Genomic DNA, 57,671 nt, shown 5'->3' on the forward strand with positions numbered 1-57,671 from the left:
TTTAATCCATCAGCCACGAGCGTAATAAGCGGAGCAGGCACATTGAGTGGCACTGGCACGGTGAATGTAACGCGAACAGCAGCCACACCGAGTTTGGCTGGTCAGTACACGATAACGAATAAGACATTAGGAAGCCTTACGGTGAACTATAATGGAGCCGGAGCTCAGACAGTAAGTGCCGCTGACTATGGCACACTGGTAATCAGTACGAATGGAACAAGAACGGTAACCTTTGTAAATGGAGGAACGGTACGGGTATCGAATGTATTTACGCCCACAGCTACCACCACTACTTATGTCGTAACGGGAAATACATTTGAATATAATGGAAATGGTGACCAAACTATTACTGCATTTACCTACAATGTTTTAGTGATTAGCAATACAGGTGATAAAACAGTTTTACCTGGATCAATAGTTAACTGTTTTAATATTGTTATGAATGATAATGCCATTCTTGAACTTCCAGACACATCGGTGTTTAATGTCACTGAGTGAATTCTAACTTAAATCTAATGCCAATTTAATGTGATGTTATTGGTTATCGGAAGAGGTGGTGTAACTTTATAAAAGAAATTTCCCATCAGTAGGAATTATAATTCCGGCAAGTATTGCAGATGCGCTCAAGTAATTTTAATAGCAGCATTACCAATATCCTTACACATTTATTAATTGGTGCGTTTAAGTTGGCTAGAGAAATCTAAAATGCCATAGCCCCATAGTTTTCAATAACCGGATGACATTCGTTTTACTGTATGAAAAAAAAGTTCATAACAGATTTGGAGTATAACTATAAAACCAGACTACTTAACAATAAGGCCAGGCGTTTCTGGATATTCATGCTTTTAGTGTGCATTATCAGTAAAGAAATGATGGCTGCTACCATTACATCGAATAATGTAGCGGGCGACTGGAACAACCCTGCAACTTGGATTGGCGGAAATATTCCTGGAAGTGGTGATGATGTAATATTAAATGCAAATGCCCGTATTACCGTAACTGCAGATGCTTCATGTGCTAGTCTTACCTGGACAGGTGCAATTGGTGCAACAAGAAGACTTACTATTGATCCGGGAGTTACTTTAACCATAACAGGAAATATAGAATTAGGGGCACCTGATGCTAATAACAGAAACAGAATGGTTATCGTAGAAGGAACGCTCTTTTGTAACGACTTTATTATGTCAACCACAAATGGTAATGGGCACGACATTATTTTGGATATAGCAACTGGTGGAATTGCAAACATACAGGGTAACCTGATTATGCCAGGTAATTTTGCCAGAAATCACATTGATTTAAGTAGCGGGGCCATACTGAATATTGGAGGTAATGTAGGTTCAGATGCAAGTGCTACAACCGGCGGCGGAGGTTTTACCGCACCACCTTCAGATGCTGTTATTAATTTTAATGGTTCAGCAGATCAGTTTTTTTTTCCTGGTAATAATATAACCTATGGCATCCTTAAATCCAATAATACTTCAGGAGTTTACCTGAAAAGAAATACAACTGTTCTAACACTTACTATCGGCGACGAAACAGCAAACAGTGTTTTTTGTGACGATGGATTCAATCTTGTGTCAACAGGTACACTCAATTTATTAAATGGCAGTACTTTCAGACTTGGCCGTGCGGGAGATAATTCAACTTTTCCTGCATTCAGTACGTTCAATATTGAGGAAGGAACATTGATGCATTATGTTTGTGAAACAGTCAATCAAACTGTTTCCACAGATCCAACGTATGCTAATTTAAGGTTAAGTGGAGGAGGCTCTAAAAATATTTTAGGAGGCACATTAACGGTAAGAAATAAGTTAACTATTGATGCAGGCGTTACTTTTAACGGTAATGCGAATGATCCATTGATAATACTAAAAGGCGATTTTGAGAATAACGGTACATTCACTTCCGGCACTAGTATGTGCAGTTTTGAAGGCGATGCAGACCAACTAATTACCGGAACAAGTTCGCCGCTATTTAACGGTGGACTTACAATTGCAAATGCAGGTGTGCCTGGAAACAATACCGTAACACTGGAGACAAATATTACCGTCAATAATGTATTAACAATATCAGATGGTGTATTCGACCTGGATATTTATACTGCCGACAGAACATCATCCGGAGGAACATTGGAAATTAACAATGGTAGCACGCTGATAATAGGTGGCGCAAATACGCTGCCCGCGAATTATACTACCCACATAATCGGTATTACAAGCACAGTTGAATACCGTGGAAACAATTCAGTCGTAGCGGCTTTAAATAGTAGCCAGTCTTATGGAAATTTGGTAATCAGTGGAACAGGCGTTAACACAACAAATGATTTTTCCGTTTCCGGTGAAATGCTGGTTAATGGATCATTTACAGCAACTTCCGGACTGATTACCATGAACAACTCTGCATCTGCTATCAGTAATAATGGTGATTTATCATTCAATAATTTATTAATCGCGGCAACTCCTTTAAGTCAATCGCAGTACAATACCAGCTTTGAAGTAAATGGTTCATTTGAAGTTGCATCAGCAGTAAGTTTTGCCCCAAATGGTGGAACTGTTACCATGACAGGTTCTTCCGGACAAATTACCAACTCGGGTGGTAGTATAACTTTTGATGGATTGAATATCACCGGTACCATCGGCACTTCTGGTAATATGAATATTGGTAGCACAATGGTAGTTGCTGGCAGTTTTAACCCGGATGCAACAACAGTAATCGGGGGAGGTGGAACCATCAGTGGCTCTGGTACAATTTATGTAACGCGGATAACTGATGTTGCAGGATTTTCAGGGCAATACACCCTCAATAATAATTTATTGCAGCTAACAACTATTTATGACGGAGCCGGTGACCAAATGGTAACCGGAGAAAATTATGGCACATTGGTTATAGCTGATAATGGAACACGTACGGTTACGCTGATTGCCAATGAAACGATTGGAGTGGCAAATACTTTTACGCCGGATAATGTTAACACAACTTATGTGGTTGCGAATAATACATTTAACTATAACGGAGATATCGCGCAAACAATTACCGGGTTTACTTATAATACCCTCCTCGTTAGTGGAAATGGCGACAAAACAATACCCACGGGTGTGGTTGTAAATTGCTCCGGCCTTGATATACAAACAGATATTCAGTTAAATATCGAAGGAACAGCCGAATTGAATTTCCTGTAACGAATGGGTGCAGGTCATGTTAATACATGTTAATATTTTTAGCAGGGGCTATTCCGTGACCTGCTTTTATTTATATCTTTATGGAAGTATGCAAAAAAAAATAACAACATCCCTTATTTGTATGTTGATTTTAGCAAATGCTATTGCTCAGAAGGCTCCGGCACAAAAAAAGCCAGCCAATACCACTGCAGCAGTTCAGCTTAATAATATGGCAGACACGCTTCAGTATGCAATAGGGTCTTTTCTGGCTCAGTGGGTCAACAATCAGGGTTTTCTTATTAATAATCCAACACTTTTCATCAAAGGGATGGATGATATTTTTCGAAATAACCCACGATTAATTCCTGACTCAATAATAAGTCCCTTAATTACAGCCTATCAGCAGGTTACACAAAAAGATCGTGCGTATAAGCTGGAACAGCAGTTGTTTACCAATATCAAGCAACGCCCCGGACTGGGCATATTTCCCAATGGGGTTCACTATTTTATTTTAAAAACAGGTCAGGGGGCAAGGCCAACTGCCGGGGATTCAGTGGTGATAAATTTGAAAGGCGCATTGGCAGACGGAACTATTTTTGAAGACACGTACAATAATAAGATACCACAATCTATACTTCTGTCAGACCTGATTCCCGGTTTATCAGATGCTATTCAGCAAATGTCTGTAGGTTCAAAATGGCAATTGTATATTCCATCCGTACTTGCACATGGTGAAAAGGGGGTGCCCGGTAGTAATGGTGTTTATCTAATACCACCAGGCAGTGCACTTACTTATGAAGTGGAACTGTTGGAAATACGTCCTGTAAAGAAATAAGCAAATTTTAAGCTATATTCCAGTAATATCTACTAAATTCTTTATATTTTCGAACTAAACTATACAAAATGAAAAAAGCAGGATTGATTCTTTTATTAGGTGCATTTGTTGCAGGTTCCGCAACTGCTCAGAATAAAACCGCAGCACAAATTGCCAAAGAAAAAGCTACTGAAGATTCATTGCAATATGCACTTGGTGTTTATATGATCAAATCACTTGAGAAGAAAGGAGTGATTTTCAAAGGTGCCATGTTTCAGAAAGCAATAGATGATGTGCTGACTAAAAAGAAGTTGATGATCAGTGAAGCTAAGTCAGAAAGCATGGTAAATATACTTGATGCCGATGTAGCGGGAGTGAAAGGTAAAATGATGGAACAGGCACTTTTTACTGAGTTAGCTAAAAGAAATGATGTAATTACGATGCCAAGTGGCGTTCGTTATGCAGTAATTGCCAGAGGTACCGGCGCCATTCCTGAACCTGAAGATTCTGTAGTGGTTAACGTTAGAGGAACTACTCCAGATGGAACCGTTTTTATTAATTCACAAGAGAAACAAGAGTCATTCTTATTACCCGTTAGCTGGTTTGTACTTGGCCTGCAAGATGCAGTATTAAGAATGAAAGAAGGGTCTAGCTGGCGAGTATTTATCCCTGCAAAACTTGGTTTTGGGGAGAAAGGTAATGGTACGTCAGTTCCGCCAAACACTCCATTAGTATATGATATCGCTTTGGTATCTGTACGCCCGGCCAAAAAATAGTTCATAAACGTTTTATTATCAGCTTTTTGTGAATATTATAATTCGATACTCATAATAGGTTGATTTGCAAACAATTAAAAAGCCCTGGAATTCACGCCAGGGCTTTTTTTTCGGGGATAATTAAATCTGTCCAAGCTATTCAGTGAATTGGTATTATGATTACCTTTGCCGCCTTGAAAATGGGAGCCTGTGTTCCCGTTAAAAAAATATTTAAACAAGCACTTTTATGGCTGACTTGAAATTTCAACGCAACTTCGGTATTGCCGCACACATTGATGCCGGTAAAACCACCACTACTGAGCGTATCCTGCGCTATACAGGTATGATTCACAAAATAGGTGAGGTACATGATGGTGCCGCTACCACAGACTGGATGGAACAGGAGAAAGAAAGAGGTATCACTATTACTTCAGCTGCTGTTAGCTGTCAGTGGAACTTCCCTACCGTAAAAGGTAAGGCTGATGCGAATACCAAAAGCTACTATTTTAATATCATTGATACTCCGGGTCACGTAGACTTTACCGTAGAGGTAGAACGTTCTATGCGTGTACTGGATGGTCTTATCGCCCTTTTCTCTGCAGTAGATGGCGTTGAGCCTCAGTCTGAAACCGTATGGCGTCAGGCAAACCGTTACAAGGTACCACGTATCGGTTTCGTAAATAAAATGGACCGTTCAGGTGCAGATTTCCTGAATGTGGTAAACCAGGTAAAAGAAATGTTGGGTGCAAAAGCTGTTCCCCTGCAATTACCTATTGGTGCGGAAGATAATTTCAAAGGTGTGGTGGATCTGATCAAAATGAAAGGAATCATCTGGCACATGGAAACAGAAGGTATGACTTTCGATGAGATTGAAGTACCGGCTGATATGAAAGAAGATGTAGAATTCTGGAGACAAAACCTGATTGAAGCGGTTGCTGAATACGATGATACGCTGATGGAGAAATTCTTTGATGATCCTAACAGCATTTCTGAAGATGAAGTACACGAAGCTATCCGTAAGGCTTGTATCGACCTGAGCATCGTTCCAATGATGTGCGGTTCTTCATTCAAGAACAAAGGTGTACAAACTGCGCTTGATGCGGTATGTCGTTACCTGCCTTCACCAGTAGATATTGAAGATACTGTAGGTACTGATCCTGATACAGGTGAAACACTTACCCGTAAGCCTAGTGCAAAAGAACCATTCGCAGCATTGGCTTTCAAAATCATGACTGATCCTTTCGTGGGTCGTCTGGCTTTCTTCCGTTGTTATAGCGGTCATCTGGATGCCGGATCTTATGTATTAAACGTAAGAAGCGGTAAAAAAGAGCGTATCAGCCGTATCATGAAAATGTTTGCCAACAAGCAAAATCCGATCGACTTTATCGAAGCTGGTGATATTGCTGCGGCAGTAGGCTTCAAAGAAATTAAAACCGGAGATACACTTTGTGATGAAAATCATCCTATTACCCTGGAGAACATGTTCATTCCTGAGCCTGTAATCGCAATCGCTGTTGAGCCCAAAACACAGGCCGACGTTGATAAAATGGGTATGGCTATCGCTAAACTGGTTGAAGAAGATCCAACCCTGCGCGTAAATACTGATGAAGATACTGGTCAAACCATCCTGCGTGGTATGGGTGAATTACACCTTGAGATCATCGTAGATCGTATGCGTCGTGAGTTTAAAGTAGAAGTAAACCAGGGTGCACCTCAGGTTGCTTATAAAGAATCATTCGGAACTACTATCGAACACCGTGAAGTGTTGAAAAAACAGTCTGGTGGTCGTGGTAAATTCGCCGATATTCAATTCTCAATCGGCCCTGCTGATGAAGAATGGCTGAAAGAAAACGAAGGCAAGCATTTCCAGTTTGTGAACGATATCTTCGGTGGATCCATCCCTAAAGAATTCATTCCTGCAATTCAGAAAGGTTTTGAAACTGCCATGACTACAGGTGTGTTGGCAGGATATCCTGTAAACAACATGAAAGTGCGTGTATTCGATGGTAGCTACCATGATGTGGATTCTGATTCTATGTCGTTCGAACTTTGTGCTAAATCTGGTTTCCGTGAAGCTGGTCGTAAAGCAAAACCAACCTTGCTTGAGCCAATCATGAAAGTAGAAGTACTTACTCCAGATCAGTACATGGGTGATGTAACAGGTGACCTTAACCGTCGTCGTGGTATGCTGGAAGGTATGGACAGCCGCGCTAACCTTCAGGTTATCAAGGCAAAAGTTCCTTTGAGCGAAATGTTTGGTTATGTAACCCAACTCCGTTCATTGTCATCCGGACGTGCAACTTCAACCATGGAATTCTCTCATTATTCCCCTGCACCAAACAATATCGCAGAAGAAGTAATGGCGAAGAACAAAGGAAAAGTGAAGATCGAGGAATAAGCCTCGTTGAACATAATAAAAAGCCCCGGCAAATTTTTGTCGGGGCTTTTTTTGTGAATGGTGAATTGTCAATATTGAGTAGTCAGTAGTCTGTAGGTCAATTCTATACTTGCTATTCACCATTCACTATTCACCATTCACATCTCACGTCTATTTGCAAAACTGCGCAAGTATATCGGCCGCTCCGGGATATTTTTTTGCTACCGCTATTTGCATAGCACTGCATCCATTTGCTTTATCGCCGGAATTAATCAGACTGGCGCCTTTAAAAAATTCTGATTTGCCATCTGTGGTTACTTTCATGGCAATTACTTTGTCGAAATAGTAAATTGCTTTTTTATATTCTTTCAGGTTATAATAACAGATGCCGGCATTTTCAAACATGCTATAGCTGAATGGACTAATCGTAAGAGCAGCTACAAATTTTTTGGCAGCATTGGCATAATCACCTTTGCCAAATGCGGCCACCGCTTCATTATATACGGCCGTTGCCCGGTTAATGTCTTCCTGCGAAGATGCACCGGCTACCCTTGCATTCATATTATTCTGAATTTCCTCTCTTCGTTTAACCAGTAACTGGTAATCTGCACTCGGTTGTGTATTAGGAGCTGGCTTGAAATAGTTTAGGGCGCTATCGGCCATTTTTAATAATTCCGGACTGCCTTTTTGTTGAGCGTTCAACATACCAAGTAAATACAATTGCCAGGGGAAAATTTCATTTCTATAATGGGTATAGGTTCTGAAAGCTTTACCAATTGCGGCGGTATCTCTTCTCTTTGCTTCAACTGCTATTAATGTCTGGTAATAGGTATTGGCTCGGGGGCGGTTATAATAAGCCGTTTCTGCGTAATACTTGGCACTGTCGAGTTTATCGGTCAGAAAGAAAACATTTGCCATCAAAAAATGGCTGTAATAAACATAGGGATTATAAGGCATGGCCTTGCGGAGAAGTCGAAGGGCTTCATCGTACTGTTTATTTTCCGAATAATATCTGCCAATTATAGCTTCAATTGGTTGTGAGGAAGAGGTAAGGTTTGGTATAGGGGGGAAAATTTTTGTCACTTCGGAAAGTGGTAGGGTCATTGGCTCATTCTTTAAATCGGGAACCACTTTCATCTGCGCTTTTAAAGAAACATAGGTTAAATAATTAATATAAATGGCAGGCAATAAAATCAAAATTGTTATGAGCCCATACAACGGGTGTAATAAATTGTTTGTTTGTTGCTTTTCCACAAGACTGGCATCTTCTTTCGTCATGAGGTATGCACCTAAATTGAAGGAGCAAACAACTGCAAAAAAAACCTGCATAACAGCTCTTTCAATAGGGAAATTGAAGAATGCGTCAATAGCATAGGAGAGCAAAGCAAAAAAGGAGAATAATGAAATGAATTTTAATTCGTCAGAAGCTTTCGAGCGCCAGGTTTTAAGTGTGCAAACAAATAAACAAACATAGAGAGAAAGGTATAAAAGTCCGCCTAAAAGCCCCAATTCAGCTGCGTGTTCAAGAAAATCATTGTGCGCATGTGCAGGCACATTGAGGTCGTTTATATATTCCTTTTCATATGGAATGGAGGCGAGTTTCCAGTTACCATAACCTGCTCCCATTAAGGGATTTTTGGATATATAATCCAGAGCATGCGCCCATAGTTTAAAACGATAATTCGATGCATCTGTAGTTAAGGCAATAGAACTAAGGTTACTTACAACATTACCATACCTGCCTGCATTATTTTCCTGAATAGTTGTTGCCTGGGTATAGGCAATTTGTGCAATGAAATATGCAGCAATAATGGGAATTATCAGGTAGGCTATTCTGTACAACAACTTTTCTGTTTGCTTATTTTTCAGATATTGAATAATGATGAATATAATAAAGCAGATTGAAATCAAAATCAGGCTAACATAAGAAGCACGTGCACTGGCCATAAAAAGTGTGGCGATACCCAATGTTAAAGCAATAACGTGAAATATTCTTTCAATTAGTTTGGCATTGTAAATGGCGTATAAGACAAATGGTATTTTGATGGCTAGGCTTGCTGCAAAAATGTTTTTATTACCTGTTTGGCCGTTTAGATTAAGAATTAAGGATGAAAGATCTGTATTAATCAGGCCGTTAAAAAATTTGACAAAATATTGCGCAGATTCTATGAAAATCACCACCGAAAGTAGCTGTGCAGTGAATTTGAATAATTCTTTTTTGCCGTAAAAGAGCACAGAAAGGTTAAAAAACGCAATAATTGTAATTACAAGACGTACATAGCAAACCCAAGCTTCCACTTGGTTGATCGCAAAAAAGATAGAGATTCCTGCAAGGATAAAAAGTGCGAGATATAATTTTGTGAATAATACTTTGATGATTAATTGAATAGTATCCTTGTAAAGATATTTTCGGGCCAGGATATACCCGGTAACAATTAAGTCTAGTATGGATAGGTAGAACCATTGGGGTCCCATAACATCGATGGCATTCATATTTGGGATAAAATGCACCAACATATAAAGAAAGAGAACCAAAGAGGGTATCCAAGGGAACTTAGTATTATTTTTCAGATATGTATTAACCGATTTATCAGTAGCTTGTTGCTCCTGTTTAGGGTAAGCTGTTTTTTTTCGGGCCATAGTTGCTGTTAAATGCCGTGAAATTAATGAATTTAGGAAACTGAGATGGGGTGAATTGTGAATGGTGAATTGTGAATGGTGAATGGTGAGTGGTCAGTAAAACTACCCCTATTCACTACTGGCTACTCACTACTCACTATTTTCACAGTTCGCTTGCAAGGATTTGCCTATTTTCGGTGAATTAAATGAAAAAAGGGGCTTTTTTCTTAAAATTATTTCCAAAATTCTTGACCATTCCAATATAGACCCCTACCTTTGCAACCCCAATACGAAAATTGGGTTTCGACTATGTCTCAACGAATCAGAATCAAATTACAATCTTACGATCATAATCTGGTAGACAAATCTGCTGAGAAAATCGTAAAAACTGTACGCAGTACAGGTGCCGTAGTAACTGGTCCAATTCCCTTGCCTACACACAAGAGAATTTTCACTGTTCTGCGTTCACCACACGTAAATAAGAAGAGCCGTGAGCAGTTTCAACTGGCTACTCATAAGCGTTTATTGGATATCTATACTTCTTCTTCAAGAACGGTAGATGCGCTGAGTAAGTTAGACCTGCCTTCAGGTGTTGAGGTTGAGATTAAAGCCTGATAAAATAGGCTGCAAGTTTCAAGCTACAGGCTACAAGCAGGGTTTGAAACACTAGTACTTACAAATGAATTAATCATCTGCCAACTCTCCGCCTCAGGTGGAGAAGAAAGCAGCTCTGAATAAATAAACGGTCAAAGAAAGCAGATTCTGCCTCAAATCAGACATCCGCCATCCGCGATCATACATATAAACAGGCCCTTCGAGGTTTGTTTACTTCCGGTACTTCCAACGACCACCGAAGCTTTAGCGAAGGTGGTTAGCTACAAGGCAACCCTCCTTCGCTAAAGCTACGGCGGGTAAAGGGAAAAGGTCGGCAGCAAACAAGGATTGAATCCCGCTTCATCGGTGGGATGTCCTCTTTAACCTTGCGGGGCATAAACCGCAAAACGATGAAAGGTATTATTGGTAAAAAAATCGGGATGACCAGCATCTTCTCGGCAGATGGTAAGCAAACAGCTTGTACCATCATTGAGGCTGGTCCATGTACCGTAACTCAGGTGAAAACCCAGGATACTGACGGTTACACCGCACTTCAATTGGCATTTGGCGACAAAAAAGAAAAGCACTCCACTAAAGCCGAGCTTAATCACTACGCAAAAGCTCAAACTGCCGCCAAAAAATTCGTTAAAGAATTCCGTAATTATTCCATAGAAAAAGCATTGGGAGAAACTGTTACTGTAGACATTTTCGCTGAAGGCGAGAGCGTTGAAGTAGTTGGTACTACCAAGGGTAAGGGTTTCCAGGGTGTTGTAAAGCGCCATGGCTTCTCTGGTGTGGGTGAACAGTCTCACGGTCAACACGATCGTCAGCGTGCACCTGGTTCTATTGGTGGTTCTTCATACCCTTCACGTGTATTTAAAGGTATGAGAATGGCCGGCCGTATGGGTGGCGACAGGGTTAAAATGAAAGGTCTGAAAGTAGTGAAGATCTTCCCTGAAAAGAATTATATCCTGATCAGCGGATCTGTTCCTGGTCATAACGGTTCTATCGTTTTAATCCAGAAGTAATCACAACTTAATTGAATTGACCATGCAAGTAGATGTATTAAATATAAAAGGACAGAAAACCGGCAGAACGGTAGAATTACCTGCTGAGGTTTTCGGTATCGAGCCAAATGATCATGTGATCTATCTGGCTGTAAAACAGTACCTGGCTGCAGGCCGTCAAGGTACGCACAAAGTTAAAACCCGTGCCGAAGTGCAAGGTGCCAGCCGTAAGCTGCATAAGCAAAAAGGTACTGGTGGCTCACGTAAAGGTAATATCCGTAACCCTTTATATAAGGGTGGTGGTACCATCTTTGGACCAAAACCACACGCTTATGATTTCAAATTGAATCGTAAGGTGAAGGATCTGGCGAAGATTTCTGCACTGAGCTATAAAGCTAAAGAAAGTGCCATTGTAGTTGTTGAAGATATTCAGATGGATGCACCTAAAACCAAGCAATTGGTTGAAGTGATGAAGAGCCTGAATATTGCAGACAAGAAAACACTGGTAGTATTACCTGAGTACAATGATAACCTGTACCTGAGCACTCGTAACGTGCCAAATGTTGCCAGCACTTTATTGGCCGACATCAACACTTATGAAATCATGAATGCAGATGTACTGGTAATTACAGAAAATACCGCCAAAATCTTCGCAGAAGAAGAGGCAGTAGCTTAACCAATTAGAAACGTTTCAACCGAAATACAATGAAACTGAGTGAAGTATTAGTAAAGCCTATTTTAACTGAAAAAGCAAATGCCCAGCAAGAAAAGCTGAGAAGATATGCTTTTAAAGTAAACCGTAAGGCAAACAAACTCGAGATCAAAAAAGCAGTAGAAGAATTTTATGGTGTTAGTGTGATTGATGTGAATACTGCAGTTGCTCCAGGTAAAAACAAAACCCGCTACACAAAAGCTGGTTTTATTCAAGGTGCGAAACCGGCTTATAAAAAAGCTTTCGTAACTGTAGCCGAAGGAGAAGCAATTGATCTGTACGCAAACATTTAATTTATAGTACGCGGAGCTGAGAATTCCGCAATTAAACAAATAGAAAATGGCACTTAAGAAGTACAAACCGATGACAGCCGGCACACGCTGGAGAATCGGAAACGCTTATGCTGAGATCACCACCAACAAGCCTGAAAAGAGCTTATTGGAGCCTCAGAAAAAGACTGCTGGACGTAACTTCCAGGGTCGCCGCGCAATGCGTTATATGGGCGGTGGTAGCAAACAACACTACCGTATCATTGATTTCAAAAGAAACAAAAGAGATATTGCTGCTACAGTAGTATCAATCGAATACGATCCAAACCGTACTGCGTTTATTGCATTGTTGCAATATACAGATGGCGAGAAAAGATACATTATTGCACCACAAGGTTTACAGGTAGGTGCAACAGTTATCGCTGGTGATGAAGTAGCTCCTGAAATTGGAAATGCACTCACCATGAAAAACATGCCACTTGGTACCATGATTCATAATATTGAATTACAGCCTGGTCAGGGTGGTAAAATGGTTAGAAGTGCCGGTGCATCTGCACAACTTGCGAACAAAGAAGAGAAATATGCAGTATTAAAAATGCCTTCTGGCGAACTGCGTAAAGTATTGATCAATTGTTATGCAACAGTTGGTGTGGTATCAAACAGCGACCATAACCTGGAAACTGCAGGTAAAGCTGGTAAGAACCGTTGGAAAGGTATCCGCCCTCGCGTTCGTGGTGTAGCCATGAACCCGGTAGATCACCCGATGGGTGGTGGTGAAGGTAAAGCTTCAGGTGGTCACCCACGTAGCAGAACTGGTAAGTATGCAAAAGGTGAAAAAACCCGTACCAAAGGAAAATCAAGTGATAAACTGATTATCCAGAGAAGAGACGGAAAAAAATTAGCAAAATAATTTGAAAGTGTGGCAATTTGAAAATTTGAAAATGAAAACCTCAAATTCTCAAAGTGTCAAAACAAACACTCTCAATTTTCAAATTTTCAAATTTTCAAATTAACTCATTACTATGGGTCGTTCGATTAAAAAAGGTCCTTATGTAGATGCCAACCTAGAAGGTAAAGTAGTGGCAATGAACGATGGTAAATCAAAGAAAGGTGTTATTAAAACCTGGAGCCGTCGCAGCACTATTACCCCTGATTTTGTTGGTCACACATTTGCGGTACACAATGGTAACAAGTTTATCCCTGTTTATGTAACCGAGTTCATGGTTGGACATAAATTAGGTGAATTTGCTCCTACACGTAACTTCAGAGGACACGCAGGAACTAAAAAGTAATCATTAGGTTGTAGTCCATGGTCCATAGTCCATAGTTAATGGTTAAGGAACAGATTACACCAGAAACAAATAAAGAAATGGAAGCAGTAGCTAAACTGAACAATTATCCTACAGGGCCGCGCAAAATGCGTTTGCTGGCTGATGTGATCCGTGGAATGGAAGTAGAGAAGGCGTTGGCTATTCTCGAGCACCACCCACAGCACAATGCTGTGCCCCTGGCAAAACTGCTGAAGAGTGCTATCAGCAACTGGGAGCAGAAAAACAATGGCGCCAGTGCCGCAGACAGCAGCCTGGTGGTAAAAACTGTATTTGTTGACGGAGGTCGTGTACTTAAGCGTATGCGTCCAGCACCCCAGGGCCGTGGCTACCGGGTTCGCAAACGCAGTAACCATGTAACATTAATCGTAGATTCTAAAAACTAATTGTAAAACCACTATATGGGTCAGAAAGCAAATCCAATTGGTAACAGGTTAGGTATCATCCGCGGATGGGAAAGTAACTGGTATGGTAGTAAGAAAGACTATGCTACTAAGTTAATTGAGGATCATAAAATCCGTACTTACCTGAACGCCCGTATCAACAAGGGCGGTATTGCCAAAATTGTAATAGAGCGTACCCTGGGTAAGCTGATCGTTACTATTCACACGTCTAAACCAGGTATCATTATCGGTAAAGGCGGTGGGGAAGTAGACCGTATCAAAGAAGAGTTGAAGAAATTAACCGGTAAAGATGACGTGCAGATCAATATCCTTGAGATCCGTCGTCCGGAACTGGATGCAAATATCGTTGGTGATACCATCGCTCGTCAGATCGAAAACCGTATCAACTTCAAACGTGCAACTAAAATGGCGATTGCTTCTACCCTGAGAATGGGCGCAGAAGGTATCAAAATTAAGTTGAGTGGTCGTTTGGGTGGCGCTGAGATCGCTCGTAGCGAAGAATTTAAACAAGGTCGTGTGCCTTTGCATACATTCCGTATGGATATCGACTACGCTAACGTATACGCTCAAACTGTATATGGTAAAATCGGTATCAAAGTATGGATCTGTAAAGGTGAAGTTCTGGGTAAACGCGAACTCAACCCTAATTTCGTTGGCGGTAAAAATGATATGAGCGAGAGAAGAGGTGGTGAAGAAAGAAGCGGTGGCGGACGCGGAGACAGAAGAGATGATCGTGGTGGTCGCGGCGGTGATAGAAGAGATAACCGTGGAGGCGGAAGAGACAGACGTTAATTTGAAAATGGGGCAATTTGAAAATTTGAAAATGAAAACAGATTCAAATGATCAGAAAGCCCAGTAAAATTCCAATCATTTTCAAATTCTCAAATTTTCAAATTTTCAAATTGTAATAAATGTTACAGCCTAAAAGAAGTAAACACAGGAAACAACAGAAGGGCCGCATTCGTGAAGTGGCTAAGCGTGGTACTTCCATTTCATTTGGTTCATTCGCTCTTAAAGCGCTGGAGCCAATTTGGTTAACAAACCGCCAGATCGAATCTGCCCGTCAGGCTATGACGCGTGCTATGAAACGTGAAGGAAATGTTTGGATCCGTGTATTTCCTGATAAGATCATTACCCGTAAGCCTCTTGAGGTAAGGATGGGTAAAGGTAAAGGTAACCCTGAATTCTGGGCTGCAGTGGTTGAACCAGGACGTATCATTTTTGAATGCGATGGTGTATCACAGCAAGTTGCTCAGGAAGCCATGGAACTGGCTGCTCAGAAGCTACCGATCAAAACCAAATTCATTGTAAGAAGAGACTTGCAAGCATAATTTGAAAATGAGGCAATTTGATCTGCCTAAGGCAGATGAAAATGTTTTCAGATTGCTAAACCCGGAAAGCGATTTCCCAATTTTCAAATTTTCAAATTTTCAAATTGAAGATAATGGCAAATAAAAAAGTTGAATTCAATAAAGATCTGAAAGACATGAATGTTGCAGATCTTAAAGCGAGAATCCAGGAAGATCAGCTCCGTCTGAAAAAATTGGAATTCGCACATGCAATTTCACCCTTGGAGAATCCAATGAATATTCGTGGACTTCGCAGAGATATTGCACGTCTGAAAACAGAACTGAAGAAAAAAGAATTAGGCATATAATACAGCTACGAGCTGCGAGCCAGGAGCTGCGAGCTTGTACTAAACCAAAATGCTCGAATCAGCCTTAGGCTGATCAGACCTCATAGCTAAAAAAACATAACAATGGCTGAAGTAAGAAATTTACGTAAAACAAGGATCGGGGTAGTTACCAGCGATAAAATGGATAAAACCATTACTGTTGCGGTTGAAAGAAAAGTAAAACACCCTATCTACGGAAAGTTCGTAAAGAAAACCACTAAGTTCCATGCGCACGATGAGAAAAGCGAATGCGGAATTGGCGACGTAGTGAAAATTATGGAAACTCGTCCCCTGAGTAAAACAAAGCGTTGGAGACTGGTTGAAATAGTTGAGAAAGCAAAATAATCTTCCGCCTCAGGCGGATTCAAGCTGCAAGCTGCAAGAATTTGAGCTGTAGCCTCTGACAAATTGATAAAAAGTTCGGCCGAGGAAAACGAAGCCGGAAGCTAAAAAGCTAAAACAATGATTCAGCAAGAAAGTAGATTGAATGTAGCTGATAACAGTGGTGCCAAAGAAGTACTTTGTATCAAGGTACTTGGTAACAGCGGACAAGACTATGCTAAGATCGGAGATAAGATCGTAGTTACTGTTAAAGACGCTATCCCTGCCGGCGGTATCAAAAAAGGTACTGTATCAAAAGCGGTAATCGTTCGTACCAAAAATAAACTGCGTCGTAAGGATGGTTCTTATATCCGTTTTGATGATAACGCAGTAGTGTTATTGAACAACTCAGACGAGCCACGTGGTACACGTATTTTCGGGCCAGTAGCGAGAGAATTGCGTGATAAAGGATACATGAAAATTATTTCATTGGCTCCTGAGGTTCTTTAAGAAAATAAGCCATTAGCTATTAGCCATCAGCTATTAGCGATCGACATAATAAATCATGGTTGGCATTTGCCAGCCCCTAAAAGCTAAAAGCTCAAAAAATGAGTACAAGATTCAAACCCAAATTCAACATCAAAAAAGGTGATACCGTAGTGGTAATTGCCGGTGATGACAAGGACTTGAAAAAGCCTCGTAAGGTGTTGGAAGTAATTGTGGATAAAGGACGTGTTGTAGTAGAAGGCGTAAATATCGTAACAAAACATACCAAGCCTTCGGCACAAAATACCAAGGGTGGTATCGTGAAAGTTGAAGCTCCTATCAATATCAGCAATGTTATGTTATGGGATGCTAAAGCTAGCGCAGCTACCAAAGCTAAGCGTACACGCGTAGAAGGAAAATTAGTTCGTATATCTAAAAAATCAGGGGAGGTAATCAAGTAATGAGTACTACAAAATACACTCCGAGATTAGCAGATAAGTACAGCAAAGAAGTTGTACCTGCTTTAATGAAAAAGTTTGCTTACAAAACTGTAATGCAGGCACCTAAACTGGAAAAAATCTGTATCAACCGTGGCGTTAATGGTGCGGTAACAGATAAAAAACTGGTTGATATCGCTGTAGATGAACTGAACATGATCACTGGTCAGAAAGCAGTTCCTACGATGTCTAAGAAAGATATCTCAAACTTCAAATTGCGTAAAGGCATGCCAATAGGCGCACGTGTTACGCTGAGAGGAGAGAAGATGTATGAATTTCTTGACCGTTTGGTATCTGTGGCATTACCACGTGTACGTGACTTCAAAGGTATCAGCGATAAGGCATTTGATGGTCGTGGTAACTACACTTTAGGTGTTACTGAACAAATCATTTTCCCTGAAATCGATATCGATAAAGTAAATAAAATTACTGGTATGGATATCACTTTTGTAACCACAGCCCAAACTAACGAAGAAGCTTATGAGTTACTGAAAGAACTGGGAATGCCTTTCAAAGGAGCTAAAAAAGACAATAACTAAAAAGTAACTGGTAGCAGCCGGTTTGTAATAAGCAAATCCGGAACCTACTCAAATCTAAACATAAAAAAATGGCAAAAGAATCAGTTAAAGCCAGACAAAGAAAGCGCGAGGCATTAGTTGCCCAGTATGCTGAAAAACGTGCAGCCTTAAAAGCAGCAGGCGATTACGCAGCATTGGACAAACTACCTAAAAATGCGTCACCTGTTCGTTTAAAGAACCGTTGTCAGCTTACAGGACGTCCGAAAGGTTATATGAGATACTTCGGTCTCTCAAGGGTAATCTTCCGTGATATGGCACTGAATGGTAAAATTCCAGGTGTTAAAAAAGCAAGCTGGTAAACACTTTTTCCCGGTTTGAAATCGGGGAGATGAACAAAACAATTTGAACACGAATTAATTCTAATAAAAATGGTAACTGATCCAATAGCAGACTTCTTAACCAGAATCCGTAATGCACAGATGGCTGGTCACAGACTGGTAGAAATTCCTGCTTCTAATCTGAAAAAACGTATGACAGAGATCCTGTATGAACAGGGTTATATCCTGAAATACAAATTTGAAGATGATAACAAGCAAGGTCTTATCAAGATCGCGCTTAAATACGATCCTTCTACTAAACAACCTGCAATCCGCTCACTCGAAAGAGTAAGCCGTCCAGGTCTGCGCCAGTACGCTAAACCCGCTGAAATCAAAAGAGTAATCAACGGTCTGGGTGTTGCTATCTTAAGTACATCTAAAGGTGTATTAACCGATAAACAAGCAAAAGCGCAAAATGTAGGTGGTGAAGTACTTTGCTACATCTCTTAATTGAAATTGTCCTGTCTGACAATTAAGCTTTTAGTCGGAGCTGAACACGGTCAGGATTTTAGTTGAACAATAAAAATGAAACGACTATGTCACGTATTGGAAAAAAACCTGTTACAATTCCTGCTGGTGTTACCATCACCGTTAGTAAGGAGAACGAGGTTACTGTAAAAGGACCTAAAGGTGAATTAAAACAACTGATCGACAGAGATATCATCGTTGAGATCAAAGACAATGAAGTTATTTTCTCTCGTCCAACCGACCAGATTCGCCACCGCGCTATGCATGGTTTATACCGTGCGCTGGTTAGCAACATGGTTAAAGGTGTAACTGAAGGAATTAAAAGAGAACTGGAACTGGTGGGTGTGGGTTTTAAAGCCGCAAATACCGGTAACCTGTTGGATCTTGCTTTAGGTTATTCTCACAATATCATTTTCGAAGTTCCTAAAGAACTAAAAGTAAGCACCGTAACTGAAAAAGGTCAGAACCCAAAGATTATGCTGGAAGGTATTGACAAACAATTGATCGGTCAGGTTGCTGCTAAATTGAGAAGCTTACGTAAACCAGAACCATACAAAGGTAAAGGTGTGAAATACGCTGGTGAAATCCTGAGAAGAAAAGCAGGTAAAGCAGCCGGTAAATAGTAAATAGTTTATGGTCCATAGACTTCGGTCTATGGACTTAAATAAAATGTAAAACAAACTTCCGGCCGAATCGGGAGTGACAAATAAAACAAAATGGGTAAATTAATTCAAAGGCAAAAGATCAGGTACCGCATTCGTAAGAAAGTGGCAGGTACGGCTGCAAAGCCCCGCTTATCTGTATTCAGAAGCAACGCTGATATTTATGCTCAACTGATCGATGACGTGAATGGTCTTACACTGGCAGCAGCTTCATCTCGCGATAAAGACATCGCTGCACAGAAAGTAACCAAAATCGAAAAATCGAAACTGGTGGGTGCTGCAATCGCACGTAAAGCTACTGAGCTGGGATTGAATACAGTTGTATTTGATCGTGGTGGTAATCTGTACCATGGCCGCGTTAAATCCGTTGCTGATGGTGCTAGAGAAGGTGGTCTTCAATTCTAATCTGCTAACAACAATTAATCGTTAGATAAATGTCTAAAGTAAACGTAAATAAGGTAAAAGCTGGTGGCGACATGGAACTGAAAGAAAAAGTAGTTGCCATTAACCGTGTGGTGAAAACCACTAAAGGTGGTCGTACCTTCAGCTTCTCAGCACTGGTAGTAGTGGGTAATGAAAGTGGTGTGGTTGGACAAGGTCTGGGTAAAGCAAAAGAGGTTCAGGAAGCTATTACTAAAGGTATCGAAGATGCCAAAAAGAACCTGGTTAAAGTTCCTGTAATGCACGGAACCATTCCTCACGATCAGTGGGCGAAAGAAGGTGCTGCTAAAGTGTTGATTAAACCTGCTGCTCATGGAGCCGGTGTAATCGCAGGAGGTAGCATGCGTGCAGTACTGGAAAGTGCAGGTGTAACAGACGTACTGGCAAAAAGCCTTGGTTCTGCAAACCCACATAACGTGGTGAAAGCAACTATTAAGGCCCTTAGCCTGTTGCGTGAGCCTGTACAGGTTGCTAAAACACGTACAGTGAAGCTGAGTAAAGTATTTAATGGATAATCATTGGTAGATAGTCCATAGTCCATGGTCCATGGGCTATGGACTATGGACTGACTCAATAACTCGTTATGAAAAAAATTAAGATCACACAGATTAAAAGTGGTATCGACAGACCCGAGCGTCAGAAACAAACCCTGATCGCATTAGGCCTGAAGAAACTGCATGCTTCAAAAGAAGTAGAAGCTACTCCTCAAATCCTGGGTATGGTGAATAAAGTTAGCCACCTGGTGAAAGTAGAAGAGCTTAATTAATTTGAAAATTATTGAATTTGAAAATTTGAAAATGAGTCATTACACTTGATTCATTTTCTATTTATAAAATTTCAGATTTCTTCATTTTCAAATTAGCACATTTTCAAATTTTCAAATTAACACGCGAGGGGTGATTCCCCGAAAGTTCAAAATCACATAAGTATGAAATTACACAATCTCAAACCTGCTGCAGGTTCAACGCACAAAGAAAAACGTTTAGGTCGTGGTGAAGCATCTGGTAAAGGTGGTACATCTACAAAAGGTAATAAAGGTGGTCAGAGCCGCGCCGGTTATAAAAGCAAAATGGCCCATGAAGGTGGTCAGATGCCAATCCAGCGTCGTGTTCCTAAACGTGGTTTCAAAAACAATAACCGCATCGAGTTTGTAGTATTTAACCTGGGTCAGATCGACCAACTGGTTGAAAAATACGGTTTCACTGAATTTAGCCTTGAAAACCTCTATATAAATGGTTTAATCAGCCGTACTGATAAAGTTAAAGTACTGGCAAATGGCGAGTTAAAAGCTAAAGTAAGCTTCAAAGTGAATGCGGCCAGCGAAAAAGCAAAAACTGCTATCGAAGCTGCAGGTGGTAGCGTTGAAATTATAAAATAATTTTATCGTAACTTGCCAGACGCACATCGACAAAGTGCGTCTTTTTTTGGTTTAAGACTATTAACGCTTACAATTGCATTCAAGTGAAAAAATTAGTTCAGACATTAAGGAACATTTGGACGATAGAGGAGCTTCGTAATAAAATAATCGTAACACTTGCGCTTGTTCTTACATACCGTATCGGTACCCAGATTGTATTACCTGGATTGGATCCTGCCAGAATCGAAGCAGCACAAGCTACTGCTCAGAAAGGTGGTGGTCTCTTAGGTATTTTTGATATGTTCGCAGGTGGAGCCTTCTCTCAGGCGTCTATTCTGGCCCTGGGTATTATGCCCTATATCTCTGCTTCCATCTTTATGCAACTGATGACGATCCTCGTCCCTCAATTGCAGAAAATTCAGAAAGAAGGAGATAGCGGCCGTAAGAAAATTAATCAGTGGACACGTTACCTCACCGTAATCGTTACTGCTTTCCAGGCTGGAGCTTATGTAGCCTATTTAAATAGCCCCGGATATGCAGAAGCTATTATACCTGCTTATGCACCATACTTCTGGTTCTCTACTGTTATCACTTTAACAGCGGGTACCATGTTTGTAATGTGGCTGGGCGAAAAAATACAGGATAAAGGACTTGGTAATGGTACATCTATTATCATCATGGTTGGTATCCTTGCACGTTTGCCGCAATCTTTAATTCAGGAATTCAGCGCCAAAGGTGAAAGAGCCGGTGGTGGTTTATTGATCTTCCTGATTGAAATAGCTATCCTGATTACAGTTATCCTTGGTTTGATTGTATTGGTTCAAGGTGTTCGTAAAATACCTGTAAACTACGCTAAGCAAATCATCGGAAACCGTCAATTCGGTGGTGCACGTCAGTTCCTGCCGATCAAAGTGAACAGTGCTGGTGTAATGCCAATCATCTTTGCGCAGGCTATCATGTTCCTGCCTACACTTGTATCATTTACTAATCTCGATTCGGCTCAAGGTATCGTAAAGATCTTCAACGACCATAGTAATGCATGGTACATGCTGATCTATTCGGTAATGGTAATTGGTTTTACCTTCCTGTATACAGCATTGATCTTTAATCCGAAACAAATAGCAGAAGACCTTAAGCGTAACAATGGGTTTATTCCAGGAGTTAAACCAGGTCAACCAACAGCTGATTACATAGGTTCTGTGATGGACAAAATCACATTACCTGGTGCTATCTTCCTTGCATTGGTTGGTATTATGCCAGGTTTTGCCCAGCGTCTGGGTGTTACCCAAGGCTTTAGTACTTTCTTCGGTGGTACCTCACTGCTGATTATGGTTGGTGTTGTTCTCGATACATTACAACAGATTGAAACATACCTGTTAATGCGCCAATACGACGGTTTGATGAAAAGCGGTCGTGTTCAAGGCAGACAAACTGTTTCAACAACAACCATCTAATATAAATTAGTATCTAACCATGGCCCATGGACTATGGTTAGAAATTACGATATTTGCAAACCTGTCTTTCCCATTAAACGGAACGGCAGGTTTCTTTTTTTATCATGACGAGACGAAACAATATGATTATCTATAAAACAGAAGCGGAACTGGTATTGATGAAGGAAGCTGCAATGCTGGTTAGTAAAACACTCACAGAAGTGGCTAAAGTATTGAAGCCTGGTATGACTACCTTACAGATTGATAAGCTCTGTCATGATTACGTTAAGGATCATAAGGCCATACCTTCATTTTATAATTACAGAGGCTACCCGCATAATGTTTGCGCATCAGTAAATGATGTGGTGGTACATGGGTTCCCAAATGAAGTGTCATTAAAAGAGGGAGATCTGGTTAGCATAGACATGGGTGTTATTTTGAACGGATGGCATGGAGACCATGCTTATACTTTTATACTAGGAGAAGTAGATGCATCTGTTCTGCAACTGGTTAAAGTAACCAAGGAATCATTATACAAGGGTATCGAGCAGGCTATTGTAAACAACCGCGTAGGAGATATTTCTTATGCCATCCAGGAACATGCAGAAAAAAAGCATGGCTATGGTGTTGTACGCGAACTTGTTGGACATGGTTTGGGAAAAAGCCTTCACGAAGATCCACAGGTACCTAACTATGGTAAAAGAGGCAATGGGCCTAAAATGAAAGAAAACCTGGTGCTGGCAATTGAACCTATGATCAATATGGGCACCAAAGATGTGTATACAGATGATGATGGGTGGACTATAAGAACACAGGATGGTAAAGTAGCCTGTCATTTTGAACACGATGTATGTGTGAAGCGTGGAAAAGCATTAATTCTTTCAGATTATAGTATTATCGAAGCTGCTGAAAAAGCTAATGCAAACCTTAATGCAGCCTATTACTAGACATTAAAGTCTTGCATAAAAACTGCTCAATGATGAAAACACTATTGTTTCTTTTCACTTTCTCTGTGCAGTGTTTAATGCTTAATGCACAATCTCCTTCTATTGAAAAAGTAAGGAAATTCAGGCAGTCAAATGAGCATGAATGGCTTAGTGAATTCATGCAATTTCTTGCTATTCCCAATTTAGCTGCTGATTCCTATAATATTCAGCGCAATGCATCAGCTATTATGGATATGATGCGTAAACGTAATATCCAGGATGTAAAACTATTATTACCTGATACAAAAGACGCACCACCAGCAGTATATGGAGAAATAAAAGTGCCGGGCGCAGTTAAGACCATTATTTTTTATGCGCATTACGATGGACAACCGACGGACCCATCCAAATGGGCAAAAGGGTTTCAGCCATTTACACCTGTATTGGTAAAAGGAACAAACCCGGATATTGAAAAAATGATTTCTCTTCCAGCTAAAGGAAATTTTATCGATGAGGAATGGCGCATTTTTGCGAGAAGTGCATCTGATGATAAGGGAGGAGTAATGTCTATACTTTGGGCTTATGAATCAATCATCAAATCCGGCCAGTTACCAAACTGCAATATCAAATTCTTTTTTGAAGGAGAGGAAGAGCAAGGATCTGGCCACCTGCAGGAAATTTTGCAGAAATATCCAAAGGAACTTCAGTCGGATATTTGGGTAATTTCTGACGGACCAGTACACCAGTCTGGCAAGAAGCTCATCTGCTTTGGCGTACGGGGCGATGCGAACATGGATATTACCGTTTATGGTCCTACACGGCCCCTGCATAGTGGACATTACGGCAACTGGGTGCCAAATCCGGCAATGATGCTGGTAAAATTGCTTGCTTCCATGAAAGATGAAAAAGGGAAAGTAACGATTAAAGGTTTTTATGATGATGTTGTTGCTTTATCTTCTGCAGAGAAAGAAGCCATAGCACGAATGCCACAGGCAGATGAACAAATGAAAAAAGAATTAGGCTTTATTATGCCTGAAATGGAAGGGGTTTCCTTACAGGAATCACTGATGCTTCCTTCTTTAAATATTAACGGCATACAAAGTGCCAATGCAGGTAAACTAGCAGCGAATGTTATTCCCTCAACAGCGCATGCAACACTGGATCTCAGGCTGGTAAAAGGTAATGATTACCAGGTACAGCAACAGCGTGTGGTAGATCATATTAAAGCACAGGGTTATTTTGTTACAGACAAAGAACCTACAGTTGATGAAAGAAAAAAATATCCCAAAATTGCCCGGGTTATAAAACACGATGGATATAATGCACAACGCACTTCCATGGAATTACCTATCGCAAAAGAAATTGTTGAAGCTGTGAGAACAACAACTAAAGAACCCGTTGTGATTGTTCCTTCATTAGGAGGAAGCCTGCCTTTGTATAAGTTTGAAAAATACCTGAAAGCAAATACCATATCTGTTCCTATCGCCAATCATGATAATAACCAGCATGCTGAAAATGAAAATATCCGTATCCGTAACTTGTGGGATGGTATAGAAACCATGGCCTCAATTATGCTAATGAAATAAATACATGCAACAGACACTTGTAGTGATAGGAGGGGGCGCAGCAGGTTTTTTCTGTGCCGTAAATGCTGCGAGAATGAATCCTCGACTCAAGGTAGTTTTGTTGGAGAAAACCGGCAAGCTGCTTTCAAAAGTGAAAGTGAGCGGAGGAGGAAGATGCAATACCACACATGCCTGTTTCGAAATTCCGGAATTGGCAAAACGATATCCACGGGGACAAAATTTTCTAAAAAAATCATTCCATTGGTTTAATACAAATGATACCATTACATGGTTTGCTGAGCGAGGTGTTATGCTGAAAACAGAAGAAGATGGAAGAATGTTTCCTGAAACAGATAATTCACAAACAATTATTGATTGCTTATTACGTGAAGCAGATGCATATCATGTAGCAGTGCAACTTCATAAAGAAGTATTAGGGATTCAAAAAAAAGAATCAAGCTTTGAAATTGCACTTCAGCAAGGAACAATGCTGGCAGATTTTATTTGCGTAGCTACAGGAGGTTATCCTAAGTCGGCAATGTTCGAATGGCTAAGGGTTACCGGACATAAAATTGCTGAACCAGTTCCATCCTTGTTTACATTCAATATACCCGGACATCCAATAACAAATTTGATGGGTGTAAGTGTGCCAAATGCTGCCGTTAAAATTGCTTCAACCAAGCTTGCAGAAAAAGGACCTTTATTAATTACTCATTGGGGATTAAGCGGACCTGTTATACTGCGACTTTCTGCATGGGGCGCAAGGATACTTGCAGAAAAGCAATATACATTTACTGTATTTGTTAACTGGCTTGGTGAGGAAACGGAGACAACATTAAGAGATCGTTGGTCGCAAATAAGAGACGAGTATTCTTCTCAAAAAATGGGTAATAAAAACCCATTTCAATTGCCCTCGCGTTTATGGAACTATTTATTGGAATCCTCAAATATATCAGCGGAAACACGTTGGGCAGAGCTAACTTCAAAAATGCAGCATAAACTTATCCAAAACTTAACCGGTCTGGAATTATCTGTAAAAGGTAAAACTACTTTTAAAGAAGAGTTTGTAACCTGTGGTGGAATAGAATTGGCAGATATTGATCCAAGTACCATGCAGAGTAAAAAACTACCTGGGTTATTTTTTGCCGGAGAGGTAATGGATGTTGATGGAATTACAGGAGGATTTAATTTTCAAAATGCATGGACCAGTGGCTTTCTGGCTGCAAATACAATTGCAAAACAGGCTCAGAGCTAAAATACAGGAAGTTTGAGTTAATCTGAAAGAGGTTCTTTTAATCCTAAGTCGATAACTTAGGCTTTAAAACCCCCTCTATGCAATCACTTGATACGGGCTTCTCTGTTAAAAAGACAGGTTTGTTTTTCATGGGTCTTTTCTCCTTTCTACTGATAACAGCACAAACTCCCACCATATATTTTAAAGTATCATTTCCTGAGGCAAAGGAACATTTGTTGGATGTTGAAATGAACTATGATCCAAAAGGGAAAAAAACAATTGATTTTGAACTGCCTAACTGGACAACAGGATATTATCAATTGATGAATTTCTCTAAGGATTTGAAAGATTTTTCTGTCCGGAATATAATGGGAGATACGGTTGAATGGAAGCAAACTAAAGCAAATGGCTGGAAGGTTTCCGGTGATGGTAAGCCATTTGTAGTACGATACCGCATTTTTGGTAACAGGCGATTCGTAGCTTCAAACTATATTGATGAAGAGGTTGCTTATTTGTCTCCTGCAGGCATTTTTATATATCCTGTTAACGGTATAGCTTATTCATCAACCATTGAAATCCAGCCATATAAAGAATGGAATAAAGTTGCAACCGGACTGGATCTCGTAAAAGATAAGATTTTTACCTATAAAGCACCTGATTTTGATATTTTATACGATAGCCCTTTTTTATTGGGCAGTAAGCTGGAAGAGTTGCCGTCTTTTATGGTAAATAATAAACCCCATTATTTTATCGCCTATAAAGCAGGGGAATTCGATAAAGCTGCTTTTATGAATGATCTGCAGAAAATAATAAACACTGCTTCAGGAATCATTGGTGATATACCCTACCAGCATTATAGTTTTTTAGCAATTGGTCCGGGTAGTGGAGGTATTGAACACCTGAATTCAACATCTGTTGCATTTAGCGGGCAGGGATTGTCGACCAATAAATCTGCACGTATAAGAATGTATCACTTTCTGGCGCATGAATACTTCCATCATTACAATGTAAAAAGAATACGGCCGATTGAACTGGGACCATTTGATTATAATAAAGGAAGTCGCACCAATTCATTGTGGGTTTCAGAAGGGTTAAATGTTTATTATGAAAACCTGATCCTTAGGAGAGCTGGATTAAAAACGGATGAAGAAGCTTTAGCAACTGTTCAACAGCAGGTAGCGGCATATGAGGCCAAGCCTGGAAGGTTATTTCAGACCCTTGCTCAGTCGAGTTATGAAACATGGTCAGACGGACCATTCGGTAGAACCGGGGATGAAGTAAATAAAACAATTTCTTATTATGATAAAGGGCCTGTTGTAGGGGTGATGCTTGATTTTAGAATCAGGTATGCAACTAACAACAAAAGATCGCTTGATGATGTAATGCGTAAGCTGTACTATGAATATTATAAAAAGAAAGGAAGAGGATTTACGGAGGATGAACTCAAAAAGGAAATTACAACAGTAGCGGGTGAGAATATGGACGATTTCTTTGAATACATTTATACGCTAAAGCCACTCGATTACACACGATATTTTGCTTATGCAGGTTTACTGGTTGATCAAACTCCAATAATGGTACCGGCTTACTCAGGTTTAGTATTGTCTGAACGACGTGATACAGTTATGGTGAATGGGGTAGACTGGCAGTCGCCGGCATGGAACGCAGGTATAAGGAGACAGGTAAAGATTCTCTCAGTAAATGACCAGCCTGTAAAAAAAGTAGCAGACTATAATAAAGTGGTAGCCGGAATGAAAACAGGTGATGAACTAAGGTTGCATGTTATTAGAGGAAATGAAAGTATTGTGCTGAAACTTAAGCTAGGCGAAAAGGAAGAAAGGTCTTATGCTTTAACTATTGATCCATCGGCAAATGCAACTGCTCTAAAAGTTAGAAATGGATGGTTGAAAGGCGAAGTACAAAAATAGAGCCTAAAAAACTGTAGAGACTTAATAGAATAGGGAAGAATTGACAAAATAGTTAAAAATCTTTCTACTGATTTATTGTAATGCTTTTTGGTACTTTTCAAGTGCTTTTTTATAAGGGAGTAGTTCCTCGCTATCTAATTTATCCTGAACGGCCAGCGCTATCGATTTTTCCTGAGCCTGAACAGCTTCCTTGAAATTATTGGTCAGAAAACAACTTAGTGCATACGTGTCATAATAATCATAATCCTGATTTTCTGGTTTGCTAATAATAAGACTCATCCATTTGTTGCACTTATTCAGGATATCTGTATTTATTTTAGCAGCAGATTCGCATAAGTTTCTTACAAAATTGTTTACCTGTAATGCCGGTAATAGATAGCTATAGTGATTCATGAGACTATCATATTGCAAGGTCATATACGCTATTTGTTTTTTGTCATTAATGGCTTTATTCAAATCGGTATTGTTTAAAGTTCTGATCTTTTGAACTAATGCCGCCATTGGATGGTTAGAGGAATTAACCAGTAATTCTGCACGTTTGCGATGTGCTTCATCTTCATTAATCATCAACCCTTCTCTAAGAATAGTATAAATAGCTTTATTGACACGCTCATGTCCGTTTTGTTGGTCAAATAAAGGTTGGTGTTCTAGGAGATAAGTAAATATTTTCGAAAATGGATTGGCTACATAATTTTCGATGATACGCCAGTTTTGAGGCAAAACATAGTCTTTCTCTGGAATCATATCGAAATACCTATCTAAGGCAATTTGGGCCATACAATTGTAGTTGTCATTAGCATACAATGCCGGCTTCTGCTCGGCAGATAAATAGTTAAGCATTAAAGATGCATCCGCATATCCTGCATCTATTTTTTCCTTCCAAACTTTGTAATTATCATTACTGATGGCCTGTTTTCCAGTAAGAAGAAACTGTTCGGTTTCCTTATATCCTGATTTATGTATGATGGTACCCGTACTGTCTGTGAAAATAAAAGTAGGGTTGGAGATAATTCCATATCTGCGTCTTAATTGTTTGGTAGCAGAATCAGGTTTTTTGAAGTCATCAAATGATTCAACATTGATAAAATTGGTATTGTAAAACTGACTGATCTCTGGTTTTGGAAAAACATTCTTTTCCATCTTTACACATAAAAAACAACCTGTGCCGGTAAAATAAATCAGTACAGGTTTCTTTTCCTGTTTTGATTTTTCGATTATTTCATCATACTTCAAGTGCTCGAACCGGATGGATTCCTGCGCAGGAATACAGTTTACTGACAGCGCAAATAGGAGGCAGGTTAGCGAAATGAATTTACGGATTTTCATATTGTGTTACTCTAATATATGTTTTTTCTCAGGACTAACCCCTTTGAAGCTAAAATTTAACTTTATCTGTTTATGGGATGTCTTTTTATAACACTTATTGTTAAATTTTACCACTTATCCAAACCAATAGTAATAATTGAACAGCTTTGATTATTTTGAATTCAAACTAAAACACTCGCTATGAGAAAACCTTTGATAGCCACATTATTATGTGCAGGTATATTGGGTACAGGCGTTTATGCGCAACAGCCTCCAGGTACCCCTCCCGGTACAAAACCAGCCGGAGACACTTCCAAAGCTCCGGCAGCACCAAAAAAACCTACTGTAGCAGACAAAACAAAAGGTCAGAAAAAGATTGATGGTTTATTTACCCTTTATCAGGATACTACAACAGGTAGTATTCAGATGTATGTGCGTAAGGACCAGTTAAACAAGGAATTCATTTACCAGAGTTTTTCCATTAATGGACCAACTTCTTTGTTCCTTCACCAGAGTATGCATAGAAATACGGGTGTGTTTACGATGAAGCGGGCATACGATAAGATTGAATTCCAGGTGGTAAATACTGGTTTCTTTTATGACAAATCAAATCCAGTAAGCAAAACCGAAGATGTAGATAAACCCGAGGCGGTTTTTTACAACGACAAGTTCAGTATTGAAGATTCTTTAGGTTATTTGATTAATGTTGATCAGCTTTTCCTTAGCGAGAAGATGGACCCCGTTAAGCCCATTTTTGCTCCTGGTCAGGCTACACCATTTACCTTTAACCTTGGTGGATTAAACCCTACTAAATCTAAATATGCGAATATCCGTTCGTTCCCAAACAATACGGATATTGTAGTTGATCTTTCTTATGATAATCCTAGCACGATAGCTGCTACCGGGCCGGATATCACCGATGCACGTTATGTGCGAGTGCGCATGCAACATAGTTTTATTGAAATGCCAAAGAATGATTTTCGTGGCAGGAGAGATGACCCAAGGGTAGGGTATTTCACACAACAACGAAACGATCAGACAAGTATAAGTCCAACACCATACAAAGATTTAATCAACCGTTGGGGTTTAGTGAAGAAAGATCCATCTGCAGCACTGAGTGAGCCGGTAGAACCACTGGTATACTGGATTGAGAACACCACTCCAATTGAGTACCGTCAAACCATAATGGATGCAGGACATAAATGGAACGAGGCATTTGAAAAAGCAGGATTTAAAAATGCTGTTCAAATGAAAATCATGCCGGATGATGCTACATGGGATCCTGCCGATATCCGATACAATGTAATTCGTTGGGTATCTTCTGCACAGCCTCCTTATGGAGCTATCGGACCAAGCTTTGTTAACCCTCGTACAGGCCAGATATTAGGGGCGGATATTACAGTTGAATGGTTCTCTGGAAGTGCTACACCAATATTTGACGAACTATACAACGGCCCATCTATGGAGAATGCCATGCATTTACCTGGAATGAGCATTCAACACTATGCAACCTGTACACTTGCGGGTGAATTGAAAGCACAGTTCATGACTGGCCAAACTACCTTACAGGCTATGGATGCTCCTGAAGCTGAGATTAAAGAAATGCATAAGCAATTCCTCACTTACCTGATTATGCACGAAATGGGACATACACTGGGGCTTAACCACAACATGAAAGCAAGCCAGATGTTATCGCCAGCGGAAATCAATAATACGTCTATTACCCATCAAATCGGTTTAATCGGTTCGGTAATGGATTATCCTGCCATCAACGTTTCTTTAGATAGAAGCAAGCAAGGAGATTATTATACAACCAAGGCTGGCCCTTACGATTTATGGGCAATAGAGTTTGGTTATACACCATTCTCTGCAGCCGGAGAAGAAGCTGGTATTACTAAAATCCTTTCACGCAGTACAGATCCTAAACTGGCATTTGGTAATGATGGTGATGATATGCGTTCACCTGGTAAAGCCATGGACCCACGTGTAAATGTAAACGATCTTACCAGTGATGCTATTGGATACGCAGAGGAGCGTTTCAAACTAGTGAATAACCTAATGGGTAAACTTGTTCAGAAATACAGCAAACCAGGACAGTCATATGCCGAATTGCGCACACGTTATGGGGTATTACTTGGTCAGCGTAACAGCATGATCAACGCAGTGAGTCGTTATGTAGGTGGTGTATATATTGACAGAAGTTTCCCTGAACAAAATTCACCTAATAAACCGTACACCCCAACTCCATTAGCAACACAGAAAAAAGCCATGGAAGTGCTTACTAAATATGTATTTGCACCAAATGCTTTTGATGCTGATGCCCAGGTATTCCCTTATCTGCAAATGCAGCGTCGTGGGTTTAACCAACCAAATAATGGGGAAGACTATAAAATCGTAAATAACATCACCGCCATCCAGGTAGGTGGTACATTGGCCCATATCCTGAATCCGGCTACTTTACAGCGTATCAACAATACACGTTTGTATGGCAACCAGTACAGTGTGGCAGATGTAATGAACGACCTGGTAAAAGGTATTTTTGATGCTGATATCAATGGAAATGTTAACCTGTATCGTCAGTACCTGCAGACCTCTTTTGTAAAAGGTGCAAGTAATTTCCTGAACCCACAGGCACCAATTGATGACGTTTCTAAAGCAGCTACTTTATACACTTTACGTAAGCTGCGTACCAAACTGGCTGCAGCGGTTTCAACCAATGAAGAAACCAAAGCGCATAGAGCCAATCTGGTGTTCCTGATTGACAAAGCGCTGAAAGTCGATTAAGAACAGAGAAACAGAGGAATAAGGAATAAGAAATCAGGAAGTAGGGGAGACCTCACTTCCTGATTTCTTATTCCTTATTCCTTATTTCATATTTCATATTCCTTTCTGCTTGCAAAATCCAATTCTACTTGCTATATTAAGGGTCTAAAAAGCCTGCCATGCGAAAAGTTAGTAATGTTCTTGAAAGAAAAGGGAACCGTGTAACAATTGTTACCCCTGAAATGTCTGTTATTGATGCCCTCCGAATTATGGCAGAGCAAAATATCGGCTCTGTAGTTGTTATGAAAGATGATCGTTTTGCCGGCATTATGACCGAAAGAGATTATTCACGAAAAGTAATTTTGAAAGGGAGACACTCCAGTGATACACCGGTAGGTGATATTATGACCACTGATTTTCCCTATGTAGGAATAAATGATGGGGTAGATTCCTGTATGCAACTGATGACTTCACACCGACTTCGGTACTTACCTGTAATAGAAGATGAACAATTAGTGGGTATCATTTCTATTAATGATCTGGTAACAGAAACTATTCTTACCCAGGCGGAGACGATTAATCAATTGCAGAGTTATATTCAATCGTAGTATGCTTAAATAAACTATAAAAGGATATAATTTCAAATCACTTTTAAATCCCAATATGACAGAAGACTGATAAGGCGATGGTGATAAATGTCAAGAGTGTCTTTTCCTAGTTTGTTCTGTTTACGGTAATTTTTTCTGCAGCGAAATTGAGTAAAGTATAATCTGGTAACGGTTAATTTTTAAGCTCAGTATTAAAATCAGTTGTCTCTACCAGCAACTGAAAGGCTCTGGTGAAATTATACAGGTCTTCCTTCGTTTTTTCATCAGTTATAATTCCTTTATCAGTTATTTTCCCTCGTATACCCTGGATCAGTAGGGTAGTTTCTTCTGTAAATACAGCCATTACTGTTTTCATGATTAATTGAAGTGATTCATGCCCTTTTCTTCCATCTGCAGAAGCAGTAATAATGCCCAGAGGCTTGTCAGAGAATACGGTTGTAGATACACACCATTCAATAGCATTTTTTAATCCACTGGGAACACTAAAAATATATTCTGGTGTGCAGATGATAATGCCGTCTGCCTGTTGTATCTGATTCCGAAATTCAATAATTATTTTCGGTGTCTTAGTAGAAGAAGCAAAAGGGTCGAAATGGGGGAGTAGCTTCAGTTGATTGAAGATGGTGAAGTTAAAATAGTCTTCGGAAAGATTTAGTAAGTTATCAATCAGCCGCTCATTCGATGAGTTTTCACTGGCGCTTCCATTGATAATAAGGATATTCTTTTTGTTACTCATTGGGTAATATAATAATGCCCGACAATGTCGTACAAAATAGTTTACAAACAGTAGAAAAATTAAGCGAAAAGAAACAATATGTTTTGGATGAGTATAGCAGGCAACTAGTTAGGGGGATGTTGAACTATTAAAATGGAGATGCTAATATGCAAGACAGATGATTAAAAATGTGATGCTCTACTGAAGGGAAATTCAGGAATTTCTCAACAGTAGAGCATCATAGCAGCTCATTTTAGAGGAGTTTTTTTATGGGATTACGATAGTTCTTTTTTGATAAGTATTTGCACCAAATACACCAATTGCATTCCCCTTAATATTCGTTATAGGATTATCCGGAGCAGCTAGTGGACTGCCTGTGGATGATTGCGAAAAACTAAACCAATATTTGTAATTGGCAAGATCTACACAATTCATTTCTACATCAATAATATCCGCTTTTTTAAATTCATCGTTTTCCCTTGAATAGATCAGGGGAAAAGTAATTTTTTTACCATCTATAAATAAATCATCATAGGCAAAAGCATCTTTTATTAGCCTGCCATTTTTAAACAAAGAAAAATTATAGTTATTACCCAAGCCGATTGGGTCATTGTAAAAAGGCGTTACTACCTTAACTGTTTTGCCAAAATTGGGAAAGTCTTCGATTACCAATGAGTCGAGATTTACCATTACCGGCATCTTGGAACTAGCTGTAAGTATGCTGCCATTAGCTACTACCTTTAGATGGTATGATTTACCCGTAATACCCACTAAGCCTGTATTTGTATAAACACCACTGGTTGTTTCGGGTAAAGAATAAATCTGGCCATTATCTTCCTGTATAGTTACAGTAGCACCAGTTAATGGTACAATGCTATTATCAGATTGCACCTTTTTGGTAAATGACAGTTTAACTATGCTGCCGATGGATGCACTTTTGGTTACCTTTCCATCCACTATTATGATGGGAGCAGTGGTATCTAAATCGAGATCTATTACCTTTTCGCAACTTGTTAATAAGCATACGAGTAATGTGATGTATAAAAGAGAATATTTTTTTTTCATGGCTTAAAATTTGAAATTGTATGAAATGGATGGAACCCAACGGAATAAACTGGTTTGTCTTATTTCCGTAATGTTTGGATTGTCTTTATTGTCTTTAAAATCAATTGAAAAGGCATTCTCTCTTCCGTAAACATTGTATAAACTGAATACCAGTTCTTTAGTCCATTTTTTTGTTTTCTTCAATTGCATGGTTGCACCAAAATCCAGGCGATGGTAATTCGGCATCCTGTCAGCGTTTCTGCTATTGTAGTAATAGGTGGTTTGTCCGTTCACCTGGTATTTACCGGCAGGAAATGTAACGGCACTGCCTGTGTAAAAAACAAAATTCCCGCTTAATGTCCATTTCTTGTTCAACTGATATATCCCAACAATAGATATGTCGTGGGTTCTGTCTTGTGTTGCATTGTACCATTTGTCATTATTAATGCCAGTTATTTTTCTTTCGGTTTTACTTAAGGTATAACTAACCCACCCAGTTAGCCGCCCTGTTTTTTTCTTAAACATAAACTCTATACCATAAGCTCTCCCTTTACCAAAAAGTAATTGGGATTCTACAGTTTCGTTTAAGAAAAGGTCGGCGCCATTTCTATAGTCTAACACATTATCCATTTCCTTGTAATATGTTTCAACCGTTAATTCATATTTATTTTGTAAGACATTAGCGTAATAACCCAGGCTATATTGGTTACTTATTTGGGGTTTAATGATATTGCTGGTACTTGCCCATTTGTCTAATGGATTAGAACCATTTGAATTAGTGATTTGATGCATATACTGTGCATTACGGGTATAAGCAGCTTTGATCGATTTATTAGCGCTCAGCATGTAACCAATAGAAATCCGTGGCTCAAGGTTGTAATAAGTTTTTATCACTTCCCCTTTTGCATATCGGGTGGTATCGGTGATATTCCCATTCCCATCTATATTATAAAACTTTCCGCCACCTAATACGCTAAAAGCACTAAGTCTTGCCCCAAGTGTTATATTCAGGTTCTTACTTGTCTTAAGTACATTGCTTACATAAATGGCGTTTTCAAATGAGTATCTTTTATCCTGAATTTTATCATTGATGCTGGATGTAGCATTGCTAGTAATTTCTCCCGGGCGAATAATGTGATAAATGCTTGACCAACCAAAACGTAAATTGTTTTGATTATTGATGCTATACTGGTAGTCCTGCTTTAGATTCCAATCTCTGATCTGTGAAAATATGCGTATATCGTTAGTGCCGTTTTTTACTTTAAATGCATAATTGTAATTGCTGAAAATGGCTGAAGTGTTTAAAAATAAACGACTGTTGAAAATATGATTCCAGCGTAAAGTACCTGTTCCATTGCCCCAGTTGGTGGCAAACTGATTGTTAAATCCGAGCACATCTTTACCAAAATAGCCGCTTAAGTACAGTTTGTCTTTTTTGCCTAATTCATAGTTAAGCTTAGCGTTTAGGTCATAAAAATATAACTGGTTGTTTTTAAATTCTTCATCCAATTTTAGAAATACATCTGCATACGTTCTTCTGCCTGTAATTAAAAAGGATGACTTATCTTTTTGAATCGGCCCTTCCACATTCAGTTTAGCACTAATTAGTCCTAAACTACCATTTACGCTGGTGGTTTGATTATTGCCCTCGTTCATCCTTACATCCAATACGCTGCTTAATCGTCCTCCGTATTGTGCAGGCATTCCTCCTTTATAAACGGAGATGTCTTTAATGGCATCGCTGTTAAAAGTAGAGAAGAAGCCAAACAAATGCGCTGCATTGTAAATATTTGCTTCGTCTAATATTATTTGGTTTTGGTCGGTACTTCCACCTCTTACAAAAATTCCACTATTTCCATCACCGGCAGTTTTAATACCAGGTAGCAATTGAATGGTTTTTAAAAGATCCTTTTCACCAAAAATTACCGGAATGTTTTTTGCATCCTGTACCGATAGTTTTTCAATGCCCATTTGAGAGCCAGTTACCGATCTGCCGGAAGACCTGCTGCCGGTAACGGTTACATTTGCTAATTCGTTGGTGGCTTCAGATAGACCGATGTTTTTTTCGGTGTTACTTTCTAAAGTAATACTTAGGGTGTCGGGAGTTTTGCCTATTGCGCTAAACACAATTTGGTAAGTTTTCGGGGACAATGAAAGGCTGTAAAAGCCATATTCATTTGAAGTTGTACCTGAATTACTATTCAACACTTTAACACTTGCGCCAATTATGTATTCGCCTGTGGTTTTACTTTTAATACTGCCGCTAATCGTATAGTTCTTTTGTCCAAAGGCTTTTAAACCCGAACTGAAAAATAGTAGTAGTAACAGTGAAGTGATTGCTTTTCTTGGTTTCATATTTTGTCTTACTTAGGTAAATGCTTTTTCTCTTGACTTATTTAAATATTGAAATGCGGATGAATGGTTTTATGCGACTTTCGTCATTTTCTATTTTGAGAACTGATTTAGTTAGGGGCCATAGGATAGTGGTAAGGAACGGTGTTTTTTTACCAGGATCATATAGAAACGAGGTTCTCAAGGGTGATGTATTGGTCAGGTTTATGTGCCGCATTGAACCCAGCTTCTGTCAGGTAATTTTTAGGCTACAAATTTTACCGGATTATGCATTAGCCTTGAATGATCAATTAAGATTTTGTGGGGACTGTTTCTGACCATTTCCAGGCATGGTAGATGATCAGGCAAAGCAACACTACTTCCACTGCAGCAGCGAAGATCATGTGTAACCAGGCCTCTCCAGCCAGGTTAAAGAGCATATAAGGAATTAACAAAATGGCCACAATGATATTGGTTAATCGGTTTGCCTTGGCAGCAAGGGTAACCGATAAAAAAATCATCAATATTGGAATGGTGGCCAGAAAAATTGCCGTAAAAATGAATCCTTGCGTAATATCAAATACATATACCTTTCCTTTCTGGATGTCCTCTATTTTACTCGGCATATACAAGTGAAAATAGTCTACATAAATATAGAGGAACATAAAGCTTGCCCATAGTGCGCAAAGTTTCAGTTTAACACTTATCGTGAAGTCTTGCAATTGTCTTTGCAGTATTTTTTCTGTACTCATACTAGTCGTCTAAAAATTAAATCCAAAGTCAAGTCCGGGTTGAACAAAATAATTGTTCCATTTTTTTTCTACTGATTTGAATGATGCAGGTACATTAGATCTTATGGGCCAGTAACTAATTCCGATAGAGGGTTCGAAAAAGAAACGGTTTTTGAAAAATTTGAACTGGTAACCAAGGTAGAAGTCCAGGTATAAAGTGTACCCATTTCCAATCTTCTGCTTATTTGAATCGAAATATTTTTCAAAAGCATTTAATGCATAAACGGATGAGTAGGCGCCTTTCCACCAAAAGCGCTGGTATCCTAAGGTTGGTGCCAGTATGCGTGCGTGTCCAGGATAGTTTTCTCCTGGGGCATCAAATGAAGAAGAACCAAATGGAATTCCTAATGGCCATGCATAAATGGATCTTTTGAATCTGAAAGAAACAACATCTTTGGGTGTTATCCTGTAACCAACATTTAATTGTATATACTCTGGATTGTTTACTTTGTCGAAATTGCCCAACATCAGCAATGAACTTCCGACAAACCATTTTTTAAAACTACTGTCTTGTTTTACATCTTGTGCATTTACCTTTAAACCACTTGCCAATATAAAGGCAAGTCCGAGCCATAAATTTTTCTTTTGCATTTCTGTACTAATTCACTTAGCGTTAAACGATAATGCAAAAGTAGATGGAGAAGTAGCCAGCAAACGTTCACTTAAGTGAAGAAATGAAACTTAGCTCTTGCTTTTTTCAACAATTCTAGCTCTTAGTCTGCTTAGTGATTGGGGTTTAATGCCTAAATAACTTGCTAGCTGATGTTGAGGCACACGTTGAATAAGGTCGGGACGTTTTTGAAGTAAGTTTTGGTATCGTTGTTCGGGGGAGGAAGTTTTAAATTCATCGAATTCGATGCGTTCCTTGGCCAGTAATTCTTCTGAAAATTTCCTGCACATCAATTCAAACTTTGGAAACTTACTGTTAACTTCTGCTTCCATATCCTCAGTTGAAACTAATAGAATACAGTCTTCCAAGCAACTAATGTAATAATCGGACGGCGTTTTGTTGATTACGCAGGCAGGTGTCAAAGCTTCCATTTCAGTGTAGAAAGCAGTCGTTTTCTCTTCGCTATCTATAATATAATAAGTTCGGATACAGCCTTTGAGAACAAAATAGCTACTCTTCGAATGTTGACCTTCTTTGAGTAAAATGCTTCCTTTTTTAAAGGAATGAAAAAGGTCTAAAGAAGTGAGTACATTTTTCTCCTCATCAGTAAGGGTAATATATTTTGATATAAAGTCGAAAAGTATAGTTTCCATTTTAGGGTTGTTGCCAGCTTTGGTTGATTTTAACCGGTGGCTGTAAAAGTAGGATATTAAGGAGAGAAAAGCTTGTCTGTTAGTTCATTTGGGATGATGCGGGAAAATTTTCACTGCCCGGTTTTTTCAGGCGATAAAGAGTTTGCTATGTTTTGGGGAGACCTGCGGCTGGATAAAACCGGATAGAGTGTTTGGGATAACCCGATGTTTGTCAGGTATAATTGGTATGAGACTTTTAAATCATGATTCTTTAATTTGAAATATTCATAAAAATTTATATGTGATATAAAAACAGATCCTTCGTCGCAGTTTCCGACTTCGTCGGAATGCTCCTCAGGATGACGAAGATCGGTGAGAAAAAACAAGCGATGTTGGCAAAGCCAACATCGCCTGAATACCCCACAAGTGAGCAGTCATCCTGAGGAGCATTGAAAACCGCAGGTTATCATCTGCGACGAAGGATCTGTTTGTATTGTTCTCAATCCTCTTTTTTTGACCCCAATGCACTAACAAATTTTCTATTTTGCTGTAAGCTGTGAAGTAGCATTTGGCAGATTAAAAGGGGAGAAGTAAAATGTTATGCTATCCCCTTTGCAAATAAAATTACATCCTCAAAGCGATCTGTCTTTTTTAATACATCTGGTAGGTTGTGGTGCAACCAGGAAAGAAATGAATAGATTTCTTTGTATACTAATTCAAGATAATGGAGGTTCCGAAAAATGGGCTCATAATGATACACGCGGTTGCGTAATGTTCTGATGCGATATAAAGAATCATCGATTGTATCTCTTCGTCTTTGTTTTTTGGGTAAGTGTATAAAAATAGTACGAAGGGGTTTCCATAATAATTTCGCATAGTGCCTGTTAAATAAGCGGTTCCAGAAACCAAAACTTAGCTCCGAAACAATTCTGTCAGGCGTTATTATTTTTTGTTGAAAACGAATATTTTGTTCTGCTTTCTTAACTGCTTTTTGAAACTCAACAGGTAATTTATTTTTGAACCAATAAGGGTCATTGAAATAACTGCTGAGTTGTCTGTGTATGGCATTACGTAATGAAATTTCCAGCACAGATAAAACCGGATAGAGTGCTTCGGATAGCTCGATGTTTGTCAGGTATAATTGGTATGCGTCTTTTACATTATGATTCTTTTGGTGTAGGTACTCGTTGAATCTGGGGTATGAAATAAAAAAATGAATTTCCTGTTCTGTAATCATTTTATTTTTTTTGGGTAAAAACTTCTTACATTTGTGTTATGATGCCAGTTACTCCTCTCCCGGTCTTTTTGCCGGTGATGAAACTGGCTTTTTCTTTTTAGGGAATCAGCATCACTTCGTAGCGTTTCTTCTTTTGTATAAACTATCATTTACTGTATCCTTTACTACATTTATTTATGGCATTTTCGCTATAATTAAAATGAAAACTTAATGAGATAAAAGTGGTTATTCATCCCTCCAAAATCAGAAAGAATTGAATAGTATTTCCCGCAAATTTTATAGTTGGTATTTTGAATTCGTCTCAGCCGAATTGCTAAACTATTCAGGAAGTTTGAGAGACTGATGAGGAGGGAATGGAACACGGATTTTCATGATTATAATGATCTATCATGATACATCATCATCATTATTGAAGTTTTGTTATAGGATTTTTCTATGTTACTAAATCCTGAGAAGTAGCGTTTGGCAAATGAACAGGGTAGCATCAAAACCAAATGTTATAGCATAGCTGTGTAACTAGCACGGAGTCCTTTACGAGAAACATCGGTGACGAATACGTTCTGTAGAAGTAAATATAAACGAGTGCTGAAAGGGTCCCTAGCTAAAGGGTAAGGAATGTGTCATTTAGCTATGAGCTAAATAAAAACGAGACAACTTATGCTGAAATAATTATATATGTCACCCTTTTTTTGTTTAATAAGTGAAAACTGCCCATTTTCAGCCTCAAAACCCCAACTTTCGGTCTCCCAGACTACCGGACATTCGGACTTTTTCCCTACTTTTGCACCCCCGATTTATTAAACCATCGGGATCATTTTATGAACATTTTCCGTAAACAATTAAACGCAGATGCTCAGGAGAACGCTGGTGCCCCAGAGGCAGCAGAAGTTACTACTGCGACAACAAATGCACCTGTAGCCCCCGCGCCGGTTATTGAGACAGCGCACGATGATTTCGACTGGAGCATCGACAAACGTAATGTAAGTCATTATGCTGAGTCTGAAAGAGTAAAATACGATAAAGTGTATGATGACACTTTCGTACAAATTGAAGATGGCGAAATCGTAAGAGGTGGTGTAGTGGCCCTTACTAAAACAGATGTTGTTGTAAACATCGGTTTTAAAAGTGATGGTCTTGTATCACTGAACGAATTCCGTGATGTTCAAGGTCTGAAAATCGGAGACGAAGTAGAAGTAATGGTTGTTGAAAAAGAAGACCGCAATGGTAATCTGCACCTCAGCCGTAAATCTGCACGCATCTTCCGTGCTTGGGAGCGTATCGTTGAAGTTCACAAAACAGGTGAAGTAATTACCGGTACTGTAACCAGCAAAACCAAAGGTGGATTGATCGTTGACGTATTTGGTATGGAAACATTCTTACCAGGTTCTCAGATCGATGTTAAACCTGTAACTGATTACGATCAGTTCGTTGGTAAGACCATGGAATTTAAAGTTGTTAAGATCAATGAAGCGATCAAGAATGCCGTTGTATCTCACAAAGCACTGATCGAAAGCGATATCGAAGCACAACGTGCAGAGATCATGAGCAAACTCGAAAAAGGTCAGGTATTGGAAGGTGTGGTGAAAAACATCACAGATTTCGGTGCATTTATGGACCTCGGAGGTTTGGATGGTCTGTTGTATATCACCGATATTTCATGGGGCCGTATCTCTCACCCAAGCGAAGTGGTGAAAATGGACCAGAAATTACAAGTAGTGGTACTGGACTTCGACGACGACAAAAAACGTATCAGCTTAGGTCTGAAGCAGTTAACTCCACACCCTTGGGATGTGCTGCCTGAAGGTCTGGCAGAAGGTTCAGTAGTAAAAGGTAAAGTGGTAAATATCGAAGATTACGGTGCATTCTTAGAAATTCAGCCTGGTGTTGAAGGTCTGGTACACGTATCTGAAATCACATGGGCTAATACTCCAATCAATGCGAAGGAATTCTTCAAATTGGGTGATGAGTATTCTGCTAAAGTGGTAACCCTCGATAAAGATGCCCGTAAGATGAGCCTGAGCATCAAGCAAATGAGCGAAGATCCATGGAGCACTATCGAAACCAAATTCCCTGAAAACAGCAAGCACAAAGGTTTGGTTAAAAACATCACTCCTTATGGCGTGTTCGTTGAACTGGAACCAGGTATCGGTGGTATGATCCATATCAGCGACCTGAGCTGGCTGAAGCGTTTCAACCACCCAAGTGATTACACTAAAGTGGGAGAAAACATCGATATCATCATCCTCAGCATCGATAAAGAAAACCGTAAACTGCAACTGGGTCACAAACAACTGGAAGAAGATCCTTGGAATGCCCTTGAAGATACTTTCGCTGTTGGAACCCTGCATGAAGGTACCGTTACCCGCAAAGACGATAAAGGTGCCCTTGTACAATTGCCTTATGGTTTAGAAGGTTTCGCCCCTAACCGTCACCTGAACAAGGAAGATGGTACTCAGGTGAAAGCCGACGAAACTGCTCAATTCATGGTGATCGAATTCGATCGCAATGAAAAGCGTATCGTTCTGAGCCATGCCCGTATCTGGGAGAAAGTAGTAGCTGAAGAAAAGGAAATTGCCAAGAAAGAAGCAAAAGCTGAATCTGACAATACCAAGAAAGCTGTGAAAAACATCCAGGCTAAGGTTGAAAAAGCTACCCTCGGCGACCTGGGTGCTTTAGCTGAAATCAAAGCCAAACTTAAGGAAGGAGAAGGCGAGAATCAATAATCGTCTTCATTTGAATAGGTAAAGAAAAAGGCTGTTCTGCTTCGCAGAGCAGCTTTTTCTTTTAACAGAGGAATAAGGAATAAGAAATAAGGAATGAGAAAGTAAAGGGAGATGAAGGGTGAGTATACGGGTATTAGTACGCTTTTGGTGTGGGAGATAGGGGTGGGATGAGATTTGTGGGTAAACTTGTTTGATGGAAACAAGACACAAATTTGACCTTGAAGACAGACTGATTCGGTTTGCGGTTAGTTGTATTCAGGCTGCGGAGAAACTTCCCAGATCGTTTGCCGGAAATCACCTGAGCGGCCAGCTTACCAGAAGTGGTTCAGCACCGGCCTTGCATTATGGAGAAGCCCAATCGGCCGAATCAAGAACCGATTTCATTCATAAAATGAAAGTGGCACTAAAAGAATTACGCGAAACAAAGAACTGTCTCACGATTATAGAAAAATTAAACTGGCCTATCTCAATAAACCTCTCCGCTATTATAAAGGAGTGTACCGAACTGGTATTCATCTTCCTCAAAAGCATAGAAACCGCCCGCAAAAACACCCCTCCAAAGCCCCGCCGCCCCTAAAAAAACTTCCTCATTCCTCATTTCTTATTCCTTATTTCTCCGTTCCTCCTCCCTCACCACTTTCTCATTCCATATTTCTTATTCCTTATTCCTCTGTTTTATGCTTTTCTTAACTCCCTGATAATCAATTCCCCAATTCTTGTTTCTAAATTGCCGGTAATTAACTAATTTTGCCAACTTGTATGAATAGGATTTTACTCATTTTATTGGTTTCTGTATCCCTGGCTTCCTGCTCCAATAAGTTTTCCAAAACTTTAAAGAGCAAGGATTATGAGTACAAATACAAAATGGCTGAACAGTATTATGCCAAGAAAGACTATACAAAGGCTCAGGTGCTCTTTGAAGATATCTTTCCTTATGTAAAAGGTACTTCCAGGTATGAGGACATGTATTATAAGTTCGCTTATTCCTATTACTACCAGTCGGATTATATGAACGCGGAGAACCTGTTTAAAAGTTTTGTAGAAAACTTTCCAAACAGTACCAAAGGTGAAGAGTGCGATTATATGCGCGCTTATTGTTATTTTAAACAATCACCAAAGATTGATCTCGACCAAACAAACACAAATAAAACCATGCAGTTGATGCAGGTTTTTATTAATACACACCCTGGTTCAAAAAGAATTGCTGAAGCAACCGAAATCATTGATAAGTGCAGAGAGAAACTAGAAGCCAAGGAATATAGAAGCGCAGAACTGTATTATAACCTTGGTTTTTATAAGGCAGCAGCCATCGCTTTTGGTAATGTGTCTGATAATTTCCCTGATTCGAAGAAATCAGATGAATATAAGCTGCAGGTTATCAAAGCTTATTTCCGTTATGCAGAAATGAGTTATGAAGAAAAACAAAAAGAACGCTTTGAAAAAGTAATTACAGAATGCAACGATTTTCAGGATCGTTTTGCAGAAAGTAAGTACCTGGATGAAGTAAATAAGTATAAATTACAATCAACAAATAATATCAAAAACCAGAAATATGAGCAAGCTAAGAAGGCAAATGAGCGCTAATACCGCTAGTGTGGTTGAAACCAAAAGCCTGATTTCTATTAAAGAGAAAACAGGTAATCTGTATGAATCCATCGCTATCATTGCGCGCAGAGCTAACCAGATTAATGTGTCTCTCAGAGAAGAGTTGCACAATAAACTGGAAGAGTTTGCAAGTCATACAGACAGCCTCGAAGAAATCCATGAGAACAAGGAGCAAATCGAGATTTCAAGGGCTTATGAAAAAATGCCTAATCCCGCAATTCTTGCTACCCAGGAATTCATGGAAGGCAAAGTATATCACAGACGCAACAACGATAATGACCTTTTCAGATAAGGTATATCGATAAATAATAATTTTATGAAAACGACAGTTATTATAACTGTCGTTTTTTGTTACTTTGGTTGTGATTTGTGAATGGTCAATGGTGAATAGTGAATGGTTGTTTATGATCATTGACACAGCAAAAAGTACTGGCAGCTGATAAGGAAATGATTCCAGAATCGTCTTTATCTGTAAAACAGTCTTATTCACCATTCACAATTGACAATTGACGATTATGCTAAAAGGTAAAAAAATATTAATCGGTATATCAGGAAGCATCGCTGCTTATAAAACCATAACGCTGGTTAGATTGCTAATTAAAGCTGGTGCCGAAGTAAAAGTGGTAATGACACCTGCGGCCAGAGAATTTGCCTCACCTGTTGTACTCTCTACTTTATCTAAGAATACGGTTATTCAGGACCTCGTAGAAGGAGATGCATGGGCAAACCATGTAATGCTGGGCCGATGGGCCGATGTTATGGTAATTGCACCGCTTAGTTGTAATACCATGGCTAAAATGGCCAATGGTATTTGTGATAATGTATTGATGGCAGTATACCTTTCAGCAACTTGTCCCGTCGTTATTGCTCCCGCAATGGATGAAGATATGTGGCATCATCCTTCTACCAAACGAAATCTTGCTCAATTGGTAAAAGACGGTAACCACCTGATTAGTGTGGGTAATGGAGAACTTGCAAGCGGTTTATTTGGTGAAGGGAGAATGGCAGAGCCAGAAGAGATTTGCGAATTCCTAATCGCACAATTTTTCAGATCGAAAGAACTGGCAGGCAAAAAAGCCATTGTAACAGCAGGCCCAACTTATGAAGCAATTGACCCGGTTCGTTTTATCGGTAACCACTCATCTGGCAAAATGGGATTTGCCATTGCAGAAGCATTATACCTGCGAGGTGCAGAAGTATTATTAATTGCCGGTCCAACAAATCAGCGAACCAATTACAAGGATATTAAAGTTAAATCGGTAGTTTCTGCAGACGAAATGTATGATGCGGCCGTAAATGCATTTGATGATGCAGATATTGCTGTGATGTCAGCAGCGGTGGCAGATTATAAACCAATTCAGGCAGCAACAGATAAAATTAAAAAGAAGCAGGATGAATGGTCTGTAGAACTGGTAAAGAACAAAGACATTTTACTACAACTAGGGAAACAAAAAAAGAAGCACCAGTTTCTACTTGGATTTGCACTTGAAACCAGTAATGAAAAAGAAAATGCGTTACAGAAACTGCAGGCAAAAAATGCAGATGGAATTGTATTGAATTCGCTGAATGATAAAGATGCGGGCTTCGGAGTAGATACGAATTCAGTAACTATTTTTCACCAGTCGGGTACAGAAGAAAAGACAGGTCTTAAAACAAAGCAGGAAGTAGCTGCAGATATTGTTTCATTCATCATAAAGCACCTGCATGTATAAAAAAATCGTAACCATACTATTGTTCGGTATTTTGGTGAAACAGGTCAGCAGCCAGGAACTTCAGGCTAGGGTAACCGTTTTATCGAACAGGGTAACTACAAATATCGATCGTAAAATATTTACAACACTGCAGAATCAACTGACTAACCTGCTCAATAACAGAAAGTGGACATCTGATACCTACAAGCAAAACGAAAAAATTATTTGCAGTTTTATCCTGAATATTGAAAGTGTTCAGGAACCAAATGTCTATAAAGCTTCTTTAAATATTCAGGCAGCCAGGCCTGTGTATCATTCTACCTATCAGGCTGCCATCATTAACTTTCAGGATGCAGATGTGCTCTTTAAATATGTAGAGTTTCAACCGGTTGAGTTTAATGAAAACCGCGTTCAGGGTACAGATGCTGCGGTAGCGAATCTTACTGCCATCTTTGCTTATTATGCTTATATAATTCTGGGTTTCGACTATGATTCATTTGCGCCAAAAGCAGGTGAGCCCTATTTTAAAAAGGCACAGAATATTGTCAATAATGCACCTGAAGGTAGAGGTATATCCGGATGGCGGATTTTCGACGGACTCAGAAACCGTTACTGGTTGAATGAAAACCTGATGGGAACCAGGTATAATACCATTCACGACATTATTTATGGTTATTACCGAAAGGGGCTGGATAATTTATACGATAACGAAGCGGAAGGAAAAGGAGGGGTATTAAACGCGCTGATTCAACTACAGTCATTCGGAAAGGAAAATCCAAATACCATGGTACAACAGTTTTTTATGCAGGGAAAGTACCAGGAACTAGTGGGTATTTTCAAGAAAGCAAATAATGCAGAAAAAACCAAGGCACTGGAATTATTAAGTGAACTGGATGTAATTAATGCATCAAAATATAAAGAAGCATTGCGATGAGAGTTACGGTGGTTTTATGCATATCATTCCTGTTATTCATGCAAATGAGTTGTAATAATGGACCTTCAAAAGCAGTTATTCCGATCGATAGCATGAAGCTGATCATGTGGGATATGATGAAAGCGGATGAATGGTTTAGCCGTAAGGTAATTAAAGACACAAATGCCAACAGGAACAAAGAAGATGTAAAGCTCTATGAAATGGTGTTTAAAGTTTACGGAATTACCAAAGAAAGATACTATTCAAGTTACCGATATTACGAAGGCAGACCAGTGTCATTCAAACGCCTGATCGATTCATTGGAAGCATATGCAAACCGCGAAAGGATAAAGAGATACGAAACAGAAAGAGGTGGTAGTGCTAACCCCACAAAATAATTAGTTTATGAACAAAGTGTATAAGAACGCAATAGATGCCATAGAGGGTATTCAGGATGGACATACATTAATGCTTGGTGGATTTGGATTGAACGGTATTCCGGAAAATGCCATCGCAGCACTTGTTGCCAGCGGCGTTAAAAACCTCACCTGTATTTCTAATAATGCGGGCGTGGATGATTTCGGATTAGGCTTACTGCTTAAGACCAGACAAATAAAAAAAATGATCAGCAGTTATGTAGGTGAGAATGCTGAATTTGAAAGGCAACTATTAAGCGGAGAACTGGAAGTAGACCTTGTGCCACAAGGCACATTAGCAACCCGTATTCAAATGGCAGGTATGGGAATTCCTGCATTCTTTACACCTGCTGGTTATGGAACAGAAATAGCAGAAGGAAAAGAAATAAGGGAATTCAACGGCAAGCCTCACTTAATGGAAATGGCACTGCATGCTGATTTCTCACTGGTGAAAGCATGGAAAGGTGATACCATGGGTAACCTGGTATTCCGTAAAACAACACGAAATTTTTCTACTTCCATGGCGAAAGCAGGTAATATTACCATCGCAGAAGTTGAACATCTGGTACAACCGGGTGAACTGGATCCAGACGAAATACATGTAGCCGGCGTATATGTTCATCGCATATTTGAGGGAAAAGATTATGCGAAAAGAATAGAGCGTAGGACGGTGAGATTGGTGAGTAGTGATAGAGGGGCGTGAATGGTCAATTGTCAATTGTCAAATATGGAAAGCGAATAGCTATTCACCATTCACCATTGACAATTCACGCCACATGAGTATTGAGGGGTGAATTGTGAATGGTCAATTGTCAAATTTGGAAAACGAATACCTATTCACCATTCACCATTGACCATTCACATCAAACAAGTGTTTCAAAAAACCAAAAAACAATCAGATGGCTTTAGATAAATTCGGTATAGCAAAAAGAATCGCACAGGAATTACGGGATGGCATGTATGTGAATCTCGGAATTGGTATACCTACGCTGGTAGCAAATTTTATTCCTGAGGGCATGACGGTTGTATTTCAGAGCGAGAACGGGATTTTGGGTATGGGGCCTTATCCTAAAGAAGATGCAATTGATGCTGACCTGATTAATGCCGGCAAGGAAACTGTAACGGTTATACCCGGTGGCGCATTTTTTGATAGCGCGGAAAGTTTTGGTATGATCAGGGCTGGTAAAATTGATCTGACTGTATTAGGGGCCATGGAAGTGAGTGAAAACGGGGATATTGCCAACTGGAAAATCCCAGGGAAAATGGTAAAGGGAATGGGTGGTGCCATGGATCTGGTTGCAAGTGCAAGGAATATCATTGTAGCAATGATGCATACCAATCCCAAAGGGGAAAGTAAATTATTGCCCAGATGCAGTTTACCTCTTACAGGTGTTGGCTGTGTAAAGAAAGTAGTAACTGAACTGGCTGCACTAGATATAACCAATGAAGGGTTTGTACTACTGGAACGAGCCCCTGGTGTTTCGGTCGAAGAAATAAAAGCAAAAACAGCCGGAAAATTAATCATCCCGGAACATGTTCCGGAAATGCAGTTGTAATCAGCCTCAACTTTTTTTGACCAATATTGTTTAATCAGCAATTAACTTTAAAACAAATAATATGAGTATTCAAGTAGGTGTTCAGGCACCGGATTTTTCACTGTTCGATACAGATAAGAACAAAGTAAGTTTAGCAGAGCAAAAAGGAAAAAATGTAGTAGTGCTATTTTTTCCGTTGGCATTTACAGGTGTTTGTACAGCCGAGTTGTGTAATGTGCGCGACAATATCGGCCTGTATAACAATACCAATGCAGTAGTATTTGGCGTTTCTGTAGATTCCCTGTTTTCTCTGGGTAAATTCCGCGAGGAGCAAAACCTCAATTTTCAATTACTGAGTGATTTCAACAAGGAAGCAGCAAAAGCATACGGTGTACTTTATGAGACTTTCCCCGCTTTTGAAATGCAGGGTGTGAGCAAACGTGCCGCATTTGTTATTGATAAAGAAGGCGTAGTAAAATATGCAGAAGTTTGTCCAACCCCAGGTGATCTTCCAAACTTTGAGGCAATACAGCAAACGCTGAGTAGCCTGTAAGATGGTTGATAGTCCATGGTCCATAGACCATAGTCCATAGTCCATAATCAATGGACCATGGACTATGGTCTATGGACTATCGCCCTACATAACCAGATCCCCCCCAATTCATTGATTCTACATTCATTATCTGTCATTCCCCGGGTTTTAACACTGGTTTTTGTAAAAATCAAGTCAATTAACTAACTTTATAGTATCATACTTGACCCATGGGAAAAAAGTACACAATACTTTTACTGGTATTTTTTGTACTAGGAAGCAGTTTTGCATCCGACCCGGTATTTAATGTCAATAAGCTAACCTCATTTCCAGAGCTTCAATCAAAAGTTTCCCGTTTCTATCCCAACCCTGCTACAACCGTTATTAATTTTGAATTTGATAAAACTGTCGATAAAACCTATACCCTGGTTATCTGTAATTTTCTGGGTAAACGTATGACTGAAGTTCGGATCACCGAAGCGAAAATTGTGATCAATCTTGACGATGAGTATTATCGTGGTTTATATGTTTACCAGCTTCGCGACCAGCGCAACCGGATCGTAGAATCCGGCAAGTTTCAGGTGGTTAAATAATAGCCTGACTTTCCCCCTCTGCTTTGATACCCCCATACAATTTAAGCCAGAAACCTTCCTTTTATTCTTTATATTTAAGTCTGTCTGATAATCAGGACATAGAAACTAATCTTGCTTATATGAAACAATTTTTATCCATTACCCTGAGGGTATTGGTCTACATTTTACCATTAGCCGCTATTGCTCAAAGCAAAAACAACAGTGCTTCAGAATTTAATAGTACTACCTTTTCCAATCTGAAATTTCGTTCGATTGGTCCGGCGGTAACATCTGGCCGTATTTCCGATTTTGCAGTAAACCCTCAGAATGCAAGTGAATACTATGTAGCCAGTTCTGCAGGCGGTGTATGGAAAACAACCAATCATGGGGTAACCTTTCAACCCATATTCGATGCCCAGGGTTCTTACTCAATTGGATGCGTAACCATTGATCCTAATAACCCAAATATTATCTGGGTAGGGTCTGGTGAGAATAATAATCAGCGATCAGTATCCTACGGTGATGGCGTTTACAAATCAGAAGACGCAGGCAAGACCTGGAAGAATATGGGTCTGAAAAATTCGGAACATATCGCAGAAGTTATTGTTGATCCCACCAATTCAAATATCATTTATGTGGCGGCTTATGGTCCGGTATGGAGCGAAGGGGGAGAGCGTGGTGTATATAAATCTGTAGACGGGGGTCAAACCTGGAATGCCATTAAAACGGTAAGCAATTATACGGGTTGTAATGACCTGGTAATGGATCCTCGCAATCCTAATGTACTATATGCTTCTTTTCATCAGCGCATGCGTAAAGTGTTTACTTATATAGGTGGCGGACCAGAATCCGCTTTGTATAAAACCACCGATGGGGGCGCAACATGGAAAAAACTGGAAGGTGGTTTTCCAGGGGGTGAATTAGGTAGAATTGGTTTGGCTATTAGTCCTGTTAATCCAGACATTCTATATACTGTAGTAGAAGGCAAAGACAATAAGGGAGGTATCTATCAATCTAAAGACCAGGGACTGAGTTGGGAAAAAAGAAGTGGCTATGCAACTTCTGGTAATTACTACCAGGAAATTGTTTGCGATCCTAAAAATGTAAACCGGATTTTTATTACCGATACTTATTATAAAGTAAGCGATGATGGTGGTAAAACTGTTTACAATCTCGGAGAAATTAATAAGCATATTGATAACCATGCTATCTGGATCGACCCCCTAGACACAGATCATTTACTGGTTGGTTGTGATGGCGGTGTCTACGAAACCTGGGATTATGCAAAGACCTGGGATTTTAAATCTAATCTACCTGTTACGCAATTTTACAAAGTAGCCACTGATAATGCTTATCCGTTTTATGGCGTACATGGAGGCACACAGGATAATTTAAGTCTTGGAGGACCAAGCAGAACAACATCTGCCAACGGAATAGTGAATGCGGACTGGTATGTTACTTCTCTCGGTGATGGCTTTGAATCTCAGGTAGATCAATCAAATCCCGATATCATTTATGCGCAGAGTCAATATGGTGGTATTGTTCGATTCGATAGAAAAAGTGGCGAGTATTTAGACATCAAACCATCCGAAGGTGAAAATGAACCTGCCTATCGATGGAATTGGGATGCGCCCTTGCTGATTAGTCAGCACGATAATGCCCGCTTATATTTAGGTGCAAATAAATTATTCAGAACAGATGACAGAGGCAATAGCTGGAAAGTAATAAGTCCTGATTTAACCCATCAAATTGATCGGAATAAAATTGAAGTAATGGGAAGGGTATGGTCCGTTGATGCAATTGCAAAAAACGGAAGCACAGATATTTTCGGACAACTTACTTCTGTTGCCGAGTCAAAAATTAATCCAGATATGTTATGGGTTGGTACAGATGATGGATTAATTCAATTAACCACAGATGGCGGTAAAAACTGGACCAAATTCGATAACCTTCCAGGTGTTCCTTCTATGAGTTATGTGCACCAGATAATTGCTTCTTTACACGATGTAAATACAGCATACGTTTGTTTTAACCACCATCGCTATGGCGATTTTAAACCTTATGTTTTAAAAACTACCGATGCGGGTAAAACATGGAAACCTATTCAGGCTAATCTCCCACAAAAGGGGAGCGTTTATAGTATCGCAGAAGATCATGTAGATAAAGATCTCCTGTTTGTTGGTACCGAATTTGGCGTTTTCTTCTCCAATAATGGCGGTCAGGAATGGATTCAATTGAAAGGAGGATTACCAGTTACAGCAGTTCGTGATATCGAGATTCAACGAAGAGAAAATGACCTGGTACTTGCAACATTTGGTCGTGGTTTCTATATACTCGATGATTACAGTGTATTACGTTCTTTTAAAAAAGAAAGCCTTACCAAAGACGCAGCAATTTTTCCGGTAAAAGAAAGTCTTATGTACATCGAAAGACTACCATTGGGTCTGCGCGATAAAGGTCATTTAGGTAGTAGTTATTTTGGTACACCTAACCCACAAGTAGGGGCAGTTTTTACTTATTACATTAAAGAGGATAGTAAAAAACTAAAAGAGATTCGCGCCGCCAGGGAAAAGGAAAAAACCGAAAAAGGGGAAAAAGTTTATTATCCGGATATCGACAGTCTGCGTTTAGAAGATAACCAACCTGATCCGTACTTATTGTTCACTATTCGTGATAAAGCAGGAGACATTGTCAGACATCTCAAAGCGCCAGCTAAAAAAGGCTTGCAAAAGATTGTATGGGATTTCAGGTACGCTACACCTGCTCCTGTAATAGGCCGGAGAACGCCTGCACCTGATGAATTGTTTGGCAGAGAAGAATTGGGGCATCTTGCAATGCCGGGTGAATACACTGTTAGCTTGTCCAGGTTTGAAAATGGATTACTAACTGAAATAGCCGGACCAGTTTCTTTTACCTGTAAATTATTGCAACAAAGTAGTCTGCCTGTAAATATGGAAGATAATGTAGCATTCTATAAACAGGTATCATCATTACGTAAAGCTACAAGTGCGGCTACGGATATATATGGTGATATGCGTTCGCGTATCAGCAATATCCTTGCAGCAGCCCAGGATATTCCGGCTTCTCCAAAATCAATCATCGAAAAAGCATATATCCTAACTAATAAGCTGAATGAAATTGGCATTCAATTAAACGGTGATGCAACAAAATCCCGTCGTGAATTTGAAACACCACCTTCCATCAATGCGAGGGTAGGTAACGTAGAAAATGGCGTATGGAATTCAACATCGTCCATCACTACAACTTATCGGAATGATTATGCGATTGCATCAAAAGGCTTAACCGTGGTAATCGCCGCCATGCGCAAACTCGATGAAGAAATCGTTGCCCTTGAAAAGCAATTAGAACTTAATAAAGCCCCATATACTCCGGGAAGGTGGCCGGAATGGAGGTAGGGGGCGAGAATTCAAAAGTCAAAAGTCAAAATTCAAAATTCAAAATTCAAAAATCAATACTGATTGGTATAACGGTTTTTTGACTTTTGACTTTTGACTTTTGATTTTCGAATTTATCTATCCGCCACTTCCACAATCAGAAACTTCAAATAATTCGTGTTTTCCATTCCCCAGATAATGGGGTGATCACTTGCCTGGGCTTGAAAAGTTACCTGTCTTATTTTTTTGCGGGCATCTTTTGCGGCCATTTCAATGGTTTGGAGGAATAAATCTGGCTGAACAAGGTTGGTACAACTGGAGGTAACCAGGAAACCACCATTACGAATGAGTTTCATTCCTCTCAGGTTAATTTCTTTATATCCGGTGATAGCTTTCTGTATATTCTCCCTGCTTTTTGTAAAAGCGGGTGGGTCAAGCATAACAACATCGTATTGACGCCCATCTTTGCCCCATTGTTTTAAAACATCAAAAGCATTCATTGCCTCAAACCGGCAAATATTTTCCAGTCCGTTCAATGCGGCATTTCGGTTGGCCTGTGCTACTGCATTTTCAGAAATATCTAAACCAAGTACAGATTTTGCACCGTAGTGTGCAGCGTGTATTTCAAAAGTACCGGTATAGGTAAATGCACCTAATACTTCTGCTCCTTTTACAATATGTTGAATAGCCCTTCTGTTATCCTGCTGATCGAGGAAATACCCTGTTTTCTGTCCGTTTTCGAGGTCAACATGGAACTTTAATCCATTTTCATTGATGATGATCTTTGGATCAAAGGGGGCAGATAAAAAACCTTTTAGTTGTGAAAGTCCTTCCAGTTCCCTAACCGGTACATCATTTCTTTCATAAATACCTTTGGGTGAGAATATCTCATTTAATGCGGCTACAATAGCAGATTTCCATTTGTCCATACCCAGCGACAGGGTCTGCAAAACAAAATAATCATTGAATTTATCGATGATCAAGGCCGGCATATAATCTGCTTCGCCAAAAATGAGGCGGCAGTTTTCGGTATAACCAATTTTTTGGCGGTATGACCATGCCTGGGCAATACGGTTATAAAAGAACTGGTCGTTTATTTCCTCCTGTTTACGGGTGAGGAGGCGCACCATAATCTGTGATTTTGGGTTCACATAACCACGTCCGGCGAACTTGCCATCTGCAAAAAATACATCTACTATATCACCTGCTTCCACAGGTCCCGATAGTTTTTCAACTTCATTTCCAAAGATCCAGGGATGTCCATTGGCAATTCTGGGGGCAATTTTCTTCCGGAGAAACACATTTATCATCCGGCAAAGATACTTAATAGCAGAATCTTCAATGCTGTTAAAGCGACCGGAAAAGGGGCTGTTTATTGGTTTTCGACTGACAAGTCCAGCTATTTGCCCCCATAAACTGCCAAATTTTCCCGTTTCTTTGCATCGGCAAAATTTTTGACAGGTTTAGCCACATTAAGTATTAAGTAAAATAATTATGGAAGAGCAGGCAACCACATCGAATATGAATGAAGCAACAAACCAGGAAATCGATATCAATGCGGATGAAAATGCTGCAGGAACCTCGCACCTGAATGAACCGGTGGCTGACGACAGCGAACTGGAAAAATTACAGGCTGAGTTGCAGGAGCAAAAGGATAAATACCTTCGCCTGATGGCCGAGTTTGACAATTTCAGACGCAGAACAGCAAAAGAGCGTATTGAGCTAATTCAAACTGCGGGGAAAGACGTAATCGTTTCTCTGTTGGACGTACTTGACGACTGTGACCGTGCTGAAAAACAGTTGCAAAGCAGTGATGATATCGCTGTTCAGAAAGAGGGAATACAACTCGTTTTCAATAAACTTCGTTCAAATCTGCAGGCGAAAGGTGTAAAAGCAATGGAGAGTATCAACGCTGATTTCGACGTGGAAAAACATGAAGCCATCACAGAAATTCCTGCACCTTCTGAAGATATGAAAGGGAAAGTGATAGATGAAGTGATGAAGGGATATTATCTCAACGATAAAATTATCCGCTTCGCTAAAGTAGTAGTAGGAAAATAATTTTCGAATCTTTGATTTTTTAATTTTTCGATGGAAGAATTAAAAATCAGCAAATCAAAGATCAAAAAATCAAAGATCAAAGATCAAAAATGGCTAAAAGAGACTTTTACGAAATATTGGGGGTGAGTAAATCTGCTTCCGCCGATGAGATTAAGAAAGCTTATCGGAAAGTGGCGATGCAATTTCACCCAGACCGTAACCCTGGAGACAAAGAAGCCGAGGAGAAATTCAAGGAAGCGGCGGAAGCTTATGAGATATTGAGTGATGCCGACAAAAAAGCAAAGTATGATCGTTATGGTCATGCTGCGTTTGGACCTGGTACAGGTGGTAATGCCGGTGGTTATGGTGGAGGAATGAATATGGATGATATCTTCAGTCAGTTTGGAGATATTTTCGGTGATGATATGTTCGGTAGTTTCTTTGGTGGAGGAAGAAGAAGCAGTGGTGGTGGCAGCTCAAGAGCAAGGGGGCAAAGAGGAAGTAACCTTCGCATCAAACTCAAACTAAACTTTGAAGAAATTGCCAAAGGTGTTACCAAGAACGTAAAAGTAAAAAAACACATTCTCTGTAATACCTGTGGAGGTAATGGCGCAAAAGATAAAAACAGTGTGCAGACCTGCGGAACCTGTGGCGGAACGGGACAGGTAAGACGCGTAACAAACACTTTCCTTGGTCAAATGCAGACTGTTAGCACTTGTCCAACCTGTAATGGTGAGGGATCTACTGTAACCGCAAAATGTGGCAGTTGTAAGGGTGAAGGAAGGGTTTATGGTGAGGAGACCATTAGTATTGATATTCCGGCAGGTGTGCAGGAAGGCATGCAACTGAGCATGAGTGGTAAAGGAAATGCCGGAGAAAGGGGTGGATATGCAGGAGACTTGATTATACAAATTGAGGAAGAAGCACATCCTGAACTACAACGCGATGGATTGAATGTTGCTTATGAATTACATCTTTCATTTCCTGATGCAGTATTCGGCACCCAGGTAGAAGTACCTACGATTGATGGAAGAGCTAAAATTAAAATACCAGCCGGCACGCAAAGTGGCAAAATTTTCCGTCTGAAAGGAAAAGGTTTTCCTGAAGTGCAAGGATACAATAAAGGTGATCAATTAATTTATGTGAATGTATGGACTCCTCAGCAGGTAAGCGATGAAGAAAAACGTATACTTGAAAAACTAGGGGAGAGTTCAAATTTCAAACCTAATCCAACCAAAGGCGATAAGAGTTTCTTTGAAAGGGTTAAGGAAGCTTTTAGCTAGTGGGTGCTGGTTGAGCCATTAGCCATTGGCCTTTAGCCCTTAGCTATCAATGCGAATCAAGGGTTGAGATTGCATAGGAGCGAGAAATGGAACGCAGATTTATCATGATTATCATGATAGATCATGATAAATCCGTGTTCTATCTAAGCAGCCAAATAAGATTTAAAGCTATTATTTCGTAAGAGCCTGCCTTAATGACCTCGAAAGATTCTTCTATTGATGATTTTTCATTATTAGCTAATTCCAACTCTTAATTCGACTACTTAATTATCTTCTATTTACAATAAACGCTTAACAATTAGTCACCAACTGCTAATGGCTAAAGGCTAATAGCTAAAAGCCAAAAAGCTATTTCCTTTTTTTCTTCGAAGGATTATACAACTGTATCGCCTGTTCTAATAGCTTGCCAAATTCGTTCTGCAAAACATTGTTTTTTTGTATGCCGGATTTGGCAAGCGTTAATACATCTTCCAACATATAATCCTTAGTAAAGTGGGAATCTCGTAAGACTGAGCCAAACATCGCAACTGAAGCAGCAAAGCGGTAAGTGCTGTCGGTTTGTGTAATATCAACAGGCTGGTAATGGCAAGAGAATATTTGGCGAATCAGCTCATTCGATCCTGTTTTTTTATATCTGAGCTCTAGCGATGCCAGCAGTTGTTGAGCAGAAGCTGCACTATCTTTTGCGGGGCATAATTCGAAGATCGCGGTGATTGTATGGCCACTTCCTATTTCTCCACCTTCCAGTATACTGCTGCTGTCTTCAAGGGCCGATTTTTTATTATCGAAACCAATAAGTCTGTACTGATGCACTGTTGCATTGTTAAACCGAACATTTATTGCAGCATCATCCGCTACCGCAAAAATGGTTTTGGTAAATTCTTTCACCAATACTTTTTCTGCTTCCCTTATTTGGTCAATATAAGCAAAATTGCCGTTGCCTTTTTTGGAGAGTGATTCTAGTTTACTGTCTTTATAGTTGCCCATTCCAACACCCAAACA

Annotated in this window: 58 protein-coding genes (1 of these 58 running past the window's edge); 47 read left to right on the forward strand and 11 right to left on the reverse strand. The window is 39.7% G+C overall.

All coding sequences use genetic code 11. The annotated features are described in order from the left end of the window. The 5 genes from ACH30E_RS11075 to fusA all read left to right on the forward strand — a co-directional run. The coding region (locus ACH30E_RS11075; RefSeq protein WP_490824876.1) for a hypothetical protein at nucleotides 1–498 on the forward strand (498 nt) is incomplete at its 5' end. Nucleotides 499–755: 257 nt separating this feature from the next. Then, nucleotides 756–3,182, forward strand: a complete 2,427-nt coding sequence (locus tag ACH30E_RS11080) for a beta strand repeat-containing protein (protein ID WP_490824877.1) — start codon at nucleotides 756–758, stop codon at nucleotides 3,180–3,182. Nucleotides 3,183–3,270: 88 nt separating this feature from the next. Continuing rightward, nucleotides 3,271–3,996: an FKBP-type peptidyl-prolyl cis-trans isomerase gene (locus ACH30E_RS11085; protein WP_294990837.1), complete on the forward strand. Its 726-nt coding sequence runs from the start codon at nucleotides 3,271–3,273 to the stop codon at nucleotides 3,994–3,996. A 68-nt stretch (nucleotides 3,997–4,064) separates the two neighbouring features. Next, complete coding sequence (locus tag ACH30E_RS11090) at nucleotides 4,065–4,751, forward strand: FKBP-type peptidyl-prolyl cis-trans isomerase (RefSeq protein ID WP_490824879.1); 687 nt, start codon at nucleotides 4,065–4,067, stop codon at nucleotides 4,749–4,751. Between the two features lie 226 nt (nucleotides 4,752–4,977). Continuing rightward, on the forward strand, nucleotides 4,978–7,128 hold the full coding sequence (fusA, locus tag ACH30E_RS11095) for an elongation factor G (RefSeq protein ID WP_294990831.1): 2,151 nt from the start codon (nucleotides 4,978–4,980) through the stop codon (nucleotides 7,126–7,128). Nucleotides 7,129–7,278: 150 nt separating this feature from the next. Here the strand turns inward: fusA and ACH30E_RS11100 are convergent, their stop codons facing one another. Beyond that, on the reverse strand, nucleotides 7,279–9,747 hold the full coding sequence (locus ACH30E_RS11100; RefSeq protein WP_490824881.1) for an O-antigen ligase family protein: 2,469 nt from the start codon (nucleotides 9,745–9,747) through the stop codon (nucleotides 7,279–7,281). Nucleotides 9,748–10,035: 288 nt separating this feature from the next. Between ACH30E_RS11100 and rpsJ the strand changes: the two genes are divergently transcribed. The 26 genes from rpsJ (at nucleotide 10,036) to ACH30E_RS11230 (ending at nucleotide 27,928) form a co-directional block, all read left to right on the forward strand. Then, entirely contained in the window at nucleotides 10,036–10,341 is a 306-nt protein-coding gene (gene rpsJ / locus ACH30E_RS11105) for a 30S ribosomal protein S10 (RefSeq protein ID WP_026770720.1), read from the forward strand. Between the two features lie 389 nt (nucleotides 10,342–10,730). Further along, on the forward strand, nucleotides 10,731–11,348 hold the full coding sequence (gene rplC / locus ACH30E_RS11110; RefSeq protein WP_133475593.1) for a 50S ribosomal protein L3: 618 nt from the start codon (nucleotides 10,731–10,733) through the stop codon (nucleotides 11,346–11,348). 22 nt (nucleotides 11,349–11,370) lie between these two features. Beyond that, nucleotides 11,371–12,003 (forward strand): 50S ribosomal protein L4, encoded by a 633-nt coding sequence (gene rplD / locus ACH30E_RS11115; RefSeq protein ID WP_294990822.1) that lies wholly within the window; start codon nucleotides 11,371–11,373, stop codon nucleotides 12,001–12,003. Nucleotides 12,004–12,032: 29 nt separating this feature from the next. After that, complete coding sequence (rplW, locus tag ACH30E_RS11120) at nucleotides 12,033–12,332, forward strand: 50S ribosomal protein L23 (protein WP_294990819.1); 300 nt, start codon at nucleotides 12,033–12,035, stop codon at nucleotides 12,330–12,332. A 46-nt stretch (nucleotides 12,333–12,378) separates the two neighbouring features. Then, nucleotides 12,379–13,218, forward strand: a complete 840-nt coding sequence (gene rplB, locus ACH30E_RS11125) for a 50S ribosomal protein L2 (protein WP_294990816.1) — start codon at nucleotides 12,379–12,381, stop codon at nucleotides 13,216–13,218. 112 nt (nucleotides 13,219–13,330) lie between these two features. Next, nucleotides 13,331–13,600: a 30S ribosomal protein S19 gene (rpsS, locus tag ACH30E_RS11130; protein WP_294990812.1), complete on the forward strand. Its 270-nt coding sequence runs from the start codon at nucleotides 13,331–13,333 to the stop codon at nucleotides 13,598–13,600. Between the two features lie 38 nt (nucleotides 13,601–13,638). Then, the gene (rplV, locus tag ACH30E_RS11135; RefSeq protein ID WP_294990809.1) at nucleotides 13,639–14,022 is read left to right on the forward strand and encodes a 50S ribosomal protein L22; all 384 of its coding nucleotides are present in this window, start codon (nucleotides 13,639–13,641) and stop codon (nucleotides 14,020–14,022) included. Between the two features lie 15 nt (nucleotides 14,023–14,037). Then, nucleotides 14,038–14,832, forward strand: a complete 795-nt coding sequence (gene rpsC, locus ACH30E_RS11140) for a 30S ribosomal protein S3 (protein ID WP_294990805.1) — start codon at nucleotides 14,038–14,040, stop codon at nucleotides 14,830–14,832. 119 nt (nucleotides 14,833–14,951) lie between these two features. After that, the gene (gene rplP / locus ACH30E_RS11145) at nucleotides 14,952–15,371 is read left to right on the forward strand and encodes a 50S ribosomal protein L16 (RefSeq protein WP_294990801.1); all 420 of its coding nucleotides are present in this window, start codon (nucleotides 14,952–14,954) and stop codon (nucleotides 15,369–15,371) included. Between the two features lie 113 nt (nucleotides 15,372–15,484). Beyond that, nucleotides 15,485–15,697, forward strand: coding sequence for a 50S ribosomal protein L29 (gene rpmC / locus ACH30E_RS11150; protein WP_294990798.1), 213 nt, complete (start codon nucleotides 15,485–15,487; stop codon nucleotides 15,695–15,697). Between the two features lie 102 nt (nucleotides 15,698–15,799). Further along, nucleotides 15,800–16,060: a 30S ribosomal protein S17 gene (rpsQ, locus tag ACH30E_RS11155; protein WP_133475584.1), complete on the forward strand. Its 261-nt coding sequence runs from the start codon at nucleotides 15,800–15,802 to the stop codon at nucleotides 16,058–16,060. A gap of 117 nt (nucleotides 16,061–16,177) precedes the next feature. After that, the gene (rplN, locus tag ACH30E_RS11160) at nucleotides 16,178–16,546 is read left to right on the forward strand and encodes a 50S ribosomal protein L14 (protein ID WP_133475583.1); all 369 of its coding nucleotides are present in this window, start codon (nucleotides 16,178–16,180) and stop codon (nucleotides 16,544–16,546) included. Between the two features lie 98 nt (nucleotides 16,547–16,644). Beyond that, a complete protein-coding gene (gene rplX, locus ACH30E_RS11165) occupies nucleotides 16,645–16,983 on the forward strand; it encodes a 50S ribosomal protein L24 (protein WP_294990792.1) in 339 nt (112 codons plus the stop codon). Beyond that, nucleotides 16,983–17,558, forward strand: coding sequence for a 50S ribosomal protein L5 (gene rplE / locus ACH30E_RS11170; RefSeq protein ID WP_294990789.1), 576 nt, complete (start codon nucleotides 16,983–16,985; stop codon nucleotides 17,556–17,558). The genes rplX and rplE overlap by 1 nt, the downstream gene beginning before the upstream one ends. Before the next feature lie 68 nt (nucleotides 17,559–17,626). Then, the gene (rpsN, locus tag ACH30E_RS11175; RefSeq protein WP_026770706.1) at nucleotides 17,627–17,896 is read left to right on the forward strand and encodes a 30S ribosomal protein S14; all 270 of its coding nucleotides are present in this window, start codon (nucleotides 17,627–17,629) and stop codon (nucleotides 17,894–17,896) included. Nucleotides 17,897–17,965: 69 nt separating this feature from the next. Continuing rightward, nucleotides 17,966–18,364: a 30S ribosomal protein S8 gene (rpsH, locus tag ACH30E_RS11180; protein WP_178889642.1), complete on the forward strand. Its 399-nt coding sequence runs from the start codon at nucleotides 17,966–17,968 to the stop codon at nucleotides 18,362–18,364. 86 nt (nucleotides 18,365–18,450) lie between these two features. Then, complete coding sequence (rplF, locus tag ACH30E_RS11185; RefSeq protein WP_294990781.1) at nucleotides 18,451–19,005, forward strand: 50S ribosomal protein L6; 555 nt, start codon at nucleotides 18,451–18,453, stop codon at nucleotides 19,003–19,005. 93 nt (nucleotides 19,006–19,098) lie between these two features. Further along, nucleotides 19,099–19,449: a 50S ribosomal protein L18 gene (rplR, locus tag ACH30E_RS11190; protein WP_294990778.1), complete on the forward strand. Its 351-nt coding sequence runs from the start codon at nucleotides 19,099–19,101 to the stop codon at nucleotides 19,447–19,449. A gap of 29 nt (nucleotides 19,450–19,478) precedes the next feature. Continuing rightward, a complete protein-coding gene (gene rpsE / locus ACH30E_RS11195) occupies nucleotides 19,479–20,000 on the forward strand; it encodes a 30S ribosomal protein S5 (RefSeq protein ID WP_294990775.1) in 522 nt (173 codons plus the stop codon). Between the two features lie 68 nt (nucleotides 20,001–20,068). Next, entirely contained in the window at nucleotides 20,069–20,251 is a 183-nt protein-coding gene (rpmD, locus tag ACH30E_RS11200; RefSeq protein WP_294990772.1) for a 50S ribosomal protein L30, read from the forward strand. Between the two features lie 162 nt (nucleotides 20,252–20,413). Beyond that, nucleotides 20,414–20,863 carry a 50S ribosomal protein L15 gene (gene rplO / locus ACH30E_RS11205; protein ID WP_294990769.1) on the forward strand — a complete coding sequence of 150 codons (450 nt, stop codon included), beginning with the start codon at nucleotides 20,414–20,416 and terminating at the stop codon, nucleotides 20,861–20,863. 83 nt (nucleotides 20,864–20,946) lie between these two features. Then, nucleotides 20,947–22,296, forward strand: coding sequence for a preprotein translocase subunit SecY (gene secY, locus ACH30E_RS11210; RefSeq protein ID WP_294990766.1), 1,350 nt, complete (start codon nucleotides 20,947–20,949; stop codon nucleotides 22,294–22,296). A gap of 104 nt (nucleotides 22,297–22,400) precedes the next feature. Continuing rightward, nucleotides 22,401–23,222 carry a type I methionyl aminopeptidase gene (gene map, locus ACH30E_RS11215; protein WP_490824883.1) on the forward strand — a complete coding sequence of 274 codons (822 nt, stop codon included), beginning with the start codon at nucleotides 22,401–22,403 and terminating at the stop codon, nucleotides 23,220–23,222. Nucleotides 23,223–23,251: 29 nt separating this feature from the next. After that, nucleotides 23,252–24,787, forward strand: a complete 1,536-nt coding sequence (locus ACH30E_RS11220) for a M20/M25/M40 family metallo-hydrolase (RefSeq protein WP_490824884.1) — start codon at nucleotides 23,252–23,254, stop codon at nucleotides 24,785–24,787. A 4-nt stretch (nucleotides 24,788–24,791) separates the two neighbouring features. After that, a complete protein-coding gene (locus ACH30E_RS11225) occupies nucleotides 24,792–26,021 on the forward strand; it encodes a BaiN/RdsA family NAD(P)/FAD-dependent oxidoreductase (RefSeq protein ID WP_490824885.1) in 1,230 nt (409 codons plus the stop codon). 77 nt (nucleotides 26,022–26,098) lie between these two features. Further along, the gene (locus ACH30E_RS11230; RefSeq protein WP_490824886.1) at nucleotides 26,099–27,928 is read left to right on the forward strand and encodes a M61 family metallopeptidase; all 1,830 of its coding nucleotides are present in this window, start codon (nucleotides 26,099–26,101) and stop codon (nucleotides 27,926–27,928) included. A 72-nt stretch (nucleotides 27,929–28,000) separates the two neighbouring features. Here the strand turns inward: ACH30E_RS11230 and ACH30E_RS11235 are convergent, their stop codons facing one another. Further along, nucleotides 28,001–29,254, reverse strand: coding sequence for a thioredoxin family protein (locus ACH30E_RS11235; protein ID WP_490824887.1), 1,254 nt, complete (start codon nucleotides 29,252–29,254; stop codon nucleotides 28,001–28,003). A 180-nt stretch (nucleotides 29,255–29,434) separates the two neighbouring features. On the opposite strand from ACH30E_RS11235, the gene ACH30E_RS11240 reads away from it, so the two are divergent. Beyond that, complete coding sequence (locus ACH30E_RS11240) at nucleotides 29,435–32,017, forward strand: zinc-dependent metalloprotease (protein ID WP_490824888.1); 2,583 nt, start codon at nucleotides 29,435–29,437, stop codon at nucleotides 32,015–32,017. A 158-nt stretch (nucleotides 32,018–32,175) separates the two neighbouring features. After that, the gene (locus ACH30E_RS11245; RefSeq protein WP_490824889.1) at nucleotides 32,176–32,604 is read left to right on the forward strand and encodes a CBS domain-containing protein; all 429 of its coding nucleotides are present in this window, start codon (nucleotides 32,176–32,178) and stop codon (nucleotides 32,602–32,604) included. Between the two features lie 172 nt (nucleotides 32,605–32,776). Here the strand turns inward: ACH30E_RS11245 and ACH30E_RS11250 are convergent, their stop codons facing one another. The 7 genes from ACH30E_RS11250 to ACH30E_RS11280 all read right to left on the reverse strand — a co-directional run bounded on the left by ACH30E_RS11250 (nucleotide 32,777) and on the right by ACH30E_RS11280 (nucleotide 39,964). Next, a complete protein-coding gene (locus ACH30E_RS11250; RefSeq protein ID WP_294990743.1) occupies nucleotides 32,777–33,340 on the reverse strand; it encodes an NADPH-dependent FMN reductase in 564 nt (187 codons plus the stop codon). A 246-nt stretch (nucleotides 33,341–33,586) separates the two neighbouring features. Beyond that, the gene (locus ACH30E_RS11255) at nucleotides 33,587–34,384 is read right to left on the reverse strand and encodes a DUF4249 family protein (RefSeq protein ID WP_490824890.1); all 798 of its coding nucleotides are present in this window, start codon (nucleotides 34,382–34,384) and stop codon (nucleotides 33,587–33,589) included. Between the two features lie 3 nt (nucleotides 34,385–34,387). Then, complete coding sequence (locus tag ACH30E_RS11260; protein WP_490824892.1) at nucleotides 34,388–36,718, reverse strand: TonB-dependent receptor; 2,331 nt, start codon at nucleotides 36,716–36,718, stop codon at nucleotides 34,388–34,390. 287 nt (nucleotides 36,719–37,005) lie between these two features. Further along, nucleotides 37,006–37,446 (reverse strand): DUF6326 family protein, encoded by a 441-nt coding sequence (locus tag ACH30E_RS11265; protein WP_294990734.1) that lies wholly within the window; start codon nucleotides 37,444–37,446, stop codon nucleotides 37,006–37,008. A 9-nt stretch (nucleotides 37,447–37,455) separates the two neighbouring features. Continuing rightward, the gene (locus ACH30E_RS11270) at nucleotides 37,456–38,076 is read right to left on the reverse strand and encodes a hypothetical protein (protein ID WP_490824893.1); all 621 of its coding nucleotides are present in this window, start codon (nucleotides 38,074–38,076) and stop codon (nucleotides 37,456–37,458) included. A gap of 90 nt (nucleotides 38,077–38,166) precedes the next feature. Further along, nucleotides 38,167–38,748: a Crp/Fnr family transcriptional regulator gene (locus tag ACH30E_RS11275; RefSeq protein WP_490824894.1), complete on the reverse strand. Its 582-nt coding sequence runs from the start codon at nucleotides 38,746–38,748 to the stop codon at nucleotides 38,167–38,169. Between the two features lie 577 nt (nucleotides 38,749–39,325). Continuing rightward, nucleotides 39,326–39,964: an Abi family protein gene (locus ACH30E_RS11280; protein WP_490824895.1), complete on the reverse strand. Its 639-nt coding sequence runs from the start codon at nucleotides 39,962–39,964 to the stop codon at nucleotides 39,326–39,328. Between the two features lie 818 nt (nucleotides 39,965–40,782). On the opposite strand from ACH30E_RS11280, the gene rpsA reads away from it, so the two are divergent. From rpsA to ACH30E_RS11340, 12 genes are all read left to right on the forward strand, one after another. Continuing rightward, nucleotides 40,783–42,687, forward strand: a complete 1,905-nt coding sequence (gene rpsA / locus ACH30E_RS11285) for a 30S ribosomal protein S1 (protein WP_490824896.1) — start codon at nucleotides 40,783–40,785, stop codon at nucleotides 42,685–42,687. 193 nt (nucleotides 42,688–42,880) lie between these two features. Further along, nucleotides 42,881–43,264: a four helix bundle protein gene (locus ACH30E_RS11290; RefSeq protein ID WP_490824897.1), complete on the forward strand. Its 384-nt coding sequence runs from the start codon at nucleotides 42,881–42,883 to the stop codon at nucleotides 43,262–43,264. Between the two features lie 182 nt (nucleotides 43,265–43,446). Further along, nucleotides 43,447–44,271 carry an outer membrane protein assembly factor BamD gene (locus tag ACH30E_RS11295; protein ID WP_294990719.1) on the forward strand — a complete coding sequence of 275 codons (825 nt, stop codon included), beginning with the start codon at nucleotides 43,447–43,449 and terminating at the stop codon, nucleotides 44,269–44,271. After that, on the forward strand, nucleotides 44,240–44,584 hold the full coding sequence (locus ACH30E_RS11300; protein ID WP_294990716.1) for a DNA-directed RNA polymerase subunit omega: 345 nt from the start codon (nucleotides 44,240–44,242) through the stop codon (nucleotides 44,582–44,584). Before ACH30E_RS11295 ends, ACH30E_RS11300 begins: the two co-directional genes overlap by 32 nt. Before the next feature lie 223 nt (nucleotides 44,585–44,807). Continuing rightward, complete coding sequence (coaBC, locus tag ACH30E_RS11305) at nucleotides 44,808–46,004, forward strand: bifunctional phosphopantothenoylcysteine decarboxylase/phosphopantothenate--cysteine ligase CoaBC (protein WP_294990714.1); 1,197 nt, start codon at nucleotides 44,808–44,810, stop codon at nucleotides 46,002–46,004. Then, nucleotides 45,997–46,917: a type IX secretion system protein PorD gene (gene porD / locus ACH30E_RS11310; RefSeq protein ID WP_294990711.1), complete on the forward strand. Its 921-nt coding sequence runs from the start codon at nucleotides 45,997–45,999 to the stop codon at nucleotides 46,915–46,917. The genes coaBC and porD overlap by 8 nt, the downstream gene beginning before the upstream one ends. A gap of 44 nt (nucleotides 46,918–46,961) precedes the next feature. Beyond that, nucleotides 46,962–47,294, forward strand: coding sequence for a DUF4296 domain-containing protein (locus ACH30E_RS11315; RefSeq protein WP_490839003.1), 333 nt, complete (start codon nucleotides 46,962–46,964; stop codon nucleotides 47,292–47,294). Nucleotides 47,295–47,301: 7 nt separating this feature from the next. Then, nucleotides 47,302–48,015, forward strand: coding sequence for a CoA transferase subunit A (locus ACH30E_RS11320; protein WP_490824901.1), 714 nt, complete (start codon nucleotides 47,302–47,304; stop codon nucleotides 48,013–48,015). Nucleotides 48,016–48,211: 196 nt separating this feature from the next. Further along, entirely contained in the window at nucleotides 48,212–48,868 is a 657-nt protein-coding gene (locus ACH30E_RS11325) for a 3-oxoacid CoA-transferase subunit B (protein ID WP_490824902.1), read from the forward strand. A 61-nt stretch (nucleotides 48,869–48,929) separates the two neighbouring features. Next, on the forward strand, nucleotides 48,930–49,400 hold the full coding sequence (locus tag ACH30E_RS11330; RefSeq protein WP_294990699.1) for a redoxin domain-containing protein: 471 nt from the start codon (nucleotides 48,930–48,932) through the stop codon (nucleotides 49,398–49,400). A 209-nt stretch (nucleotides 49,401–49,609) separates the two neighbouring features. After that, nucleotides 49,610–49,972, forward strand: a complete 363-nt coding sequence (locus ACH30E_RS11335) for a T9SS type A sorting domain-containing protein (RefSeq protein ID WP_294990696.1) — start codon at nucleotides 49,610–49,612, stop codon at nucleotides 49,970–49,972. 119 nt (nucleotides 49,973–50,091) lie between these two features. Next, nucleotides 50,092–53,367 carry a WD40/YVTN/BNR-like repeat-containing protein gene (locus tag ACH30E_RS11340; protein WP_490824905.1) on the forward strand — a complete coding sequence of 1,092 codons (3,276 nt, stop codon included), beginning with the start codon at nucleotides 50,092–50,094 and terminating at the stop codon, nucleotides 53,365–53,367. Nucleotides 53,368–53,480: 113 nt separating this feature from the next. On the opposite strand, the gene ACH30E_RS11345 is transcribed toward ACH30E_RS11340, so the two are convergent. Further along, nucleotides 53,481–54,656: a class I SAM-dependent rRNA methyltransferase gene (locus ACH30E_RS11345; RefSeq protein ID WP_294990690.1), complete on the reverse strand. Its 1,176-nt coding sequence runs from the start codon at nucleotides 54,654–54,656 to the stop codon at nucleotides 53,481–53,483. 184 nt (nucleotides 54,657–54,840) lie between these two features. Between ACH30E_RS11345 and ACH30E_RS11350 the strand changes: the two genes are divergently transcribed. After that, a complete protein-coding gene (locus tag ACH30E_RS11350; RefSeq protein ID WP_294990687.1) occupies nucleotides 54,841–55,407 on the forward strand; it encodes a nucleotide exchange factor GrpE in 567 nt (188 codons plus the stop codon). Between the two features lie 89 nt (nucleotides 55,408–55,496). Further along, nucleotides 55,497–56,669 carry a molecular chaperone DnaJ gene (gene dnaJ / locus ACH30E_RS11355; RefSeq protein ID WP_490824907.1) on the forward strand — a complete coding sequence of 391 codons (1,173 nt, stop codon included), beginning with the start codon at nucleotides 55,497–55,499 and terminating at the stop codon, nucleotides 56,667–56,669. 348 nt (nucleotides 56,670–57,017) lie between these two features. Here dnaJ and ACH30E_RS11360 read toward each other — a convergent pair whose 3' ends face one another. After that, on the reverse strand, nucleotides 57,018–57,671 hold the end of the coding sequence (locus ACH30E_RS11360) for a vWA domain-containing protein (protein ID WP_490824909.1). It continues 1,110 nt past the right edge of the window; only the last 654 of its 1,764 coding nucleotides appear in the window; its start codon lies beyond the right edge, outside the window; the stop codon is at nucleotides 57,018–57,020.

The sequence above is a fragment of the Sediminibacterium sp. FW305-C-61 genome, from assembly GCF_058231065.1.

Excerpts from the sequence above, each read along its gene's own strand:
- ACH30E_RS11080 (WP_490824877.1), top strand. The coding sequence starts at position 756 with ATGAAAAAAAAGTTCATAACAGATTTGGAGTATAACTATAAAACCAGA.
- ACH30E_RS11085 (WP_294990837.1), top strand. The coding sequence starts at position 3,271 with ATGCAAAAAAAAATAACAACATCCCTTATTTGTATGTTGATTTTAGCA.
- ACH30E_RS11090 (WP_490824879.1), top strand. The coding sequence starts at position 4,065 with ATGAAAAAAGCAGGATTGATTCTTTTATTAGGTGCATTTGTTGCAGGT.
- fusA (WP_294990831.1), top strand. The coding sequence starts at position 4,978 with ATGGCTGACTTGAAATTTCAACGCAACTTCGGTATTGCCGCACACATT.
- ACH30E_RS11100 (WP_490824881.1), bottom strand. The coding sequence starts at position 9,747 with ATGGCCCGAAAAAAAACAGCTTACCCTAAACAGGAGCAACAAGCTACT.
- rpsJ (WP_026770720.1), top strand. The coding sequence starts at position 10,036 with ATGTCTCAACGAATCAGAATCAAATTACAATCTTACGATCATAATCTG.
- rplC (WP_133475593.1), top strand. The coding sequence starts at position 10,731 with ATGAAAGGTATTATTGGTAAAAAAATCGGGATGACCAGCATCTTCTCG.
- rplD (WP_294990822.1), top strand. The coding sequence starts at position 11,371 with ATGCAAGTAGATGTATTAAATATAAAAGGACAGAAAACCGGCAGAACG.
- rplW (WP_294990819.1), top strand. The coding sequence starts at position 12,033 with ATGAAACTGAGTGAAGTATTAGTAAAGCCTATTTTAACTGAAAAAGCA.
- rplB (WP_294990816.1), top strand. The coding sequence starts at position 12,379 with ATGGCACTTAAGAAGTACAAACCGATGACAGCCGGCACACGCTGGAGA.
- rpsS (WP_294990812.1), top strand. The coding sequence starts at position 13,331 with ATGGGTCGTTCGATTAAAAAAGGTCCTTATGTAGATGCCAACCTAGAA.
- rplV (WP_294990809.1), top strand. The coding sequence starts at position 13,639 with ATGGTTAAGGAACAGATTACACCAGAAACAAATAAAGAAATGGAAGCA.
- rpsC (WP_294990805.1), top strand. The coding sequence starts at position 14,038 with ATGGGTCAGAAAGCAAATCCAATTGGTAACAGGTTAGGTATCATCCGC.
- rplP (WP_294990801.1), top strand. The coding sequence starts at position 14,952 with ATGTTACAGCCTAAAAGAAGTAAACACAGGAAACAACAGAAGGGCCGC.
- rpmC (WP_294990798.1), top strand. The coding sequence starts at position 15,485 with ATGGCAAATAAAAAAGTTGAATTCAATAAAGATCTGAAAGACATGAAT.
- rpsQ (WP_133475584.1), top strand. The coding sequence starts at position 15,800 with ATGGCTGAAGTAAGAAATTTACGTAAAACAAGGATCGGGGTAGTTACC.
- rplN (WP_133475583.1), top strand. The coding sequence starts at position 16,178 with ATGATTCAGCAAGAAAGTAGATTGAATGTAGCTGATAACAGTGGTGCC.
- rplX (WP_294990792.1), top strand. The coding sequence starts at position 16,645 with ATGAGTACAAGATTCAAACCCAAATTCAACATCAAAAAAGGTGATACC.
- rplE (WP_294990789.1), top strand. The coding sequence starts at position 16,983 with ATGAGTACTACAAAATACACTCCGAGATTAGCAGATAAGTACAGCAAA.
- rpsN (WP_026770706.1), top strand. The coding sequence starts at position 17,627 with ATGGCAAAAGAATCAGTTAAAGCCAGACAAAGAAAGCGCGAGGCATTA.
- rpsH (WP_178889642.1), top strand. The coding sequence starts at position 17,966 with ATGGTAACTGATCCAATAGCAGACTTCTTAACCAGAATCCGTAATGCA.
- rplF (WP_294990781.1), top strand. The coding sequence starts at position 18,451 with ATGTCACGTATTGGAAAAAAACCTGTTACAATTCCTGCTGGTGTTACC.
- rplR (WP_294990778.1), top strand. The coding sequence starts at position 19,099 with ATGGGTAAATTAATTCAAAGGCAAAAGATCAGGTACCGCATTCGTAAG.
- rpsE (WP_294990775.1), top strand. The coding sequence starts at position 19,479 with ATGTCTAAAGTAAACGTAAATAAGGTAAAAGCTGGTGGCGACATGGAA.
- rpmD (WP_294990772.1), top strand. The coding sequence starts at position 20,069 with ATGAAAAAAATTAAGATCACACAGATTAAAAGTGGTATCGACAGACCC.
- rplO (WP_294990769.1), top strand. The coding sequence starts at position 20,414 with ATGAAATTACACAATCTCAAACCTGCTGCAGGTTCAACGCACAAAGAA.
- map (WP_490824883.1), top strand. The coding sequence starts at position 22,401 with ATGACGAGACGAAACAATATGATTATCTATAAAACAGAAGCGGAACTG.
- ACH30E_RS11220 (WP_490824884.1), top strand. The coding sequence starts at position 23,252 with ATGATGAAAACACTATTGTTTCTTTTCACTTTCTCTGTGCAGTGTTTA.
- ACH30E_RS11225 (WP_490824885.1), top strand. The coding sequence starts at position 24,792 with ATGCAACAGACACTTGTAGTGATAGGAGGGGGCGCAGCAGGTTTTTTC.
- ACH30E_RS11230 (WP_490824886.1), top strand. The coding sequence starts at position 26,099 with ATGCAATCACTTGATACGGGCTTCTCTGTTAAAAAGACAGGTTTGTTT.
- ACH30E_RS11235 (WP_490824887.1), bottom strand. The coding sequence starts at position 29,254 with ATGAAAATCCGTAAATTCATTTCGCTAACCTGCCTCCTATTTGCGCTG.
- ACH30E_RS11240 (WP_490824888.1), top strand. The coding sequence starts at position 29,435 with ATGAGAAAACCTTTGATAGCCACATTATTATGTGCAGGTATATTGGGT.
- ACH30E_RS11245 (WP_490824889.1), top strand. The coding sequence starts at position 32,176 with ATGCGAAAAGTTAGTAATGTTCTTGAAAGAAAAGGGAACCGTGTAACA.
- ACH30E_RS11250 (WP_294990743.1), bottom strand. The coding sequence starts at position 33,340 with ATGAGTAACAAAAAGAATATCCTTATTATCAATGGAAGCGCCAGTGAA.
- ACH30E_RS11255 (WP_490824890.1), bottom strand. The coding sequence starts at position 34,384 with ATGAAAAAAAAATATTCTCTTTTATACATCACATTACTCGTATGCTTA.
- ACH30E_RS11260 (WP_490824892.1), bottom strand. The coding sequence starts at position 36,718 with ATGAAACCAAGAAAAGCAATCACTTCACTGTTACTACTACTATTTTTC.
- ACH30E_RS11265 (WP_294990734.1), bottom strand. The coding sequence starts at position 37,446 with ATGAGTACAGAAAAAATACTGCAAAGACAATTGCAAGACTTCACGATA.
- ACH30E_RS11270 (WP_490824893.1), bottom strand. The coding sequence starts at position 38,076 with ATGCAAAAGAAAAATTTATGGCTCGGACTTGCCTTTATATTGGCAAGT.
- ACH30E_RS11275 (WP_490824894.1), bottom strand. The coding sequence starts at position 38,748 with ATGGAAACTATACTTTTCGACTTTATATCAAAATATATTACCCTTACT.
- ACH30E_RS11280 (WP_490824895.1), bottom strand. The coding sequence starts at position 39,964 with ATGATTACAGAACAGGAAATTCATTTTTTTATTTCATACCCCAGATTC.
- rpsA (WP_490824896.1), top strand. The coding sequence starts at position 40,783 with ATGAACATTTTCCGTAAACAATTAAACGCAGATGCTCAGGAGAACGCT.
- ACH30E_RS11290 (WP_490824897.1), top strand. The coding sequence starts at position 42,881 with ATGGAAACAAGACACAAATTTGACCTTGAAGACAGACTGATTCGGTTT.
- ACH30E_RS11295 (WP_294990719.1), top strand. The coding sequence starts at position 43,447 with ATGAATAGGATTTTACTCATTTTATTGGTTTCTGTATCCCTGGCTTCC.
- ACH30E_RS11300 (WP_294990716.1), top strand. The coding sequence starts at position 44,240 with ATGAGCAAGCTAAGAAGGCAAATGAGCGCTAATACCGCTAGTGTGGTT.
- coaBC (WP_294990714.1), top strand. The coding sequence starts at position 44,808 with ATGCTAAAAGGTAAAAAAATATTAATCGGTATATCAGGAAGCATCGCT.
- porD (WP_294990711.1), top strand. The coding sequence starts at position 45,997 with ATGTATAAAAAAATCGTAACCATACTATTGTTCGGTATTTTGGTGAAA.
- ACH30E_RS11315 (WP_490839003.1), top strand. The coding sequence starts at position 46,962 with ATGAGTTGTAATAATGGACCTTCAAAAGCAGTTATTCCGATCGATAGC.
- ACH30E_RS11320 (WP_490824901.1), top strand. The coding sequence starts at position 47,302 with ATGAACAAAGTGTATAAGAACGCAATAGATGCCATAGAGGGTATTCAG.
- ACH30E_RS11325 (WP_490824902.1), top strand. The coding sequence starts at position 48,212 with ATGGCTTTAGATAAATTCGGTATAGCAAAAAGAATCGCACAGGAATTA.
- ACH30E_RS11330 (WP_294990699.1), top strand. The coding sequence starts at position 48,930 with ATGAGTATTCAAGTAGGTGTTCAGGCACCGGATTTTTCACTGTTCGAT.
- ACH30E_RS11335 (WP_294990696.1), top strand. The coding sequence starts at position 49,610 with ATGGGAAAAAAGTACACAATACTTTTACTGGTATTTTTTGTACTAGGA.
- ACH30E_RS11340 (WP_490824905.1), top strand. The coding sequence starts at position 50,092 with ATGAAACAATTTTTATCCATTACCCTGAGGGTATTGGTCTACATTTTA.
- ACH30E_RS11345 (WP_294990690.1), bottom strand. The coding sequence starts at position 54,656 with ATGATAAATGTGTTTCTCCGGAAGAAAATTGCCCCCAGAATTGCCAAT.
- ACH30E_RS11350 (WP_294990687.1), top strand. The coding sequence starts at position 54,841 with ATGGAAGAGCAGGCAACCACATCGAATATGAATGAAGCAACAAACCAG.
- dnaJ (WP_490824907.1), top strand. The coding sequence starts at position 55,497 with ATGGCTAAAAGAGACTTTTACGAAATATTGGGGGTGAGTAAATCTGCT.